The sequence below is a fragment of the Paenibacillus sp. HGF5 genome (assembly GCF_000204455.1).
Lineage (GTDB): Bacteria > Bacillota > Bacilli > Paenibacillales > Paenibacillaceae > Paenibacillus_AQ > Paenibacillus_AQ lautus_A.
Genome location: NZ_AEXS01000151.1, coordinates 1 through 57,671 on the forward strand (window position 1 = coordinate 1; position 57,671 = coordinate 57,671).

General features: G+C 52.2%; 53 protein-coding genes and 6 tRNA genes (1 of these 59 running past the window's edge). 9 read left to right on the forward strand and 50 right to left on the reverse strand.

Features of this window, described 5'->3' with window-relative positions:
• The 10 genes from HMPREF9412_RS24055 to HMPREF9412_RS24100 form a co-directional block, all read right to left on the reverse strand.
• A partial coding sequence (locus HMPREF9412_RS24055) for a VWA domain-containing protein (protein ID WP_009594458.1) occupies positions 1-2,697 on the reverse strand: 2,697 nt, incomplete at its 3' end.
• Positions 2,681-4,687 (reverse strand): vWA domain-containing protein, encoded by a 2,007-nt coding sequence (locus tag HMPREF9412_RS24060; protein WP_009594440.1) that lies wholly within the window; start codon positions 4,685-4,687, stop codon positions 2,681-2,683. The genes HMPREF9412_RS24060 and HMPREF9412_RS24055, both read right to left, overlap by 17 nt.
• Positions 4,688-4,947: 260 nt before the next feature.
• On the reverse strand, positions 4,948-5,895 hold the full coding sequence (locus HMPREF9412_RS24065) for a DUF58 domain-containing protein (RefSeq protein WP_009594412.1): 948 nt from the start codon (positions 5,893-5,895) through the stop codon (positions 4,948-4,950).
• Complete coding sequence (locus tag HMPREF9412_RS24070; RefSeq protein ID WP_009594450.1) at positions 5,892-6,881, reverse strand: AAA family ATPase; 990 nt, start codon at positions 6,879-6,881, stop codon at positions 5,892-5,894. The genes HMPREF9412_RS24065 and HMPREF9412_RS24070 overlap by 4 nt, the downstream gene beginning before the upstream one ends.
• Before the next feature lie 70 nt (positions 6,882-6,951).
• On the reverse strand, positions 6,952-8,643 hold the full coding sequence (locus HMPREF9412_RS24075; RefSeq protein ID WP_009594411.1) for a phage tail tape measure protein: 1,692 nt from the start codon (positions 8,641-8,643) through the stop codon (positions 6,952-6,954).
• 34 nt (positions 8,644-8,677) lie between these two features.
• The gene (locus HMPREF9412_RS24080) at positions 8,678-9,625 is read right to left on the reverse strand and encodes an ABC transporter permease (protein WP_009594439.1); all 948 of its coding nucleotides are present in this window, start codon (positions 9,623-9,625) and stop codon (positions 8,678-8,680) included.
• Positions 9,622-10,551 (reverse strand): ABC transporter ATP-binding protein, encoded by a 930-nt coding sequence (locus HMPREF9412_RS24085; protein ID WP_009594456.1) that lies wholly within the window; start codon positions 10,549-10,551, stop codon positions 9,622-9,624. Before HMPREF9412_RS24085 ends, HMPREF9412_RS24080 begins: the two co-directional genes overlap by 4 nt.
• Positions 10,548-12,908, reverse strand: coding sequence for a DUF7408 domain-containing protein (locus HMPREF9412_RS24090; protein WP_036673415.1), 2,361 nt, complete (start codon positions 12,906-12,908; stop codon positions 10,548-10,550). Before HMPREF9412_RS24090 ends, HMPREF9412_RS24085 begins: the two co-directional genes overlap by 4 nt.
• Positions 12,909-13,234: 326 nt before the next feature.
• Positions 13,235-14,134 (reverse strand): formyltetrahydrofolate deformylase, encoded by a 900-nt coding sequence (gene purU, locus HMPREF9412_RS24095; RefSeq protein ID WP_009594426.1) that lies wholly within the window; start codon positions 14,132-14,134, stop codon positions 13,235-13,237.
• Between the two features lie 132 nt (positions 14,135-14,266).
• A complete protein-coding gene (locus tag HMPREF9412_RS24100; protein WP_009594452.1) occupies positions 14,267-15,388 on the reverse strand; it encodes a deoxyribonuclease IV in 1,122 nt (373 codons plus the stop codon).
• 125 nt (positions 15,389-15,513) lie between these two features.
• Between HMPREF9412_RS24100 and HMPREF9412_RS24105 the strand changes: the two genes are divergently transcribed.
• Together HMPREF9412_RS24105 and HMPREF9412_RS24110 are read left to right on the forward strand one after the other, a co-directional pair.
• Positions 15,514-15,987, forward strand: a complete 474-nt coding sequence (locus tag HMPREF9412_RS24105; protein ID WP_009594427.1) for a DUF2621 domain-containing protein — start codon at positions 15,514-15,516, stop codon at positions 15,985-15,987.
• Positions 15,988-16,351: 364 nt separating this feature from the next.
• A complete protein-coding gene (locus HMPREF9412_RS24110) occupies positions 16,352-17,095 on the forward strand; it encodes a hypothetical protein (protein WP_009594459.1) in 744 nt (247 codons plus the stop codon).
• Between the two features lie 600 nt (positions 17,096-17,695).
• Here the strand turns inward: HMPREF9412_RS24110 and HMPREF9412_RS24115 are convergent.
• The 10 genes from HMPREF9412_RS24115 to HMPREF9412_RS24160 all read right to left on the reverse strand — a co-directional run bounded on the left by HMPREF9412_RS24115 (position 17,696) and on the right by HMPREF9412_RS24160 (position 28,297).
• Complete coding sequence (locus HMPREF9412_RS24115) at positions 17,696-19,555, reverse strand: DUF6382 domain-containing protein (protein ID WP_009594444.1); 1,860 nt, start codon at positions 19,553-19,555, stop codon at positions 17,696-17,698.
• A 12-nt stretch (positions 19,556-19,567) separates the two neighbouring features.
• Positions 19,568-20,080: an A24 family peptidase gene (locus tag HMPREF9412_RS24120; RefSeq protein WP_009594453.1), complete on the reverse strand. Its 513-nt coding sequence runs from the start codon at positions 20,078-20,080 to the stop codon at positions 19,568-19,570.
• 217 nt (positions 20,081-20,297) lie between these two features.
• The gene (locus HMPREF9412_RS24125; protein ID WP_083829997.1) at positions 20,298-21,218 is read right to left on the reverse strand and encodes a hypothetical protein; all 921 of its coding nucleotides are present in this window, start codon (positions 21,216-21,218) and stop codon (positions 20,298-20,300) included.
• 83 nt (positions 21,219-21,301) lie between these two features.
• A complete protein-coding gene (locus HMPREF9412_RS24130) occupies positions 21,302-23,533 on the reverse strand; it encodes a TadE/TadG family type IV pilus assembly protein (protein ID WP_036673420.1) in 2,232 nt (743 codons plus the stop codon).
• A gap of 2 nt (positions 23,534-23,535) precedes the next feature.
• Complete coding sequence (locus HMPREF9412_RS24135; RefSeq protein WP_009594431.1) at positions 23,536-24,210, reverse strand: TadE family protein; 675 nt, start codon at positions 24,208-24,210, stop codon at positions 23,536-23,538.
• Complete coding sequence (locus HMPREF9412_RS24140) at positions 24,203-24,394, reverse strand: Flp1 family type IVb pilin (RefSeq protein WP_009594415.1); 192 nt, start codon at positions 24,392-24,394, stop codon at positions 24,203-24,205. The genes HMPREF9412_RS24135 and HMPREF9412_RS24140 overlap by 8 nt, the downstream gene beginning before the upstream one ends.
• Before the next feature lie 20 nt (positions 24,395-24,414).
• Entirely contained in the window at positions 24,415-25,287 is an 873-nt protein-coding gene (locus tag HMPREF9412_RS24145; RefSeq protein WP_009594436.1) for a type II secretion system F family protein, read from the reverse strand.
• 15 nt (positions 25,288-25,302) lie between these two features.
• Entirely contained in the window at positions 25,303-26,160 is an 858-nt protein-coding gene (locus HMPREF9412_RS24150; RefSeq protein WP_009594442.1) for a type II secretion system F family protein, read from the reverse strand.
• The gene (locus HMPREF9412_RS24155; protein ID WP_036673422.1) at positions 26,160-27,407 is read right to left on the reverse strand and encodes a CpaF family protein; all 1,248 of its coding nucleotides are present in this window, start codon (positions 27,405-27,407) and stop codon (positions 26,160-26,162) included. Before HMPREF9412_RS24155 ends, HMPREF9412_RS24150 begins: the two co-directional genes overlap by 1 nt.
• Positions 27,407-28,297 carry a hypothetical protein gene (locus HMPREF9412_RS24160; protein ID WP_009594446.1) on the reverse strand — a complete coding sequence of 297 codons (891 nt, stop codon included), beginning with the start codon at positions 28,295-28,297 and terminating at the stop codon, positions 27,407-27,409. The genes HMPREF9412_RS24155 and HMPREF9412_RS24160 overlap by 1 nt, the downstream gene beginning before the upstream one ends.
• Before the next feature lie 575 nt (positions 28,298-28,872).
• On the opposite strand from HMPREF9412_RS24160, the gene HMPREF9412_RS24165 reads away from it, so the two are divergent.
• The 3 genes from HMPREF9412_RS24165 (at position 28,873) to HMPREF9412_RS24175 (ending at position 31,748) form a co-directional block, all read left to right on the forward strand.
• A complete protein-coding gene (locus tag HMPREF9412_RS24165) occupies positions 28,873-29,733 on the forward strand; it encodes a thermonuclease family protein (RefSeq protein WP_009594454.1) in 861 nt (286 codons plus the stop codon).
• Positions 29,734-29,818: 85 nt separating this feature from the next.
• The gene (locus HMPREF9412_RS24170) at positions 29,819-31,231 is read left to right on the forward strand and encodes a PepSY-associated TM helix domain-containing protein (protein WP_009594410.1); all 1,413 of its coding nucleotides are present in this window, start codon (positions 29,819-29,821) and stop codon (positions 31,229-31,231) included.
• A gap of 40 nt (positions 31,232-31,271) precedes the next feature.
• On the forward strand, positions 31,272-31,748 hold the full coding sequence (locus tag HMPREF9412_RS24175) for a FixH family protein (protein WP_009594424.1): 477 nt from the start codon (positions 31,272-31,274) through the stop codon (positions 31,746-31,748).
• An 11-nt stretch (positions 31,749-31,759) separates the two neighbouring features.
• Here the strand turns inward: HMPREF9412_RS24175 and HMPREF9412_RS24180 are convergent, their stop codons facing one another.
• From HMPREF9412_RS24180 to HMPREF9412_RS24205, 6 genes are all read right to left on the reverse strand, one after another.
• Positions 31,760-32,185 (reverse strand): thiol-disulfide oxidoreductase DCC family protein, encoded by a 426-nt coding sequence (locus tag HMPREF9412_RS24180; protein WP_009594418.1) that lies wholly within the window; start codon positions 32,183-32,185, stop codon positions 31,760-31,762.
• An 86-nt stretch (positions 32,186-32,271) separates the two neighbouring features.
• The gene (locus tag HMPREF9412_RS24185) at positions 32,272-32,547 is read right to left on the reverse strand and encodes a hypothetical protein (RefSeq protein ID WP_009594434.1); all 276 of its coding nucleotides are present in this window, start codon (positions 32,545-32,547) and stop codon (positions 32,272-32,274) included.
• Between the two features lie 89 nt (positions 32,548-32,636).
• Complete coding sequence (locus tag HMPREF9412_RS24190; protein WP_036673425.1) at positions 32,637-32,879, reverse strand: zinc ribbon domain-containing protein; 243 nt, start codon at positions 32,877-32,879, stop codon at positions 32,637-32,639.
• Between the two features lie 130 nt (positions 32,880-33,009).
• Positions 33,010-33,429: an organic hydroperoxide resistance protein gene (locus tag HMPREF9412_RS24195; RefSeq protein ID WP_009594448.1), complete on the reverse strand. Its 420-nt coding sequence runs from the start codon at positions 33,427-33,429 to the stop codon at positions 33,010-33,012.
• Positions 33,430-33,615: 186 nt separating this feature from the next.
• Positions 33,616-33,698: transfer RNA gene (locus tag HMPREF9412_RS24200), tRNA-Leu, on the reverse strand.
• 103 nt (positions 33,699-33,801) lie between these two features.
• Complete coding sequence (locus tag HMPREF9412_RS24205) at positions 33,802-34,167, reverse strand: helix-turn-helix domain-containing protein (protein WP_036673429.1); 366 nt, start codon at positions 34,165-34,167, stop codon at positions 33,802-33,804.
• A 177-nt stretch (positions 34,168-34,344) separates the two neighbouring features.
• Between HMPREF9412_RS24205 and HMPREF9412_RS24210 the strand changes: the two genes are divergently transcribed.
• Positions 34,345-34,986: a PAS domain-containing protein gene (locus tag HMPREF9412_RS24210; protein WP_009594409.1), complete on the forward strand. Its 642-nt coding sequence runs from the start codon at positions 34,345-34,347 to the stop codon at positions 34,984-34,986.
• Positions 34,987-35,084: 98 nt separating this feature from the next.
• On the opposite strand, the gene HMPREF9412_RS24215 is transcribed toward HMPREF9412_RS24210, so the two are convergent.
• From HMPREF9412_RS24215 to HMPREF9412_RS24275, 13 genes are all read right to left on the reverse strand, one after another.
• Positions 35,085-36,725 (reverse strand): alpha/beta hydrolase, encoded by a 1,641-nt coding sequence (locus HMPREF9412_RS24215; RefSeq protein ID WP_009594413.1) that lies wholly within the window; start codon positions 36,723-36,725, stop codon positions 35,085-35,087.
• A gap of 22 nt (positions 36,726-36,747) precedes the next feature.
• On the reverse strand, positions 36,748-37,767 hold the full coding sequence (locus HMPREF9412_RS24220; RefSeq protein WP_009594423.1) for a FecCD family ABC transporter permease: 1,020 nt from the start codon (positions 37,765-37,767) through the stop codon (positions 36,748-36,750).
• Complete coding sequence (locus HMPREF9412_RS24225; RefSeq protein ID WP_009594414.1) at positions 37,760-38,767, reverse strand: FecCD family ABC transporter permease; 1,008 nt, start codon at positions 38,765-38,767, stop codon at positions 37,760-37,762. The genes HMPREF9412_RS24220 and HMPREF9412_RS24225 overlap by 8 nt, the downstream gene beginning before the upstream one ends.
• 40 nt (positions 38,768-38,807) lie before the next feature.
• A complete protein-coding gene (locus tag HMPREF9412_RS24230; protein ID WP_009594408.1) occupies positions 38,808-39,824 on the reverse strand; it encodes an ABC transporter substrate-binding protein in 1,017 nt (338 codons plus the stop codon).
• A gap of 117 nt (positions 39,825-39,941) precedes the next feature.
• Positions 39,942-41,609, reverse strand: coding sequence for an AraC family transcriptional regulator (locus HMPREF9412_RS24235; RefSeq protein ID WP_009594417.1), 1,668 nt, complete (start codon positions 41,607-41,609; stop codon positions 39,942-39,944).
• Positions 41,610-41,864: 255 nt separating this feature from the next.
• Positions 41,865-42,329 (reverse strand): KGG domain-containing protein, encoded by a 465-nt coding sequence (locus HMPREF9412_RS24240; protein ID WP_009594406.1) that lies wholly within the window; start codon positions 42,327-42,329, stop codon positions 41,865-41,867.
• Positions 42,330-42,529: 200 nt separating this feature from the next.
• Positions 42,530-42,612: transfer RNA gene (locus HMPREF9412_RS24245), tRNA-Leu, on the reverse strand.
• 38 nt (positions 42,613-42,650) lie between these two features.
• Positions 42,651-42,726: transfer RNA gene (locus HMPREF9412_RS24250), tRNA-Lys, on the reverse strand.
• A 144-nt stretch (positions 42,727-42,870) separates the two neighbouring features.
• Positions 42,871-42,945: transfer RNA gene (locus tag HMPREF9412_RS24255), tRNA-Glu, on the reverse strand.
• Positions 42,946-43,062: 117 nt separating this feature from the next.
• Positions 43,063-43,758: a peptidase E gene (locus HMPREF9412_RS24260; protein WP_009594421.1), complete on the reverse strand. Its 696-nt coding sequence runs from the start codon at positions 43,756-43,758 to the stop codon at positions 43,063-43,065.
• 333 nt (positions 43,759-44,091) lie between these two features.
• A tRNA-Ser gene (locus tag HMPREF9412_RS24265) sits at positions 44,092-44,180 on the reverse strand.
• A 3-nt stretch (positions 44,181-44,183) separates the two neighbouring features.
• Positions 44,184-44,259 (reverse strand) — tRNA-Asn (locus tag HMPREF9412_RS24270).
• A 26-nt stretch (positions 44,260-44,285) separates the two neighbouring features.
• Complete coding sequence (locus tag HMPREF9412_RS24275) at positions 44,286-44,774, reverse strand: SprT family protein (RefSeq protein ID WP_175320799.1); 489 nt, start codon at positions 44,772-44,774, stop codon at positions 44,286-44,288.
• 116 nt (positions 44,775-44,890) lie between these two features.
• Here HMPREF9412_RS24275 and HMPREF9412_RS24280 point away from each other — a divergent pair, with 116 nt between their 5' ends.
• Together HMPREF9412_RS24280 and cmpA are read left to right on the forward strand one after the other, a co-directional pair.
• A complete protein-coding gene (locus HMPREF9412_RS24280) occupies positions 44,891-45,241 on the forward strand; it encodes a hypothetical protein (protein WP_009594449.1) in 351 nt (116 codons plus the stop codon).
• Positions 45,242-45,321: 80 nt separating this feature from the next.
• Complete coding sequence (gene cmpA / locus HMPREF9412_RS32215) at positions 45,322-45,453, forward strand: cortex morphogenetic protein CmpA (RefSeq protein WP_015737250.1); 132 nt, start codon at positions 45,322-45,324, stop codon at positions 45,451-45,453.
• 97 nt (positions 45,454-45,550) lie between these two features.
• Here cmpA and HMPREF9412_RS24285 read toward each other — a convergent pair whose 3' ends face one another.
• Positions 45,551-46,021: a DinB family protein gene (locus tag HMPREF9412_RS24285; RefSeq protein WP_009594432.1), complete on the reverse strand. Its 471-nt coding sequence runs from the start codon at positions 46,019-46,021 to the stop codon at positions 45,551-45,553.
• Positions 46,022-46,165: 144 nt separating this feature from the next.
• Between HMPREF9412_RS24285 and HMPREF9412_RS24290 the strand changes: the two genes are divergently transcribed.
• On the forward strand, positions 46,166-46,726 hold the full coding sequence (locus tag HMPREF9412_RS24290) for a CGNR zinc finger domain-containing protein (protein WP_009594422.1): 561 nt from the start codon (positions 46,166-46,168) through the stop codon (positions 46,724-46,726).
• A 190-nt stretch (positions 46,727-46,916) separates the two neighbouring features.
• Here the strand turns inward: HMPREF9412_RS24290 and HMPREF9412_RS24295 are convergent, their stop codons facing one another.
• The 10 genes from HMPREF9412_RS24295 to HMPREF9412_RS24340 form a co-directional block, all read right to left on the reverse strand.
• Positions 46,917-49,133, reverse strand: a complete 2,217-nt coding sequence (locus tag HMPREF9412_RS24295) for a Tex family protein (RefSeq protein ID WP_050802852.1) — start codon at positions 49,131-49,133, stop codon at positions 46,917-46,919.
• Between the two features lie 422 nt (positions 49,134-49,555).
• Positions 49,556-49,906, reverse strand: a complete 351-nt coding sequence (locus tag HMPREF9412_RS24300; protein ID WP_006212388.1) for a type II toxin-antitoxin system PemK/MazF family toxin — start codon at positions 49,904-49,906, stop codon at positions 49,556-49,558.
• A 3-nt stretch (positions 49,907-49,909) separates the two neighbouring features.
• Positions 49,910-50,191 carry a CopG family ribbon-helix-helix protein gene (locus HMPREF9412_RS24305; protein WP_028406492.1) on the reverse strand — a complete coding sequence of 94 codons (282 nt, stop codon included), beginning with the start codon at positions 50,189-50,191 and terminating at the stop codon, positions 49,910-49,912.
• 227 nt (positions 50,192-50,418) lie between these two features.
• Entirely contained in the window at positions 50,419-51,606 is a 1,188-nt protein-coding gene (alr, locus tag HMPREF9412_RS24310) for an alanine racemase (RefSeq protein WP_009594420.1), read from the reverse strand.
• A 272-nt stretch (positions 51,607-51,878) separates the two neighbouring features.
• A complete protein-coding gene (locus HMPREF9412_RS24315; RefSeq protein ID WP_009594425.1) occupies positions 51,879-52,991 on the reverse strand; it encodes an outer membrane lipoprotein-sorting protein in 1,113 nt (370 codons plus the stop codon).
• Between the two features lie 262 nt (positions 52,992-53,253).
• Positions 53,254-54,582 carry an MFS transporter gene (locus HMPREF9412_RS24320; RefSeq protein WP_009594416.1) on the reverse strand — a complete coding sequence of 443 codons (1,329 nt, stop codon included), beginning with the start codon at positions 54,580-54,582 and terminating at the stop codon, positions 53,254-53,256.
• Between the two features lie 62 nt (positions 54,583-54,644).
• Positions 54,645-55,145, reverse strand: coding sequence for a winged helix-turn-helix domain-containing protein (locus tag HMPREF9412_RS24325; protein WP_009594455.1), 501 nt, complete (start codon positions 55,143-55,145; stop codon positions 54,645-54,647).
• 169 nt (positions 55,146-55,314) lie between these two features.
• A complete protein-coding gene (locus HMPREF9412_RS24330) occupies positions 55,315-55,875 on the reverse strand; it encodes a GNAT family N-acetyltransferase (protein ID WP_009594407.1) in 561 nt (186 codons plus the stop codon).
• A gap of 32 nt (positions 55,876-55,907) precedes the next feature.
• The gene (locus HMPREF9412_RS24335) at positions 55,908-57,236 is read right to left on the reverse strand and encodes an alpha/beta hydrolase (RefSeq protein ID WP_009594433.1); all 1,329 of its coding nucleotides are present in this window, start codon (positions 57,234-57,236) and stop codon (positions 55,908-55,910) included.
• A 172-nt stretch (positions 57,237-57,408) separates the two neighbouring features.
• On the reverse strand, positions 57,409-57,671 hold the final stretch of the coding sequence (locus HMPREF9412_RS24340; RefSeq protein WP_009594429.1) for a GbsR/MarR family transcriptional regulator. Its footprint extends 307 nt past the window's final position; 263 of the gene's 570 nt are visible here — the last part of the coding sequence; its start codon lies beyond the right edge, outside the window; it ends in the stop codon at positions 57,409-57,411.

Here is a 57,671-nt window from a genome sequence, read left to right on the forward strand (position 1 = left end):
GGGCGGGGCCTGCGGCGGCGGCTTCGCGGAGCTGCCGCCGTAGAACTGGGCGGCGCGGGCTTTGCGCGCCGCCAGCCGCTCGAGGCCGCCCTGCTCCGCAGCCTCGCCGGCAGGGGCCGGCCGCCTGCGGAGCAGGGCGGCCATCCGTGCGCCGATGGCGCCCCATGGCAGAGCCAGGCGCCGCACGGCGATGTCGGCGACCCACAGCAGCAGGGCCGCCGCCAGCAGCGGGTAGCTCCAATCATGGAGCTGCATCCGCGAGGTCGCCTCCCGGTCGAACACTTCGGCCGGGTCATCCCAGGATAACACGCGGCCCCCGGTCGCTTCGGCCAGCCGTTTCATCGCTTCCTCGCCGCTGCCGGAAGATAGCCGGTATTCCGGCGAATACGGCACCACGAAGCCGGTGCCCGGCGCAGCTTGCAGCGGCTCTTCCCCGCTCGCGTCCTCAAGGGACATGAGGAAGGCTCCCGGCTTGGAGACGTTGACGAGTCCGGTATAACGGCCGGGCGCCTCCTGAATGAGCTCCACCGTCTGCTCGCCGGCCTCGTCATCCCCGATCACCGCATTCAGTTTCTCCGGCGGATTCTCCCCATTGGCGATGACCTGCAGCTTCACCTGGTTGCCGGCCGTCTCGGTAGTGACTTCATAGGGCGACGACGTAAACTGCGGGAACGTCCACTTCACGATTTCGGTCAACGTATCGGCGAACCCGGACCACGACACCCACTCCTTGGACCACTTCCCGCTTAAATCGCTCGTCCATGCCACCGTCCGGCCGGATCCGTACTGCCATCGCGACAGGATCGGGTCCGGCTCCGGACTGGACAGAACCGTCTGGGCCGAAGACTTCGGCGTTGCCGCGACATAACCATACAGCCCCGGAACGCCCTGCTGGAACAAACTCGCCCAATCGCCCGGGTTCTGAACGGCCGGGACAAAGGGTTTATCCACGATATAGGATTTGGCCAGCATCACGGCCTCCCGGCTGAATACCGCCGGCAGCGTGGTTTCATCCTCAACGAAATAATAACGGCCCTTGGCCGCATCCGCCAAGGATTGAAGCAGGTTGGTGTCCGCATCCATCCCGACCGCCACGGAAGACATCGTGATTTTGTTCTCCACCATCGTATCGGTCAAATCCTGATATCCGGAATTCATCGCGGACTGACCGTCGGTCATGAGAATGATATGCCTGCGCTGGGCGTCAATCTTCAGCATTTCCTCCAGCGCCGAGGAAACGGCAGGATAGATATTGGTCCCTCCGGCGCTCGGAATCGACTGGATGCTGCTTAGCACCTCTTCCTTATCACCGAGCTTCTGCGGCGGTACGACCCACCACGGCTGATCGTCAAAGGCGACGACGCCGACCGTGTCCTTGGCTCTCATCAGCTCCACCGTGCGCATGGCCGATTCTTTGGCCAATTCGATCTTGTTGCCGTCCATGCTGCCCGAACGGTCGATGACCAGTATGAGGCCAAGCGATGGAATCTCCCGCTTGCCTTCCAGCTCCATCGAGACCGGCAGCGCCTTTTCGATCGGGGTTTTAAAATATCCGCCCATCCCGAAGCTGTCTTCGCCGCCCGCCATCATGAACCCGATGCCAAAGCTACGGACAGCCTGCTCGATCAGCTCCATCTGTTTGCCGCCGACGTCGCTGCCGGAAACGTTATTAAAGATGATGCTGTCGTACACGGCATACTTGGCCGCTTCCAGTGAGAGCAGCTCCGGCGGAATCACTTCGGTGCCGATCATGCCGGACTCGAGCGCTGCCGTGATATTGCCCGACGTGCCCGGAGTTCCCTCCACGATCAGCACGTTCGGCGGACCTTCCACCCGGGTAAAATCGAATGCCGCATTATTGGCCGAGGCTTCATCCCCGTCCATGAAGATTTCGGCACGGTAACGGTGGAGCCCCGGGTTCTTGGCCAGGCCCTTCACGGCGTACCGGTTCTCGCCTGGCGTTACATCCACGCGTTCCCGGCCGATCTCTCGGTTATCCTCGTAAATGCGCAGCTCGCCTGAGGTCTTGAATGTGCTGCGAACCATGACCTCCACATAGAACGACTCCGCCTGATACAGCTTGTCCGGAACCTTCAGCTCCTCCACGGCAGCATCCTGGACGGCCTGCCTCGGAGTCGGAAGCACGTCAACGGCTATCCCCCGATCCTTCAGCAGCCTTCCCGCCGCCGCCATGCTGCCCACATTCTCCTCCCCGTCGGAGATCAACACGATTCGGGAATCGCTCTTGCCCTCAAACAGGCTGCCGGCCAGCTGAAGACCGGATTCCAGCCCGGTAAACCGCTGCTCCAGGAGCGCGTTCAAGGAAGCGCCCGCATTCTCCGCAGGGGATAGACGCCGCTCCACGGCGCCTTCAAGACCCGTGGAAACAACGGCGGTGCCATCCTTCTCGCCTTTTGCCGCAAGGGAATCGTTGATCCAGCTCGTGATCCGGGCCGAATCCCCCATGCTGTCGGAACGGTCAGCCAGATAAATGACCTGTTTATCCCTGAGAACGGTAAAGCCATGCAAACCCGAAATCATAAGGATTAATAATAGAATGACACAGGTTCTAAAGAATAAGGCCAGTTTTTTGCGAAAACCGCTTAATCGGAAATCCGATTTGTAGGCATAGTACAGAAATAAACCTGCCGGAATCAGCAGCAGCAACAACCATGGTTGGCTAAATTGAACGCCCACGCTGGTACACCCCCCATTCCGCTGCGATCACAGCCAGTGCCAAAGCGGCCAGCCATGGCATTAACGAGCCGGCACGGTTCGTCTTTTCGTTACTCCCGGATGTGCCGGAATCAGCTCCCGCTTCAGACTCACCCGCGTTCGTTGCCGCTTGGCTTACCGGCGGGCCTTGATCCTTGCTCCAATCCGCCTCGTACGGGTCTGCAGTTACAGCAAGCCAATAATTAAGCTTCTCGCCCGCTTCATTCTGCTGTTCAAAAGCGTACAGCCCCGGATATTCCGGCACAAGCTGTACCGGAGATATCCCTTGCTCATTCCGGAGGACTTCCGCAGCAGAGAGGCCGTCATCCAGAGCAAGACCGCTCTTGGGGATCCATTTGGCCGCTACCGTATCCGCTCCAATCGGAATATCCGCTTGCGCGCCGGCCATATATCGGCCAAGCCCGCTTCCCTTGCTTGAGGTCATCCACTCCAGCGCATTGCTGACCATGACCGGAAATTCCGGCGATAACGGAAGGTCGCTATCCTGAAGAAGGAAATTGAAGGATAATCGAGGCCGTCCGTTTTCGCTCCCCGCATAGACGATCGGTTGATCCCCCAGCTTAATGACGGGTTCCCCCCAAGCAGGGGCCTGATCCACCAGCGTACCGAAATAGACCCCGGACAAGGTGACATAGGCAGTCACCGGATGCTTGGCAAGCACGGCGCGTCCTCCTTGGTTGCCGACTTTGGCATCTTCTCCGCCAATCGTCCATAACGGAGTCTTGGCCGTCAGATCCGCCCACTTCCCTTGCCGGAACCCTTCCGGCACGTTCCCGTCGATGACAAGCAGATCAAATTCGCCTTCGGGCACGGGCGGCACATCCGCAGCTGCGCTGCCCTTTCCCGCCTCCATATCCGCACTGCCGTTGTCCTCGGCGGTCTTATCTTTGGATTCGTCCAAAGCTACCCGGGTGACTTCGGCACCGCTCAGCTGAAGCGCCTTCTCCAAGAACAGATTGCCTGAAGTCAGCAGCAGGACGCGCGAAGATCCGTGCCCCAAACCGAACGCAAAGGAATGATTGTCTGCCGTATACCCGTCATCCTGAGATAACTCAAGTCGGTACACTTCAGCAAACGGCAGATCGGAAAAGGATTCGGTTAATCTCTTCCCCGGCTCCAATTCAAGCATCCTGCTGGTCAGCAGCTCTTCATCTCCGTAAAGATTTACTTCGGCCGATACAGATGCCTCGGCATTCGTGCTGAGGACGGCGACCGCCGCATATGATGAATCCGCATTATCTCTAGGTGAAATGCCGAATTGATCAATGGACACGTTATGCGGGAGCTCGCCCTGCACCTTCTCAACGGAAACCGGAACCTGAAACGCTATGGGGGCCGTGTCCGGCTTCCAGTAGCTGTCCGTAAAGATTACGACCTCTGCATCATGTTCTTCCCGCGTCAGCGCCGAAGCGAGCGATAAGGTTTCCCTGTAGGACGCCTGTCCGTAATAGGGACGTAAATCATCCACGGCCTTATCGATGGCGGCACGGTCGCTTTCATGGGATACAAGCGTCATGGGACTTGCTCCTACGGACAGCAGGGTGATCTCGCTCCGTCTCCCCCGGTCCTTCACATATTCCTTAATTCGTTGCTGCATCCATTCCAGCCTGGTTGCGGCTCCGCCTTCAGCGGACGGCTGCATCTGCGCGCTCATGCTGCCCGAGGTATCGGCAACGATGACCACATGGGCGCTGCCTCCGCCGGACACCTGCATAAAGGGCTGCATCAGTGCGAAGACCATCAATGCCGCAGCAAGCAGCTGGAGCCACAGCAGAAGCCGGTTCTGCAGCTTCTGCCACGGCCTGTTGGCCTCCAAGTTCCGGAGCACCCGCTCCCACAGCAAGTGGCTGGGAACGGTTGTATCCACATATTTCCGCTTGAACATATACATGAGCACGATGGCCGGCAGCGTTAAACCGAACCATAGACTCAGCCAAGATTGAATCCCCAACGTGTCCCCTCCTTACTCCCATGGACCCTGACTAACGAGACATGCCTGTACTTTCCCCGAGCATCGGATGAAGGCCTATCCATCTCTTCCTATTTTTCGAACCAGTTTTCAGCTTGTTCGTTTCTTGAGATCACAGGCAGGTCCTGGTGAAGCCTGTTAAGCAATCGCTTGTGTATCATCTGTGTTATCCTGTCGACAAACCTCCGAAAGCACAAAAGATCCGGCAAATGCATGGACAGAGCCTCTACAGGAGTCCCGCTCTATCCAGTAACCAGACCAGCTCCCGCAAGCACCCCGAACATCGCGTCCGTAAGCGGCATATCCGCCGGAATGAGCACGTAAGACATGCCCCGTTCCGCGCATACGCGGGACAGCATCGTCCGGTATCGCTCCAGCTCCTCCTTGTAAGCATCCAGCACTTTGCCCGTCAGCGCCACTTCCTTGCCGCTCATCGTTTCGCTGTCCACCAGCCGCAGATCGCCGGATAATTTAGGCTCCAGCTCCTCCCGCGACAATACATGCACCAGCACCACTTCCTGTCCGGTACCGGACAAAAGGGAAAGCGACCTGAACAATTCCTCCTCGCCGCCCTCCAGCCAAAAATCGGAGAACACCCAGGTCATTCCCGGCTGCCGGGGCAGTGCGCCAGGAACCGCAAGCGCTGCGCCCAAGCTGCCCTCGCCACCCGTTTCTGCCCCTTGCAGAAACGAAAACAGGCGATGAGCCGAGCCCTTTCCTCTCATGATCGGAAGACGGGCGTTAATCGAACGGCTGTAACAGGCAACCTGCAGCCTGTCGTAAGACGACAACGCCATGTAGCCGATGCTTGCGGCGAGTTGACGCGCTAGCAGCCATTTAGAGCTGCCCTTCGTTCCCGCCGGATCGGCGGCGCTTGGTTCCGTAGGCGATGACATGACGGCCCCCATCGATGCGGAGCAATCCACGAAAAGGCTCACGGTCAGCTCCTGCTCGTCCATGAATTGACGAACGAAGGCTTTTCCCGTACGGGAATAAACGCCCCAGTCAAACCTGCGGACATCATCCCCGGGCGAATACACGCGGTAATCGGCGAATTCGAGGGACGAGCCGAGCCGGCGGGATCGCCTCTTTCCCTGCAGCGTTCCGGCGACCCGTCGTTTGGCATCCAGGCTCAAGCGCTCCAGACGAGGAAGCCATTCCGGAGGAAGCAGGTGCGCGCCCCCGCTCACGCGGATGCCTCCAGCGCTTGCAGAACCTCCCGAATGACATCGTCCGTGGTAATGCCGAGCGCCTGCCCCTCGAAATTCAGGAACAAGCGGTGGCGCAGCGCTGATAAAGCCACGGCGCGAATATCGCCCGTGGATACATGCATCCGCCCGCTGCACAAGGCCCGGACTTTGCTTACCGAGATGATGGACTGAATGCCGCGCGGTCCGGAACCGAATTGGACGTATTTACGGACAGCCTCCGGTGCGGCCGCCTCCTCCGGATGCGTCATCATCAGCAGACGAACCGCATAATCCAGAATCTCTTCGGCAACCAACACTTCCTTCGCCCCGCGCTGGATTTCCAGCAGCTCGTCCCCGGTCATTTGCCGTTCCACCTGGAATTCGTGTGAGGACGTCGTCCGCTTCACGATTTCCTTCAATTCGTCCGCGCTGGGATACGTTACTTCGATCTTCAGCAGAAAGCGGTCAAGCTGGGCCTCCGGCAATGGATACGTCCCCTCGTTCTCCAAGGGATTTTGCGTGGCCAGAACGAAGAAAGGCTTTGGCAGCTGATGGGTTACGCCCCCCACGGTGACGGTCTTCTCCTGCATCGCCTCGAGCAAGGCGCTCTGGGTTTTGGGCGTGGCGCGGTTAATCTCATCGGCCAGCACGATGCTGCTGAACAGCGGACCCTTTTGAAAGGTCATCCCGGTGTCCCCATGCTGTCCGAACGACAGGATATTGGTGCCCGTTATATCGCTTGGCATCAAATCCGGCGTAAACTGTATGCGGGAAAAGGACAGGTCCAACGCCTCCGAAACGGTGCGGACGAGCATCGTTTTGCCGAGACCCGGAATCCCTTCCAGGAGGGCATGGCCCCCCGCAAAGATACACCAAAGCATCTGCTCCACAACATCCTGCTGTCCGACAATCACCTTGCCGATATGTTCGCGCAGGCCCGATATTTTCTCCATCCATTCCTGTGGTCTCACTGCAATATCCGACATGGACGAAACCTCCATCTTCTTGGTAAAGTTCAAGTTCTCATTCTAGCCTTGGTGCTCGGCTCTTCGATCCCTACGGGTTCGGATTGATCTGTATGAAATATTCCTCCACCAAACCTTGCATCTGGTCCGGAAGCTGATTGCGGTCTAACGTTTTGCGTGCTTCGGTCTCATAATCGCGGTACACTTCCTCATAAGGCCTGGACATGCCCGGAACCGTCGGCGATACGCCGCCCTTCTGTATATCTCCGCCGCTGTCCTTGATCTCGCCGGAATCGTTCTGCACATTGCCGCTGCCCTTATAATCCCTAGGGATGGTCACGAGCTCACGGCCGCCTGAGCCAAGACCGGCTCCGCTGCCCGTGCCGCTTCCCGATCCGCCGCTGCCGCCCGATCCGGAACCTGCTCCTGAGCCCGAGCCGCTTCCCGATCCGGAGCCGCTGCCTGTGCCGGAGCCTTGGCCTTGACCTTGGCCTGCACCGGAGCCGCCTTCACCTGGAGCTCCCTCCGAGCCCTCTCCTTGTTCGCCAGAGCCTGCACCGGAGCCGGCCTGAGCCAACGCCTCGGCACTGCCGCCGTTACTCCACGCATCGGATACCGACATCCCCGCAGCCGCCATCTGATCGGCCAAGCTCAATCCTTGCGAAGCAAGGGAGGACGCCAGCGAGGACGCGGACTGCGACTGGCTGTCCGACGCGGCTTTGGCTTGCGCTGCTTTCGCCAGCTCCTCGGCCAGCTGCTGGAGCGCTTCTTCCAGCTCCTTCGGCAGCTTGCCCTCCTTCAGCGCATCGGCCGCTTTTTTGAGCTCCTGCTCCAGCTTGCCGTCTTCCATCTGCTTGGCAGCTTCCTCAGCCAGCTTTTTCAAAGCATCGGACAGCTCGTTCTTCTCTTCCTGGGACATCTTCTTCACCTGCTCGGTGAGTTTCTTCATTTCCTGCTTCAGCTCATCGGCCATGCCCTCGGCAAGCTTTTTCCCCACCTGGGACAGCGCCTTCTCCTGCTGCATTTGCTTAGCCAGCTCCGACAGCGCCTTCGCTTTTTCCTCCTGCTGTTTCGCCAGTTTCTCCAGCTCTTTCATGGCTTCTTCCAGCTTCTCCAGCGCTTGCTCAGGATGCTTCTCCTGCTCCAGCGCTTTTTTCAGTTCATCCAGCTTTTCCTGAAGCTTTTTTCGATCGGCAGGATCCAGCGTTTCCTTCTGGAGCTCCTCCGCCAGCTGTTCGGTTTTGGCTGCCTGCTCCTTCATCCAGCTCTGCGCCTCTTTGGCAGCCTCCACCTTCTTATCCATCGGGTTCGGAACGAACACCAGGATGAGTACGGCAGCAAGCGAGGCACCGCAGATCAGAAGCTGTTTTTTTCGGCTAGGGGAAGGCAGACGCTCCGGCAGACGTTCCGCAAAACGCGCACCGTAACGCTCCGCCTGCTCGCGCTGCCATTTGGCGGCCAACGATTCTTCCTCCTTGAACGACAGCGCCGTCACCATCATATCGCTTCGCTCCGCTCCGTCCGGAACATGGTCCATCGCTGAAGCCGCTTCTTCGATCGGCACCCGATGCAGCCAACCCCATAACAAGCCTATGAAGCCCGCCCCCACGGGAACGGCCACGGATGCGACGGGAAGCCAGGCTATAGGCACGAATCTCCCAAGCACCAGGAGCAGCAGCAGCGCGGCCAACCCTGCCATAAGCCCGTATAATGCATACGTGATGACGCGGAACTGCTGCAGCCGCCGTCTTGCGGCTTCGATAAAACGCATGATGTTGTCCATTGCTCTCACTCCTTACCGTACTCCTTGCATGATGTTACGCTTCGTTCCCCGCGGTTTCCGGCTCCTGCGGCAGCTGGGTTTCATTCTTATCCTTGCGTTTGCGCCTTGCGACAGGACGGATATTCCGTACGGCAACCCACAGGGCTAGAACGATCACCACCGAATACACGATGAAAAATTCCAGCCACAATTCGATCGGCGCTTTGCTGTTCAGGCTTCCTCCGCGCAGCAAGAACGCGTCCTCCGAAAAAGACGGGTTGAACAAACTCATCATCGCCCCGGCCGGGTTCAGGCCCAGCACATAACCGACCCAAGAATAACTGCCCGGTACGATCGGCTGCCCGCTTTGATACATATTCCGCTGTTCGATTCCCATGAAGAACAGATACAGCAGGCCTGTAACAAGGAATATGATCAGGCCGGCCCCGTAGGTGACGATAATCGCGACGATGGTTCTTTTGAATAACGTGGAGAACATCACGCCGAGCGAACCGAGCAGCAGCATCACGAATAAATAAAAGGCAAACACGGAAACGAGCTGCTTCGGCGAAATCCCGCCGTACAGGAACACAATGCTGTAGATCGGCAGCGTAGCCAGCACGATCAGCGTCATGAAGCTGAGTGCCGATACCAGCTTGCTCAGCACGATCGTAGCCGAGCTCTGCTGCGTCGTCAGCAGCATGCTCAGCGTTTGCTTCTCCCGCTCGCTGCTGATGACGCCCGCCGTAAGCGCAGGGGCCATGAACGCGATAAGGACAAGCTGGGCAAAACTCAGGACATAGAACATCATCTGGCTCATCTGCGGATCGAATCGCTGAGGCCCCTGCTGTCCCAAATATAAGAAGAGATAAATGAAGCCCATGGCTATGGCGCCTAGCGCCAATACATAAAACAACACCGACAGCATGGAACGCGTAGAACGCATCCGCAGCCGGAATTCCTTGTCGATGACCGGATTGATCAGCTTTCTGCTCCAATTCATTCGCGGGGCCCTCCTTTGGTAATTTCGAGGAATACATCCTCCAGATTGCTCTGCGCTTCCTGAAACGAGACAATCGGAATTTCCCAGGAAACCACCTGCCGAAGCAGGGCGCTTTGCTGCGCGTCATCCCCGCCGTAATGAACATGGACGCCGGTGTTATCCGTTAATACCGACGTGACGAAGGGTTCGTCACGCAGTTTCTCGGCCAGCTCCTCTGCACGCTCCAGCGTGCGAATATGAATGACTTTTTTTACGCGAAGACGGCTCTGAATATCGGCTACCTTGCCTTGGGCAACCATCTCGCCGTGCTCGATTACCCCGATCTCATCCACCATCTCGGCCAGCTCAGGCAAAATATGCGATGAAATGATGATGGTCTTGCCCATAAGCTTCAGTTCCTTCAATATTTCGCGCATCTCGATCCGCGCCCGCGGATCCAGCCCCGAGGCCGGCTCATCCAGGATCAATACCTCCGGATCATGCACCAGGCACCGGGCCAGGCATAAACGCTGCTTCATCCCCCGCGAGAGACTGTCAACGTACGTATCCGCCTTGTCGCTCAGATTGACGAGCTCCAGCAGCTGCGGAATGAGCTGCTCCCGCTCGGCGCGCGGGATGCCGTAACTTGCCCCGTAGAAATGCAGATATTCTGTAGACTTCAGCTGATCGTACACGCCGAAGAAATCGGGCATATAACCGATCCGCTTGCGGACCTCTTTGGGATGCTGGGTCACGTCATAGCCGCCGACCTTGGCAACGCCCGAGGTAGGAAGCATCAGGGTAGCCAATATGGACATCGTCGTGGATTTGCCTGCTCCGTTAGGACCGACAAATCCGAATACCGTCCCTTTTTCGATATGAAGACTGATGTCTTTCAGCGCATGGAACGCTCCGTATCTTTTGCTCAGATTTCTAATCTCGATCATTGAGTGGCCTCCCCCTTCACAGACAGCTCCGGCATCATAAAGTTGGTCTGATCCTTGGCGGTGATCATGAATCGGATCCGATTCCCCACGATATACTGCTCCGGATTCTGGTTAATGGTATGCACATTGTTCGCGTCTGTAACAGGCTCCCATTCGCTCTTCTTCGAGTTCCAGATCTCCATCGTGACATTGTTGTTGAATTTGGTGCCTTTGATGGACAATTCGGAATACTTTACTTGGCCTTCGGATATGAGCGGGAATTCGGCGATCAGACTGCCTTGTCCCATTTCAACCCCGTGCGGATATACCCCGAACATCGGCGAATTCACCTGCGATATCTCCGGAGACAGGAAGCCGTAAGGAATGTTGATTTCCCCGTTCAGTCCCCAATCCATTTCCACCGGCTGTATCCAGAAATTGAGCTGATCACTGTCCACCTCGGCGCCTTTCAGCGTATAATTCGTCAAATGGTCTTTGCTCCATCCCAGAATGTAAGCATCCTTGTTGACCATTCCCTTCGAGTATCCGTAGTTGGACAAAATGTCGCGCTCCCGCTGTTTCGGATCATTCTGCGAGTATGGGTACAGCATCCCGGACAAGTCACCGCCCGTAAATTTGATGATTTGTTTCGGATCCTGAGGAATGGCTGCCGCCTCGCCTTTCTTGATATCTCCCAGCTTATAGGCACTGCCTCCGACAACCAGCACCACCTCGGTCAAATCGTTAATGGTGTCATTGGTGATCTTGCCGTTTAATCCCCCTTTGGCATCCAGCTTTAAATTCATGCCCAGACGCCCCATCTCCTCCGTACCCTGATGGTCCACCCAAACCTTGGCCAACGACCATTGGGACATGTCCCGAAGCTCCAGCGTCGTGGACTCCTGACCTACCCGGACAAAACTTTTGTTCTCGGCGGTTCCCCCAAACGTGTTCCGGGACTGCCCCGTTTTCAAATACGTATTCTCCCCAAACTCCAAGGCATAGTTCCCGCTTCGAGGCGTGAAGAATGCAGAAGCAGTCGATTTCACCGCATCTCCCTGGCCATTTAGTTCAATCAGATTGATGGTATGCGCGAGCTCGCGCGTCTTGTCCGACGAGCCGACCGCATAGACGGAAGCGCTCGCGATGACGGCAATGATCGGAATCAAGAACCACGCCCATTCCCGCTTGTCCGCCTTCTTCAATATATAGTAGAGCAGCGGTGCGACGACGACCGCATAAATAATGAGCATCCACAGCAGCAGCGTGAAGGAAGGCATCTTCAGCGACGGGAAATACTCCAGAACATAATTCAAATTGTCCATGAGCGAATTGTAATACATGCCATTCTGCGAATTCATCATCGGCAGGTTATTGCGCAGTACCGATGCCCACGCGTCCGGATGGCCTGCCCAAGAGCTTACCGGCTCCATCGCCAGATCGTAAGCGGCATATTGAACGCTGCCCTGGCCATAAGCCTTCGAGGCAAACAAAGGTTGTCCGTCCGCGGCAATCCCGATTTGGGCGCCTTCCACCGCTTTCGCCGTAGAAATGGTAAATGGCCCATCCAGTTTCAACGGTTTCCCGCCAAGCTTCTCCAGTTCATCCAGCGAGTTCACGGTCGTGGTGCCATTCGCAGCGACCGGCGATATGTCGGCAAACGGCGCCGCCGTTTTGGCATACCCCGCGCCCCCGGCCAGAACCAGGGTGCCGCCGCCATTGACCCAATCCGTAATCGCCTTTTGTTGAGGCTCTGACAGCGTATCGGATGCATAATTGTTCATTACGATGACATCCAGCCCGTTCAGCAGCATCGCATCCGTTGGAACGCTTGCGTCCTTAAGCGGGAACACGTTCACGCTGCTGCCTTTGCCGTTCAGGACGTTCATGAAATTCATCGTGTCCGGATCATCGGATAAAACGGCCATGAGTGCGCCTTGATACGGAGAAGCCTGCACGTAATTTTTGCCTGTGGCAAACGGAACCTGCTTCCCCTTCGTATAAGAACCTTCATAGAAAAGGATTTGGTTATTGTCTTTATTCAGTACGGCTCCCGGAATGCCGATCACGACTTCCTTCGGCGTATCCTTCGGCAGGTCCACCTGCTGAACATAAGAAGTCTGATACCCGAAGCCGTTGTAGTTCTGAATCTGCACGACCACATCGCCGGATATATCCCGGTCGCTCGTTAGGGTGAGTTTGAGCGGGTTCCATTTCTCATGTTTGATTTTGCCTTGGTAGCCCATTTCGGATTGAATGCCAATCTTCGCTCCGTCGGCGTAGACGTTTCCTGCCGGAATCGACAGAGATAACGTTGCCACAATCAGCAACGCCACCATCGGCAGCAGCATCCACGTTTTCTTTGTATAAAACGACAACTGATGATTCCCCTCTCCGCATATAAATTGCTGTTCAAAGACAAACAATACATAGGTTTTAGAAGATGTATGTAAAGACTCTCTTCACAAGCTCAACTATATTGACGAGTCGAATTTATAAAAAGTTTGACGTTAACTTCCATAAAAAGCTCCACGGAACCATTTTTTCAGCTTTTGGCAAGAAATTAGCGTTATTACTTAAGTCAAATATAAAATAAAATCCCGCTCCAAGAAGAGGAGCGGGATCAAGGGGTAATCCATTGCAGCGTTAAAGTGTCAGGCTGCTCCATTATACTCTCTATGATGAATCGTCGGAATGACCGGGACTAGCTGAATACAACCGTTTTATTGTTATGGACCAGAATCCGATCCTCCACATGCCATTTGACGGCTCTTGCCAACACCACGCGTTCGATGGTACGTCCGATGCGCTTCAGCTCATTGACGTCGTCCCTGTGGCTTACGCGCTGCACGTCCTGCTCGATAATCGGTCCGCCATCGAGCTCTTCCGTTACGTAGTGGGCGGTTGCCCCGATAATCTTGACGCCGCGGTTATATGCTTGCGCATAAGGCTTGCCTCCGACGAAGGCTGGGAGGAAGGAATGGTGAATGTTGATAATCCGGTTCCGGTAATGATCAATAAAGGTTGGCGAAATAATCTGCATGTAACGCGCAAGGATGATCACGTCGATATCATCGCCGATCACGTCCAGCTGACGCTGCTCCGCTTGAGGCTTCGTATCTGCCGTAACCGGAATATGGTGATACGGGATACCAAAGGATTCCACGTATTCCTTCATATCCAGATGGTTGCTGACCACCAAACCGATATCCGCATCCAGGTCGCCAGCCTGCCATTGCCACAACAGCTCTACAAGGCAGTGATCCTCTTTCGAAACAAAAATCGCCAGGCGTTTCTTGCGGGCGGCATGGTAGATATTCCATTCCATGCGGAATTGATCGGCTACTTCCCGGAAGGATTCCTCCAACTGTGGAAGCTTCGTGTTCAAGTCCTCCAGATCGAACTCAACCCGCATAAAAAACATGCCGCCGGCCGGGTCCATCGTATATTGGTCAGACTGAACGATATTCGCGCCATGCTGGTACAGGAACTGGGATACTGCTGCCACGATTCCCGGTCCATCCGGACAGGAGATCAGCATGCGGGCACGATTAGGGTACTGACCTGCCGCAGACGGCAGGTCCTTCTTGATGTGAATTTCCATGAGACTCGGTGATCCTCCTTTTAAATCTGCAATGAACATGAACGGCACCTCTCAAGAAAAACAATCCGCAGCATGCGGACGTTTTCTTGAGAATGCCTCAGTTTCTTACTAATATGCCATTTCTAATGAAGCTTAGGATGACAGGGAAACACCCGACAACCAAGCGATCAGGCGCTGATTGATCTGCTCCTCCGACAGGTCGGACAGCAGGCCGGCCGCCATGACCATATCGTACAGGCGCTCCATCGGTTCGCGCGGATCGGCCTTTTTGGCTTTGGCATCATTCTTCAGCAGTGTCCAGGTATCCAGTACAAATGAACGGGGCTCGATGCCTTCCTTGGCAAAGAAAGCACCCAGCTCTTCCACTTGCTGCGTGAAAGCTGGACCGAAACGGCCCTCCACATCCCCGCGCAGAAGCGCAATCTCGATCTCGTACATCGGACGCTGGGTTTTTGGATCTTTACCGATCCACGGCGTTTCGAGAATGAACGGTCTGCCCTGGAGCTTCTCGTGATGAACCACTCTCTGAATGGCTTCATACCCGATCCATCCGGTTCCAATCGGCGTATGACGGTCTTTGCCTGCTCCGCGCGGGTTCTTGCTATCGTTCACGTGGACGACCGTTAAACGGTCGAGTCCGATCAGCTTGTCGAACTGCTCCAGCACGCCGTCCAGATCATTCACGATGTCATATCCCGCGTCATGAATATGGCAGGTGTCCAGGCAAATGGCCAAACGGTCGTTGTACTTCACCTTATCAATAATGGAAGCAATTTCTTCAAAGCTGCGTCCCATTTCGGTACCTTTGCCGGCCATCGTCTCAAGCGCAATCTTCACTTCGGTCTCATCCGTACCGCCGAGCACTTCATTAAGACCTTCCGCAATTCGGTCGATGCCGTATTCCGCATCCTTGTCGGTATATGCGCCGGGATGGAGAACAATGTTCTTCACGCCGACCGCATGCGTGCGGCGAATCTCCTCCTGCAGAAAGCTCACCGCCAGCTCAAACGTATTGGGCTTGTACGATCCGAGGTTGATAATGTACGGCGCGTGGACCACGATTTCTTCAATCCCGCTTGCCTGCATGGCGGCTTTGCCTTCTTCGATAAACATGGAGTCGATCGGCTTGCGGCGCGTATTTTGCGGTGCGCCGGTATATATCATGAACGAGCTTGAGCCGTAAGACGTGGCTTCAGCCGTCGCAGTCAGCAATCCCTTGTCCGAAAACGACACGTGGGAACCAATTTTCAACATGCTGCATCCCCCTTTTTTAACACACAATTACACCTATTTTAGCTTGTATATCGAAATAAATCTAGAAATGCGTTATAATTCTCATGAAAGTGTCATGTGACAATAATCATTGAGGTGATATACAGATGAAGAGCACAGGGGCCGTCATGGGCTATTTGTCGTCCAGTGCGCCGCCGTCATGGTTCATGAACTCCATTGCCTTCTGGGGATGGGTCATGCTCGGGCTGATGGGCATCGGCGGATTTTTCATGTTCCGCAAGTTTCTGAAAGTGCTTCCCAAGGCCGACGGCAAATCGAAGCTCGATTGGCAAAATTACTGGGTAGAGCGAAGCCGCCCGCTGTGGACGGATGAATCCAAAGCATTTCTGGACGAGCTGGTGCAGCCTGTTCCGGGACCGTTCCGGGATATCGCCAAACACTCCATTGCAGCCGAAATCGGCAAAATCGCCGTCGAATCCGGCGCAACCGAAGTCACCCGGGATCACTGCATCAAAGGTTACATCGTGGCTACGCCGAAGCGGGATTACAAATTCCTGATGAATTTCCTCCAGAAGAAGGAAATCGACTATAAGCCTTATCAGCATTTGATCAATAAGTAATATGTTCTGGCCCCCTTCTATAATTGTGAAGGGGGCTTTTGATGTATTTCTGTGTACCTTAACATCTCAGTTTCCTCATATCGTTTGTAACCTCCGTCTTTCATATAACCCCCATTAATAGTATTAGTTCTGAACAATTGAGTGATTTAGACAATCCCATACAGATTTATTATCCATTTTGAATTAGATAGTTTTTTTGTCTCATCTTGCATAAACAAGTATGAAATATATTAAATAAAAGGATAATTATATTATTTGTTCCATATAAAGTGTTTTAATGGTATATTATTACATATGAATCGTGTTACGATTTGAATATCCGGCCGGATTTCAAATAAATCACTTTTTATAGGAGGATTTAATCTTGTTTAAAAATAAAAAAATGATTAGTCTATTCTTATCTTTGATTTTGTTGTTTTCAGTTGTTGCCCCGGCGTATGCTCAATCCGAAGAATGTGATTGTGAATCTACAGTTGTCTACACTAATGCCGAGAATGGAATGTCGGTTGTTGAAGTAAAAAATAATAATGACGGTAACACTCATTATGCTACAGTTTCTTCGACAATTAGTATAAATAGTGAAGATAATCTAGCTCTTCTAGCAAATAATAATGAATCTGTTGTTGTAGAAAGAACATATTTTCAATTTGAGAAAAATCTTGAAGAAGCTATAAAGAGTGCTAATTCTGCTCCCGTACTGGGGGAGATTGGGATTCAGAGTGGGTTTTGGAAAGGAAGTAAAATCGAAAAAATTTGGAGCGCAGTCAAGGGGTTTGGATATAAGGTTTATATAGCTGCCGGTGATGCAGGCTATATCATAGGGTTAGGAGTAGCTGCCGTCGGTGCATTATTTGGTATACTAGCAGCCAAAGCTATAATAACAGCAGGTTTTGCTGCTGCGATCACCGCAATTGTTACCGGTCTGATACTCACTGCTTATCAAGTAGTAAGAGATGAAGACATGTCCGTCACATTTGAAATGTACGAACGTGATCTGGTAAGATCCATAGTTTGTCTTACTGTTGGTGATGAAGTAGGAAAAACAACAGTAAAAAATATACTTATGCATTTCTTCTGGCCGCGTGATCTACCAACAAAATGCTTCTGAGTTATGATGAAGACTAAGAATAAGGGAGTCAACTATGAAGGCACTAGTACGTACTCTTCCGGTTCTCATTTTGATTATTTTAGCTATGGTTTGTATATTTTGGATTCCTAATTTATTTAAGAGTTGGGGCCTATCATCGAAAGGTATACTGTATGTTCAGCTAATTATTCTTGGGACATATTTGGTTGGTTATTTCACTTCTGAGATCACTTCATATTTAATTAAAAGATCAAACTAGATTGATTTATAAAGGGATCATCAAAGCGATGATCCCTTTTTCCTAGTGCTTTGGTTTTCATCAAGACCCGGGATTCACCTATCACTCATCCTTCGATAAGATAAATATCTTCTGTCGGCTTTAATCCTATAGCTTCAAACACTCCTGCTGCCATTCTTCTGAATGATATACTTGCTAGAATTACTGGATAAACACGGTTTTGAGGACGACTAAGTAAAAAAATAGATCTAGTAAAAATAAAAAACCAAAGGCCCCTCTAAAAATTAGGGTACACCTTTGGTTTTCTGAAATAATCCGAATTCCCTCTAAGCTTCATAGAATAATAGCTTCGTAAATCTTACTTCTACTATAATAATCCCGTATTAATATAACCCCCTGCGAAGGGTAAACGTCCATCCGGCAATAATAAAGACATCCCCTTCCATCAAAGGGTATTCTTTATAGGGCACCATGGATTCTCCCTTCAACATCGTACCGTTTCTGGAACCTAGATCCTTCAGGACGTATCCACCGCTTTCGCGAGAGAGCTCGACATGTGCCCGTGAAGTCCCCACACCTTCAGCTACGAATTGGGCGACGTCGGGAGAGCGGCCGATGATGAAATGGGGCTGATGCAGTTCAATTCGCTGCGGGACGGCTGCATTCGGTTCGTTAAGCTCAAGATAGTCCCTGGCCGAATGTTGTCCGGGCGGACGAACAGCGGTCTCTGGACTTAACAGCACGGTAGCTCCCCCACCACCAGAGGACGAAAGCACCTCCGTCCGTTGGGACAGCTGGGAATAATAATCCCCTTCTTCCCTATAAGAATCTCCTGCCCCAGCGTTAGGCGAACGCGAAAAAGCATGGTCCCGCAAAGACTGTAAAGAAGATCCCGCTGAAGGCTGATCCCGCTCAAGGTTAAATGGAGATTTAGGAACCTGCCATCTCCAATGCTCTCTCCCCTCACCAAGCTCTGCTTCTGCCGCTTTCCCTGAATCCGCTGCTTGTTTTTCAGTAAGAAGTCCTGATAAAGGATCTGCCTCAAAACGCGGGACGGACTTCCACTTGGCAGGCTCCTGCGGACTCAGCTCTGTGGATTCAAACACGGGCAATGAACCGGACCAATCCTCCGCTCTCCGTGAGAGCAGCCGGAGTTTGCCCGTGTAGCCGAGCCAAGCGATCACGGCAAGCAGAATTGTAATCCCTACCGATAGCCCCAGCATCAGCGGACCCGGTTGATTCATGTACAACATTCTCCAAGCTCCCGCTGCGGCGAGCAAACATCCTAGCAAAATATAGGTCCGAACCGGCGAAGATTTGCCATGCTCCGCTTCATCAAGACTTGAATCATCTGTGCCAGATGACCACGCGGGAAGAGCTGATGGGGTTCGACCGGCGTGAGAATTACCTTCTTCGTTTCTGCCGCTTTTCCCAAACATCTCGTTGGTACGTTCCGTCAGGCTTCGAATTAAACTCTGTTTATCCGTGTCGCCGTCATTCTCCGTCTGCGATGCCGCACTCCGGCTGTGAGCCGGCCCTGCAAATGAGAAGGCAGGCCTGAAGACGCTGCTGTTTGAGGGATTATCGGTATAGGGCAATCCTTCATTCAGACGTGCAGGCACTGCCATCTTCTCTTGCGTTCCTGCTTGATCGCTTTCACCATCTTCTCCTGCAAGCAGTTCAATGACAAGCCGCTTAAGTCCCGGCAAACTGAAGCTCTGTTCACTGCAGAAGGACATCAATGCTTGTATCCCTCCTCCTTTCAGCTCCGAAACCGATAAGAGAAGCCTTGTCATAAGCTCCTTAAGCGTTACAGAGAGACGGTTACTGCTGGTCTCATTAACGGCAAGGGGAACATAAGTTAAATATAATGTGCCAAGATGCAGGGAACCTTCAACAAACAGAAAATCCTCATGAAGTATGTAATTCTCGGGTTGAAGCATATATAGCCTGCTGTCCTCCAATGCGGTAGCAATCTGCAGCAGCAGCCCGTAGTACTCGGTCAACGTCATGCGCTCGCTCTTCAATGCCTGAGACAGCATCTTTTTGCCGGTGATATCATATTCCAGTGTTACTTTGTAATCGACTTCTTTCATATGCAGCTTCAAAAAGTGCGGGATTCTCGAAGAACGAATCATGCCCAGCTGCACATGATTCAGTTCTGCTGACTGGATCCCTTCATCCCGGTCCAGCACCATGATCGTTCCGCCGTTCTGCATAAAATCCGCCTTTAATCCGAACATAAGCGCCGCCTCCTACATGTGCAGTACTAGATACGTGTTGATCATGCCAGGAAGGACAGCCATCATAAAGGGAAATCGCAAGTGCTCCTCCTGGCTGTTGCGCCATGGCAACCAGCTCTTCATGACAAAAACTCCGGTGATACTGCCGACGACATGGCGTATTCGCTTCATCGTCTCCCGCCGCCAGAGCAGAATGAGCAAACCGATGGCACCGGCAAAAAGGACAGAATACATAATGCCCTGCAAGGTAAACCACAAGCCGGTCCAGGCGCCGATCCCACCGAACAGCTTAACGTCGCCTGCTCCTACAGCCCCTATAAAATACATGATCAATAAGATGAGAAACCCTGCTCCAAGACCCTTCAAAGAAAAGAGCAGGCCTTCCCACCCATCTAGAGCGCCATGATAAACCGGACCGGACAGCATTGCCGATACGGTTAGAGCATTCGGTATCTTCATGGAACGAAGGTCTGTAATAAAGGCCGCAATCAGATAAACGGCACAAATACCAAAGGCAACGGCCACACGCATCACTCCCCTTGCGCGACTATTCAAAGAAATAGCCTGAATAGAACTTTAACTATGGATGCACAACGAATTGCTTCTATTGGAAAGACTTTTCTTGGATATTTCTTTAGAGCGCTTCATTAGATTGCCTTTAGATTGCAAATTCTGGGCGCCTCTATAATGCGATTCATCTTTGGAACCCTTTAATTCATAATTTGTGCTTTCGAACCTCTCATCAACCCGACCGCGCGACCACCGTAAACGGCACCTCGATCCGCTGCCCGTCGGCCGTCTCAACCACAAACAGCCAAGTCCCCGGCGTTGTATTAAATCCCACGTTCCATTCCCAATCGATATAGCCGTTACTATCCGCGGTCTTCCAACCCAAATATTTAGCCGTGCTCTGGCCGCTCTTATAATAGACTGATAATTGAGCGCTGGCCCCTGGTTCTACTTTCACCTTCACCTTAGCCTGCTTGCTTGCGACGGCCGGATTCGGCTTCTCCAACAGCTCAATGGCTCCGTTCTCTGAGCCGTCCCCGTTCCCTGAATCGCCCCCGCCTTCTCCGGTGTCTCCAATCCACAGCCTCTCCTGAGCCTTCGCTTGCAGCACGATGCGTTTGTTCAAGAAAGGAACTCGGATTGGAAGGGCATAATTCACCTCAATGCCAAAATAAGGACTCGTGCCGCTCTTCAAATTGGGTATGTGAACATTGGACACATGGATTCGGTCATAATCCAGAAGGCGGTCAGGCATGAACGGCTTCATCATCGGCTTGACCACGGGATCAAGTACGGCTTCCACGGCTTGGTTCTTAAGCTGCTGCAGAGGCTCCTCACCTGAAGCGACGGCTTCCGTGATCCACTCCTTAGCAGGAGAAGGAAGCGAGTCGCTATATTTCGAAACCCAATCGGACAGCGACAATTTGGGTATTTCCCAATGGGACGTGCTAGGCGTGCCTACGCCTGTTCCGTTACCGCCTGCATTCGCCTGCACGGCTAGAGAAACAGGATACATATGGGCCGCTACGGTTTTGACGGTATCGGAAACGGTGCTTTGGAGCGCCGTCGATATCAACGTCATCTGCACGATATATATAAGAAAAATGACAAAAAACATAAACATCGGCAGCACAAGCGCAGCTTCCACGACCATGCTTCCTTGCTCCGCCGACGCCTTACTCTTACGCAAAGGCTTTCGTAATACCGATAAACATTTCATTCAAGTAACCCCTAATCCTAATAGGAAAAATCCGCCTTGCGCTTGACCAAGTACCGACTTCCTTGAACTTCATCCCCATCGCTTCCGAATACAACGCCGATCGACTTCGTCACTCCCGGAAGAAACCATAAACGCATGGCCGTCCTAACTTCCCCTGTAGCATAAGTAAATCGCTCCGCAGGATTGATGCCGGTGTTTAATCGTATCAGCGCCAGCATGCGTGATAACTTCTTCTCGTTATTGCTGTGAATAAACAAAAATATTCGTAAATGATCCCTGTAGGTAAGCTCAGCGGGTACATACTTGGAAAGCTGAACGCTTCCCTTCTGACACAGCTGGATCATATCCTCGATAGCCTTCTCAATCCCATACAGGATGGCTGCCGCCAAAACCGCCAACGGATTTCCTAATTTGCTGTTGACGACGAATCCTTCCATCGTCCGAATCGCGAGCCTGGAAGCGAAGATTTCTGCATAAGCCGCCGATATATTCCCGGCGGGATTGTGAAATCCGTACAGAATGTATTCCACTTCCTGGTTCCCAATAGCAAACTCCTGCAGCATCTCCTCTCCCGTGCTGGAGCCGTCAACGATTCCGGATAAGTTCCCGACATCGAAATGCTGATAATAATGAACGGCGTACTCATTCTGAAACAGTTCATCCCTAACACCGCCAAGCACGTTCCCCATAAATCCAAACATACCGTCCATATTATCCATTGCTTGTTTGCCGGCATCATACGGATCGTCGTCCAGCGGCTTTCCCTTACTCACGCTGTCTGCTTCCGCATTAAATTGAAGGCTTTCGTCATAGTACTGCTGGAGTTCACGAAACTCATCCATAATGGCTTGATGCTGCCCATTCAGCCCGTTGATCGCCTCGATGGCTTTGGATGCCTGCTTCAGCTTCTGATTGGCCAGCTTCTCCATCGCCTTCCGTTCCTTATCCGATGTGCGAAACTGCTCCAATGCCGCCTGCTGCCGATCCATGATATTTCCGCTGCCTGATACCCCATAATTAGAAATATAATTCTGCAATTCGCGGCTAGCTCCGAGTACGGCTCCTTTCATCCCCTCTCCGCCCAATGAAGACTGTAGCGCGGCCACAGCTCGGACAACCTGTTGATATCGACGCTTCTGGTTGTCAATTTCTTGCCGAAAGCCGTTTAAGAAGTCATCGCTATGAATTAATTTGTCCGCTTGCTTCCGAATGGATTGGATCATCTCCGCTTCCGATCCGGAGGAAGCAGCAGACCCCGGCGTTACGTCATTCGTCACTTGGTCATACCCCACATTAGATGAACGGTTCTCGGATTCCTTGATGACCTGCTTCATCTCCTCGTTCAAATTCCTGGCTTCCTCCCATAATTGCTGCGCATCCGCTAGGAGCTTGTCATTCTCTCGCTGAAACCGCCCGTCCTCTCTCGATATCTTCGAGCCGATGGAAGACACTCCGCTCCTGTAAGCCACGAGCAAAAGCGTATACTGTTTCTCCTTGGGAGGCCTGTCCGCGTCCTCCTGTTGTTTATCTTTATAATCCTCATACTGCGATGCCCCGTCGGCAGCCGTTTGGATGCTGCCCCCAAGCGAAGTATCATTGATCGGTTGTCCAGGCGGATCCATAACCAGTCTCGATAGCTGGATCGCATGCTCACCTGCCTTGCGCTGCTTTGCCAGCATCTCATCCAGCGCCGCTTCCCGCTTGTCATACAGCTTGCGCAGCTTCTTAAGCACATCGACCGTATTGGAAGCTTCCTTCATGGACCGTGATAAAGGTTTGAACTTACCCACTAATTCCAAAGTGAAATCGATGGGCGCTTTATACTTCATGTCCTCGATGATCTGCCGGTTGAAGATGTCATAAGTGCCCAATGGACGCTGAAATTCAAGGCCCGAGCTATCGAGTTCCATCGCCATTAACCGGAACGCGTCGCTGCGGTCTCCCGGTTTCAAGCTGTCATTCAGCACGTTGCCCATAATGAGATCCCCACTGGTGCCCCCATGGGCATACAGTCCGTATTCCTTCTGCAGCTGCGGATCGTAGGATGACATCACGGAGCGTACTGCTGCTCTTGTCAGCCTCTCGCTTTGCGCCTTCATGGCCGCGATACGCGAGAAATCAATGAATATGGCTACAAACATAAATACGGCTGCCAGGGCGATAATCAAAAAAACAGATACAGATCCATCGGACGATCGGCCGACCTCTCTCCTTCTCCGACTAGACCTCGCTTTCCCATGCTTCGTCATGACTATCGCGAACCTCCGAACTTTTGTAGAACTTCACCTGCGGCTGCCTTATCCGTTCCGTTTCTCCCGCCTTGAAACTTCGATCCGTAATATCGCATCAAATCCACCGTGCGGATAAATTCAACGGGATCAACCACAATCGATTGTGAGTTGACCTTGATCCGGCCGCCATCGTCCATCATTCGGCTGATTGGCGTCAGAGAGACCTGCTCGTTTAACGACGTCGTTACTTTTCGTATGAGCAGCTGATTCGTATAACGCATCTCCCCAGCCATGCTGGAAGGCACGGCCGTGCCGCCCTTGGACATCTTAAGCTCGGGCAATTTTCCGCCCTCAGCCTCCCCTTGCGGCAGTGCAATCGACCTTGTACTGTCTCCCCCCGCCAAACCGAATAAGGTTCCGACAACGTTATCGTCGGTTAACCGCCAATATAACGCATCATGGCGTCCCTGTTCCACGGATCCCGAGGCAGCGATCTTATGGCTGTTGTCCCAGCTATACGCGGTCCTTTCGGAAGCCGCGGCCGACGCCTGGACCAGTATGGACTGCTGATAGATATACAAGCATAGGAACAGAAGCAAAACCGTCACCATCAGCACGATGGGAAGAACCAGGGAGGCTTCAACGGTGAAGCTCCCCGTATCGTCCTTCCATCTTCTCTTTAGCCGATTATTCAAGGAACTCCTTACTCTTGTTGTTCACGTTTTTAAACAAGTTGTTCACCAAGGCCGTAATCTGATCTTTAAATATAAGCGCGATTATCAAAATAACGACGAGGATCAGGATCATCTCAAGCGTTCCGATCCCTTTCTCATCCTTCCAAAAAGCTTTCATCCCGTTCTTCGCCATGTTTAATATCATATTTCGTACACCGGTCCCTTCTACATGTTCATCATCATAAATGCAGGCGCTCCGAGCAAAACAATCACGATCATGAAGATGACCACCATTGGCAGCACCAGCTTTGAGGAGGCCTGCTCGCCCCTTGTTCTTGTAATGGCCTTGCGCTTCTCCCACAGCACGCGGGACAAATCCCGCAGTGCCAGGACAAAGTCATTCCCGCCGCGTCGAAAATTAAGCAGGACGGTTGTTGTAAATATCGATACTTCCTGAACGCCGCACCGTTTATTGAACTGCTCGAAGGCTTGCTGGAACGGATGGCCTCCCTCCCATTCAAGCACCATTCTCTTCAGCTCAGCATACAGGGGATGGCTCGTGTCCTTGTTCCGTTCCACGCAATGAATGATCGCACGCTGCACCGTCTCGCCGGCGCCGACAAGCAGCACAATCTTGTTCAGAAGCTCCGGTAGCTCCATCACGATATCCTGCTCACGCAGCGTGACCTTTTTATGGAGGTCCTTCACCAAAGCGACGGGCAGCAATGCCCCCAATGCGAATCCAGCCAGAAGTCCGATTACGTCCCCGGACAGCAACGACCACAAGCAGCCGCCGATCAAAATAAGCCATGTATACGCAAGGGCCTCAGCCATAAATAACAACGTCATTTCCGCGCTGTGCCGCAGACCATGGATCTTCTGAACGGAGCCCTGCATCCGGTAAAATACAATCGGGAGGCGCATCGGAACCTTCCCCCGCTCCAACAGGAACAACAGAGGCGGCGCTAACCGCTGAAGCCTGAGCCCATCCATGGACAATCTTCCAAGACGATGGTATCGTTCGCCGCACGTTTGATTCAGCACCACCCAACCACCCACGAGCAGAACCATCAGCGCGCCGGACATCCATGTCAGCATCCCCGCCTCACCTCCTTACACCTTGATATTCATCATTTTGTTGATCCATAAGAAACAGCCTCCTAAAGCCGCCAGTGCAAAAGTAGAGATCATGATCCCCGATCCGCTGTACATGGGCTCCATATAATCGGGGGATGTCATATTCATGAACAGCAGCAGGAGGAACGGGGCGGCTAGAAGCGCCTTGGATTCGAACCGCTTCTGTGCAATCATCACGGCTATCTCCTGCTGAATATCCAGCTTCTCCCCGATGACGGAGGAGGTTCTGCGCACGACTTCGACCAAATCGCCGCCTGTGCGTTTGCAAGTCGAGAAGACATCGGCAAAATTCGTTAGATCCTCCATCCCCGCCCTTCTTGCAAAATCCTGCAGTGCCGCTTCGATAGGCTCTCCGTACTCCAAACGGGACACAATGACTTTGAGTTCGAAGATCAGATCGCTGCTTCCTCCGGGATCCAGCAGCAGCAAGTCCTGAACGGCATCCCTGAATCCGTTCTCCACGGAGCGGCCGGCCGACAGGGACGAGGACAGGGAGTAGAGAGCTTGCTTGAAGTGAAGATTCAGCGTCTTGCGTCTGCGTTCCAGCATAAACTGCCGCCACAATTTAGGGATCATCAGGCCTCCAGCTCCCGGCAACAGCGACAATATCAGATTGTGATAAAACAGATAGCCGATGAAGCAAAACAAAAGGCCGCCAAGGATGACACATGCCGTTCTCTGCATCATCGACAGGTGATAGACACTGTAATCCGGAAGGGCATGGGTTCGGGCCGTTGCTGCATGCTCGGGCTTACCGGAGGCCTTGCTCCTCTTGATCACTTGGCCGCCTTGGCCCTCTTTGGACATCCAGGCTGAACTGCCGGAGCGTTTCATTAGGTCACCTCCATCATCTTCTGCAGCGGCCAAGCCGTAATCCCGGCCATATGAAGCTTGTCCGCCGATTGGAGCGGGTTGCCGCAAGGCTCCAGGCGCCCAATCACCCGGCCGCCCGATTCGCCCGTCTCACGGAACCGGTACAGCGGATTCAGCACTACCTCGCCGCTGCTCATTCCAATCACTTCGCTAATCTCCGTTACGCGTCGCGAGCGATCCCTTAAGCGGGATAAATGCACAAATATATCAATCGCCGAGCTAATCTGCTGGCGGACTACGCTGATCGGAAGATCCGCACCGCTCAGTACCATCGTCTCCAAACGGCTGATCATGTCCTGCGTGCTGTTGGCATGCCCCGTCGACAAGCTTCCGTCATGCCCGGTATTCATGGCCTGCAGCATATCCAGCGCCTCGCTGCCCCGCACCTCGCCCACCACGATCCGATTGGGACGCATCCGAAGCGAGGAACGGATCAGATCGCGCATCGCGATCTCCCCCCGGCCTTCCGTGTTGGCATTCCGGGTCTCCAGCGACACGAGGTTCGGGACCGTCACGATCTTCAGCTCCGCCGAATCCTCGATCGTAATGACACGTTCATCAGGCGGAATATATTGGGACAGCGCATTCAGGAAAGTCGTCTTCCCCGACCCCGTCCCGCCGCCTATAAAAATGTTGTACTTGCCCTTAACCAATATGCGAAGCTGCTCTGCCGCCTCCTCCGTCAGGGCTCCCCTTCCAACCAGGTCATCCATCGTCATCGGCGATTCCGGAAACTTGCGGATCGTCATGGTTGGCCCTTTCAGCGCGATGGGCGGGAGCACGATATTTACCCGGGAGCCGTCCTTCAATCTCGCGTCAACGATGGGCGTCGATTCATTCACCACCCGGTTTACCGTACCCACAATGCTCTGAATGATATCCTCCAGCCGGCTCTGGGACTCGAATTGGAGCGGCAGTTTCTTGACCTCGCCGTCCTGCTCAATGAATATATCCTCGTGGCTGTTTATCATAATTTCCGTAATCCGGGGGTTGTCCACCAGAGGTTGAAGCACATCCAGCCCGCGAAAAGAATCGAATACTCTCCGCACCAGCCTCCGCTTCTCGGCTGCGGTCAGCTCCATGAGCTCGCGTCTTCTCCACACCATTTCCTCGATGCGGGCCATCAATTCCGAGTTGTTAACGCTCGCACTCATATCAAGCTCGGACCGAACCTGATCCCGAACCGATTTAAACGTATCCTCCGGCATCACTTCCCACCGCCCGCATGAACCGGTATGATACCCGAGCCCTCCAGCAGCTGCTGGCAGAGCTTCAATACCTCCCTTTGATAGATCGGCGAGGACAACAGCAGATCTTCCCGATGGAGCTGCTTCCATGAAGGTATATAAGGCAGCACCCCGTCTATGCTCATATCCTTGCGGGGAAGCCCGTTAACAAGCTGACCCGTGTACCGGTTGACGATGAAGCGGCTCCGCTTCCTCACGCTTCCAAAGAGGGCGGGATTCTTAAGCTCCAATTGATCCAGCCATACGCCGCTTTTATGCATGCTGATCAAATCATCCAACAGCACCCAGATCAGCAGTCCGGCCTGTCCGAGAACCGCCTGCAATCGTTCCTCCGAATCCCCTTCGGTATCCACCACAATGGCATCGTAATGATGGCATTCGATCAGGGAGGTCAACAGCAGGGATGTATCGTCCACGGTCATTTCCGATATTTCCTTAACGTTGTAGCTGGGCTCAAAGGAATCGCACTTCAAGCCATGATGCCTGATGATATAGGGAGCTATTGACAGCTCCGTCTCGGAAGCCGATTCTTGGGAGGCCTTAACGTCATACAGTAATCGCGAAAAGCTCCCCTCCATGCCCACGGATCCGGACGGAAACAACGCACTGCTGTTCACGCTCTCTAAATTGAGATAGAAAACTCTCAAACCGAGCACGCCAAGCTGCTTCGCCATGTTCATGGCAATCGTTGATTTCCCGCTCCCGCCCAGGGAAGATACGATGCCGATCACCGATGTTGATCCCGAATTCAATTTCTCCAGCGTTCCCCCGCTTCGCTTGCAACGGGTTACCATGATGTCCAGCAGCTGAGGCAGCGGCTGGTATTTGGGGGTGCTGTCGCAGCCCTCCATAAGAGAAAGCGCTGAATGGCCTTCGCTTAGGAGCAGCCATGGAACCGATGCCTCCCCCCGGCCTGAGCCAGCTCTCCAGCATATCCGTATCCCCCACGACCAAATTTGGCGTCTCCCCCGAGTCCATATAATGAAGGAATGATTCTACGCGGGTAAATGCGGTCACCTGCAGAGCCGATCCGTAGGGGCTTCCATGCACATAATTCAGCAGCGGTTCGACATACCGGGAATCCTGCACTGCCAGCACAAGTCGGGCCGGTATCATCATGCCAATCCCTCTCTTCTGTAACAACGCAAAAAAAACACCGTCAAAGCCGCGAAATCGCGGACAATGAACGGTGCTTCCGTTGTCTGTTATAATTTGACATTAGAATATCACAGTTGCAGGAGAACGGCAAGATTTTATTTTTTATGTAGAGATAGCCCTTAATCACTATTGTCAAAACAAGGATAAATGTCCTACTATATAGGCTTAGAACGAGTGTTCTCTATATAGAAACTTCTTATATAGAATTAACATATATAAACTCCTAAACCATCTAAACCAATACTTCCAAGCTTGGAGAGTGACGCCCATGAACAAATGCTTACTAGCCGCGTTTCTAACCGCCCTGCTGTTATTATCCGGCTGCAGCCAGCCGCTGATGTCCCCGGCGACATCGAACGAAGAAACCGCAACGACCCGTACATCCGAAGCCAAGACAGACGCCGGCACAACGAATGCCAAGCAGACGACCTATCCCACCGATGATCTGAACCTGCCGCGGGTTGCCGTGGAATTGGTCAAAGCCGTTGACGGCGACACCATCAGCGTCATGTTCGAAGGCAAAAAAGAGAATGTTCGCATGCTTCTGGTCGACACGCCCGAGACAAGCCATCCGAAACTGGGCGTCCAGCCGTTCGGGCCCGAGGCCAAGGCTTTTACGAAGGAGCTCGTGGAACAAGCCGATCGGCTTGAATTGGAGTTCGATATCGGTCCGAACCGGGATAAATACTCCAGGCTGCTCGCTTACGTGTATGCCGATGGGAAAATGGTCCAGGAATCGCTGCTTGAAGAAGGACTGGCCCGCGTCGCCTACATCTATCCGCCCAACACGCGCTATGTGGACAAATTTGATGATTTGCAGCGGATCAGCCGGGACAAGGGGCTCGGCATATGGAGCGTAGAGAACTACGCCCAGGAAGACGGATTCCATCCGGAAGAACAGGACGACACGAATAAGAACAACAACCATGACACTACACCACCCCAAGCGCCAACCGAGAAGCCACAACCGTCCAAGCAAGCCTGCGACATTAAAGGCAACATCAACTCCAAGGGCGAGAAAATCTATCATACGCCCGAATCCCCGTACTACGAGCGCACGAAGCAGGAGCAGTGGTTCTGCAGCGAGGAAGAAGCCGAGCAAGCCGGTTTCCGGGCACCGCTTAAGTAGCTATGAACCTGATTGCATATATGAAATGAACGCATATGTTCATCTTATATAAATTTTAGCCGTATTTGAAAAGGAGCCACGAGCCATGGGGAAAAAGAAAACGCCGGCAGCCAAACCCAATGAAAATCAACCAGCAAATCCAAGCTCTGCCGCATTGTACAAAACCGTCTGGAGATGGCATTTCTATGCCGGCATCATTTTCGCTCCTTTTCTGATCATCCTGGCTGTAACCGGCTCCGTTTACTTATTTAAGCCCCAGATTGAACAAGCGTTATATCGGGACTACTACACGGTAACCTCTCAGGTCGAACGGGTAACGCCCAGCAAGCTGGTCGGACAAGTGAAAGAGCTCTACCCTGACGCTACCATCACGAAATACCGCCCCGGCGAGTCGGATTCCCGTTCCACGGAAATCAGTCTGACCTCGGGCAGCGAATCCATGACCGTCTTCATGGACCCCTATACGGGAGAAAAGATAGGCGAACTGAAAGACAACGACCGGATCATGGACAAAATCGAGGAGTTCCACGGCGAGCTGATGGTCGGGACCATCGGGGACCGGATCGTGGAGCTTGCCGCCTGCTGGGCGATCGTGCTCATCATCACCGGTTTGTTTTTATGGTTCCCGAAAAATAAAAACAAAAGCAAAAAGAAAAGAAGCCTTGCAGGCATCATGTACCCGAGGCTCGGCAAGGGCAAGCAAATTCTTCGCCGGGACCTGCACGCCGTTCCCGCATTCTGGATTGCGGCTGGCATGCTGTTTCTCGTCATGACCGGATTACCCTGGTCAGGCCTGTGGGGCAGCAATTTCCAAACCGTGGCAACCAATACCGGTGCCGGCTATCCTCCTTCCATCTGGTCGGGCAGTGCGCCATCCTCCCATGTGGTACAGACGAAGGAAGTGGCAGAGGTGCCTTGGGCGGCCGAAAATCTGGAGGTTCCCAACTCCACCATCTCCGACTTTATGCCGCTTCCGATTGAAGATGTCATGTACGTAGCCCGAAGCGAGGGAATGCATCCGAGTTACACCATCAGCATCCCGCAGCAAGCGGACGGGGTGTACACGTTGTCGGCCTATCCGCCGAAAGCGCAGGACGAAGCCACCATGCATATCGACCAGTACAGCGGCGCGGTGTTGGCGGATTATCGCTATGATCATTACGGATTCGTCGGCAAAGCCGTTGCCCTGGGCATTACGCTGCACAAAGGAACCCAATTCGGCATCGTCAACCAGATTTTCAGTTTGCTGATATGCCTAGGCATCATTCTCATTGCGGTAAGCGGTTTGTACTTGTGGTGGAAACGAAAACCGGATCACGGACTGGGGGCTCCGAAAGCGCCCGAGGCAGGCGCCAAGAGCATGAGGCTGTTCCTGCTGCTGCTTATCGCTTTGGGGATTCTGTTCCCGCTTGTGGGCTTGTCTCTCATCATCGTGTGGATCATCGATTCTGTCATTGTGCGGAAGATACCGGCGATCAAGGCTTTCCTGAACGCCTGATTCGCTTAGGACTCAATCATAAATAAGGGGTGGCGGTTTCATGATCGTAAAAGGCCGTATTATTATAACCGTACTGCTATCGGTTCTGCTGCTGAGCGCTTGTTCGGCCAGTCCCGAGGCAGCCGACCGGTATGAAAAAGAAATCCCGTTGATGGCCGAGGTGAACATTCCGGATGCATTATCCGTCCAACAGCCGGAGACCATCGAGATTATTCTTACCCAAGACGGAAAAAGAGTGCCCGGTGCGGATTTTGTCCACTACGAGCTGTGGAGCCATGACGGTTCCCTACGGGATCCCATGACGGATGCGGTCGAGGTGGGCGATGGCGTGTATACGGTGACCAAAACCTTCGATAAAGAGGGGCTGTATTTCATCAAGCTGCACAGCGGAAACAACGGCTCCATCATCATTCCCCAGAAACCGTTCGCCGTCGGCAAACTGTCCGAGGCCGAGCTTGCCTACCTGGAGGCGGGAACTCCGACATTCCAAGAAGGCACGGCAGAGCATCATCATTAAAACACGCGGAATCAGGATAAAAACCGGCGCCGAATGTCCGGCGTCGGGACCATGCATTCACTGGATTGCCCGAACCACCGGTAACGGTTCTTCGCCACCCAGCGGTACACCAGGTTCCGTAAGAAAGGGGGAATCAGGATCAGGACATACGACAGCGGCCAAGGAAAACGAAGACGCCGCGCAATCCGAAGAGCTCCCGTCGATCTGGTGTAATATCTCCCCTGTTCAATCAGCACCATCGTCTCCGGCGAATCTCCATCGAGTCCTCCCTGCCTCAACAGCTCCTGACCGATATCGGATTGCAGCGAAGCGAACCGGAAAACACCCGCGGGATCTCGCTTGATAATGAATTGAGTCAGCCCCTGGCACAAATGGCACACGCCATCAATCAGCACAATTGCATATTCCTCATGATTTTCGGTTGCACGATCCTTCATATTTTCTTCGCTCCCTTCACACCATAAAAAAAAGAAAAAACGCAGGAGCCCTCTCCTACGCTTGATCAAGTACGCTTATTGGTTTATTACTCAGCAGCTTTGTTCAGCCACTCGCCGTCTCTCATCTGCTGGTCGAATTCGTTCGAGAATTTCTCCATGCATTTGCATATGAAATCCTTACGACAAACCGGGCAAGGTACTTTCCCAAGTCGGCTAAGCGCAGTCAGTTTCCATTCCGGGAAGCGGTTATAGAATACGCGAATATCCGTTCCGTCAGCCGTGTGGATAATGAATTCGTATAGCCCTTCCTTTTCATTGCTTCCAGCTGTGGTCACATTTGCAATCTGCGGTCTGTATGGCATGTTCATCACCCGTTTATTTTATTTAAATTCCTTATGACTGGTTTGTACTTTCTGGTACTTAGTCATATTAAAGAATTTTAGGGGTGATGTCAACCGAAGAACACATCCAGGATCGAGCCCAGCTGCCCCCTCTTTTTACCTTCCAATATATCCGGGTTGAAGACTTCCACATATCCGCAGTTCGTACAGGAAACAAATAGGAAATGATTGTGCTGAATATCAAACATTTTGCTCAAGCCTGCCCCCGACATCGAGACCTCTTTCGTCTCGCAGTGGTTCCCTCCACATTTGCTGCATACAAACCGTTCCTCTATCATTTGTTCTATTCGCATTCCAAGCGCCCCTTTCAAGCATAGCTTTAACTGAAGTACGGCGTATCATGTAAAAAGTTTCATATTGAGCGTCTTTAGCCGACAAAAAAGGATGACCCCCATTTTAGAGAGCCATCCGAATCCTCCATCGTCAGCTTACGCTTAACTCCACGTCGATGTTGCCCCGGGTTGCTTTGGAATACGGGCAAAACGCGTGCGCTTTCTTCGCGAGATCCTCCGCCTGGCTTCGTTCGATGCCCGGCATTTCGATCTTCAGCTTCACTGCCAGCTTAAAGCCGTCAGCGCCTTCGTCTTTTCCGATCGACACCTGGGAGTGGATCACGACATCCTTCAGCTCGACGCCCTCCTTGCGGGCGATGTTGGCCAGGGCGCTTTCATAGCAGGCCCCATAACCGGCCGCGAACAGCTGCTCCGGATTGGTTCCGTCTCCACCCGGACCTCCGAGCTCCTTCGGCATGCTTAATTTGTGGTTGAGAACGCCATCGGTAGATTCTACGGAGCCTTCCCGCCCTCCAATGACTTTGACATCTGCTGTGTATAATGGTTTCATGCTCGTTCATCTCCTTCATGCCCTATTATGGTCTCTACATGTACTCTTTAAACTTTCAGCGCAAATTGAAACGATAAACACGGCAATTCGCCATAGTTGCAGCATTTTCACGGCACGCGATGGACATAACAAAAAAGCCGTTTATCAATGGGATTTCCATTTGATAAACGACTTCTTTATGAAGTATGCGGTAGAGAGGACTCGAACCTCCACGGGTATACACCCACTACCCCCTCAAGATAGCGTGTCTGCCATTCCACCACTACCGCATGTATAAGGGATGTTCTGCAGCGAACATTCCCTATTATACTGCCCCTTTAGGTAAAAGTAAAGCGCCAAAATCTGGGCTTTAGAATTGGCCGTTTGCATCAGCTAGCTCTTATCGCCCCGCTTATCCTTCCGATAGGCCGAAAACTCGATGTATTCGCGGATAAACTCCTTCTCATGCTCAGCCAGACCGGACATTAAGGCAGGATCCAATGATTCCGGATCCACTTCATACTCCCCGCGGGCTTCCTTGACACGGTTGGTTGGACTGCCCTTGCCAATAATGAGCCAATCTAGGCTGACGGAAAAAAATGCTGCGATCTCAATCAATTTATTCGTGCTCGGCGTTGTTTTTCCCCTCTTCCAGTCACCAAAATTTCCTGTGCTGATCCCGAGGGTTTCACAAAACGCCTTCTTGGTCATACCCCGGCTTTCTATGAGATGTTCGATTCGTTGGTAAATAGACTGCATCAAACAACCGCCTTCCTATTTCTCTTTGAAAGAAAATATCTTATGTACGTATTTTTATCTTGCACAATGACTTAATTACGTGTATAATCAATATATATTGCCTAAATTATACCATAGTACTCATGGATCGTCGTATCTTTTACTCATGAGTCTATTTCCATACGAGGAGCGAGTAATTTGCCCTACGATACCATGACCACATCCTGGAATAATGCGGTTCACTCCTTGAATAAGGGGCTGATGGTCATTACTCCGGATGGCATCATAGACAAAATCAACGATCCGCTCATTACCATGGCCGAAAGATACGGTGTCCCGCCTGACTTCAGGTGGCATGGGGCATCTTTTTTTGATATGACTTCCCAGCATCTTGGTTCTGTATTCGATCATTTTTCCCATGAGCTGGATATACCCTCCGTAAGGGAAGTTATACTGGGTAAGCTGCCTGATTATTCTTTTGAATATGCCGTGGAATGGAATGAACGGCAGAACTGGGTTCTGTGCGAGGTGCTGCCGCTGATGATGAACAAGGACAGCCGCGTCCACGGAGCCATGATATCATTCACGGATATTACAAAGTTCAAGCACAAGGAACTGCTGCTGGAACAAGCGCTGGCTCACAGCTTCCCTCTTCCAGGACATATCCCAATCTGTGCCGTATGCAAATATGTTCGCCATGCGGATGAATGGGAGCCTGTGGAGAGCTATTTGGAGAGCCGTCTCCCCATTGAGTTTACCCATGATATTTGTCCGGATTGCATTCGCAGATTATACCCGAAATATTCTTCCATCCTCGATGATCCGGAATTGCCCGATTAACGTCCCGTCTGCATACAACACAGAATAAGCAGCTTCGATATCCCGATGATCACTGGATTCGAAGCTGCTTATTTATGATTGAGTCATTCTTTGGTTGATTACGCGTTTACAAAACGAAGCAGGGGGCTTATGAGGGTCGGCAGTACCGAAACATGCCCCTCACCCTCAATTTCGTCGAACGTCGTCTCCAGCACCTCTTCATGCCCTTTGAGAAACGCATAGAGCTCCCTTGCGTCCTTCACCATGGACGGCTTCTCCTCGGCCCCCACGTACAAGCGGAGCGACTTGCGCTCCCCGCTCTGTCGTAAACGAGCTTCTCCCTCTTCCCATCGCTTGTACAGCGCGTAGTTCTTCCACCATACCGAGGGACATGCCGCAATATACCGCGAAAAGGCCTCCGGTCTGGTGAATAAGGTATATAAGGTGAAAAATCCACCGAGCGAGTGTCCGAACAGCGCCTGCTTCGAACGGTTCACCGCATACCGCCGCTCCACGGCCGGCTTCAGCTGCTGCTCGATGAAGGTAAGAAACGCCTCCACGCCGCCCGTCTCCGGCCAATCCATGCCGTTTGGCCGGACAGGCAGTTCAGCGGGATCGGCATATTCCGTAAAGTTATAGAAGCGCTCGCTGCTCACGATGGGGCTGTCGCTGTCAAAGCCGATGCCGACGATGAGCGCCGAGGGAATGCCCCGCGGCGTACGGGATTGCAGGCGGATGGCTTCGGCCAGCGTGCCGAAGGTGGCATTGGCATCCAATGAATATAACACGGGATAACCTCCCTCAGGAGGCGGCCCCATCGGTTCGGCGATGAAAATGCGGTATTCGCGGCCCGTCTCGTCGGACTGCATGGACCAGGTCAGGGTTCCCGGTACGGAAAACAATGGGGCCTTTACTTGGTTATCTTGTTTATCTTGTTTATCTTGGTCATTATACAATTCGTGCTTTTCCTGAATATCCGGATCCTCATGTTGAGCTCGCCCCTTCGCCGAAACTTGCTCCTCTGCTTCCCCGACGAACAGCCACCGCAGCGCATCCGGAAATCTTCTGGACATAAAGATAGGATCATGGGTTCCGTCAGGATCTACCGCCAGCTGCAGCCTCTCAGGGCTCACCCCTTGCTCAAGCCAGAACCGATGGGCCTCCACGTTGTTCACAAACATGTTTTTCTGCGCATTTTGCTTGTACGCCCCTTCAAGCTGCCCGACGGACATATACACCCGCTGCTCATCCGGCCACATTCCCTGCTGCCGGATGTAGTCCATCACCCCCTCGTACCATAACGAAGCCGACAGCATGCCGATTCGTCCGAAGGTATCGGGACGCCAATATCCGGCGAACATCGAGATCAATCCGCCAAAGGAACCTCCGATGATGGCCGTATGCTCAGGCGCTGGAAGCGTTCGATACTGATGGTCTATGTATGCTTTGATGACATCCGCTACCTCATCGACATAAGCTCTCCCCTCCCCGCCGAAAGGAGGGTTGCTCGCCAGCAAAGGCTCAGCCGGCCAAGGCGTATATTCACGATTCCGGTTCGTTGTCGAGATTCCGACCAGGATGATCTCTTCCAGCCGGCCTGCCGCAAACAAATGATTCAAATAGTTCAGGCAGTCCATGAACATATCTCCTTCATCTTGAACATAGGCAACAGGATAGGAACGGTCAGACTCCAGATAGGAAGGAGGCAGATACAGTGTAAGCTCTCTGCCCTCAACTACCAGCTGCTTGTAACGATTCATGTGATCCTCCCGAAAGCTGCTTTTATTTTCTCATACGAATTAATAGATAGATAAAATACGGAACCCCGATCACGGATACCACAATGCCTGCAGCTAGCTCGGCCGGAGCGAATATCGTCCTGCCGATGAAGTCGCCTATGACAACAATCGCCATGCCCGCAATGCCGCTGATCGGGATGATATGCCTGTGCCGCAGTCCCACAAGCTGCCTGGCCATATGCGGAGCAATCAGGCCGACAAACCCGATGCTGCCGGATACGGCTACGCTGGCGCTCACCAGGCCGATGCTGCACAGAAGCAATATATTCTTCTCGCGCTCGACGGATACCCCGACGCTCTTCACGCTTTCCTCGCTCAGCTGGAACAAGTCGAGCACTTGAGAGCGAAGCCAGATGACAGGCGGCAAAATAACGAGCCACGGCAGCATGGTCACCACAAACTTCCAGTTGGCGCTATGAAGGCTGCCGGCGAGCCAGGCAACCGCCATCTCATAATCTTTCGGGTTCATTTTAAGCGAAACATACATGGTAACGGCTCCAAAGCCGGATGCGATCGCAATGCCCACAAGTATGAGCCGTTGGGGATCCAGCTTTCCGTTTTCTCTAGCAAACATGTATATGGCCGTTGTCGCTGCCAAACCGCCCGCGATGCCGAACATGGGCATCATCATCACCCCGAGCCAGCCGGTCATCGTGATCTGCCCTTGCAGCAGGAACATAAACAATACGACCGCCATGCCGGCGCCTGCATTGATGCCGAGGATGCCCGGATCCGCAAGCCCGTTGCGGGTTACCCCTTGGATGACGGCACCGGCCATACCCAGCGCAAACCCGACAAGGGCGCCAAGCACGATTCGGGGGAGCCTGAATTCAAACACGACAAGATCAAAGTCCGAATTGGGCTTCATCCGAAACAGCGTCTGGAATACTTCCTTGATGGACATGTCAAACGTTCCGTTGGTCAGACTGAAATAAACGGCTGCCAATACGACCGCTATCCCGCCTGCCAGCACTATCGGGAACCGATAAGATGTGTTACGCACGCTGAGCCCCTCCCCTCGTCTTGATCAGATAGAGGAAGAACGGCACGCCGATCAGCGAAGTGATGACACCGACCGGCGTCTCGAAAGGGCTGTTCACGAACCGGGCGAGAATGTCGCACAGCGCCAGGAACATGCCGCCAAGCACGCCCGACACCGGTACGATCCATCGGTAATCGGAGCCCGATAAGTACCGTGCAATATGAGGGACAATCAAGCCTACAAAGGCAACCTTCCCTGCCAGCGCCACCGATACGCCCGTCAGGATCACAACCGCCAGCATCGCGAGACCTTTCACCAGCCATGTCTTGACGCCAAGCCCCTTGGCCGTCTCGTCCCCGAGGGAGAGCAGCGTGATCGATTTGGACAAAACCACGGCGAGGCACAAACCGACGATCGCAAACGGAATGCTCAGCTTAATCAGCTCGGGATCCATGGCATGCAGCCGGGCATTGTACCAAAAACTGATGCTTTGGGAAATCTGAAAATATGCTGCCAAAGCTTCGGCCGTTCCGCTTAGAAACGTCCCGATCACGGTTCCGAGTATAGCCAGCCGAACCGGACTGAGCCCCCCTGGAATAAGCCATGCTAATCCGAACACGACGGCTGCACCGATCGCGGAACCTACCAATGAACTGACAATGTACATATTGGAGCTGGCATTCGGAATGAATACCATGAACAAGGTCACAGCGAACACCGAACCGTCCGATACCCCCATAATGGAGGGGGAGGCTAAATAGTTTCTTGTCATCCCCTGCATAAGAGCGCCCGAAACCGCCAGAAAAGCCCCGATCAGCATAGCCCCGACGACTCTGGGCAGCCGGGAGCTCATAATGATCTGATGGTCGATGCTCTCCGGGTCAAAAGCAAAGATGGAATCCCAGACGGTATCCATCGAAATATTCTTGGCTCCATACAGGATGGAGGCCGCTATGAGCAATAAGCAGACTGCCGGGGCCATCACAAGGATGACAGCCGGCAGCGATTTTTTGAACCCCATGAACAACACGCCTTATACGTTTATACTGAAATGTTTGATATTACTTCGTAAGATTTTCGACGGCAGCTTTCAGAAACTCGATTTTACTGTACGCGGTACCGCCTTGAGCAAGCGGGTCAACCACGTTGACAAAAGCCGTTCCGTTCTTGAACGCGTTCAGGTTTTTCATGATAGGATCATTCTGCAGCTCTTCCAGTGCGTTCGGCGTATCCTTGTTCTCGTCCGGAGAGAACTGGACAAACACGTAATCCGGATTCATCTCAGCCATTTTCTCTTTGGAGACCAGCTCCTGCGCTTGCGCGGCTTCTACCTCAGCCGGTACGGCGATTCCCAGATCCTCGTACAATACCGGATTAAAGAATACCCCAGCCGGGTAAATGTACATCTCCCCCGCACGAACCCGTAGCGCCAAAACCTTCTTGTCCTTCAGGCCGTCTCCGATGGTTGCCTTTGCTGCTTCCAGATCCTCTTTATATTTAGCGATCTCTTGCTCAGCCTGTTCCTGCTTGCCGCTCAACTCGCCCAGCAATCTCAAATTGCTCTCCCAGTTGGTGGATACATGAGAATAAGGTATCGTCGGGGCAATTTTATTCAATTGTTCCACGACCTCCGGCTTGAACTTGGAAGATCCCAAAATCACGTCCGGTTTCAGCGAGAGGATCGTTTCGAAATTCGGCTCCGTTTTCTCGCCTACCGACTGGGCATCCTTTGTAATCGACTCAAACAATGGAGGGAAAGAGCCCGAGAAGCTGATCGCTCCGACCGGATTCACTTCCAGTACAATAGAGTCCTCCATGGCTTCGACGGCACCCGTTATAACGATCCGCTCCGTTTTGGCAGGAAGCGTGTATTCCTGATCAAGATATTTCACAACTTTGGTTTCGCCCGCAGCGGGTGTTTCTTCGTTCGAGGCTTTATTCTCCTCAGCGGTGTTCGTGCTTCCTGCATTACTCGTGCTTGCTCCGTCTGTATCTTTAGCCTCGTTACCTCCGCCACAAGCAGATAGTACCAAAGCAAATACCAGCAATAACCCCAAGACCATTTTCATCCGTTTCATCTCTCTCCAGTTACCCCTTCCATGATCCATGATCATTTAATAATTGATAATGATTATCATTATTGATCATACTATCGGATTTGCTCTCTATGCACCATGGACAAATAACCGGATTCCTCATGGACATTTTCCGGAAAACAACCGGAAGGCCTCCTCCGCCATCTGCTCCATTGCAATGGGCGAATACTCACGCCAAGGATATGAGGATAATTGATGGAACGTTCCCTCCCTCACCGCGGAGATGGTCATCCACTCCGGCGTCGCCTGCAGTCTTCTCCAATAGGCAAGCGTTTCGGAATCTTGACGGATCAGAAGAAGCAGATGGTTTGCACGGCTGTCCCTGATCTGCTCCATCGTTAAACACCCCTCATTCTGCTGATCCATAGGCAGGGCCGGCTGAAAACCGAAATCATCGAATAGTATTTCCTTCATGCCCGGATGGCTGTATGCCCGAAGTTCATCCTGATGCAGGCGCGCGGTCAAAAGCGTGCGGGCTTCCCTATTGCTAGAGGGGAGCTTCTCCCGGTAAGCCGATATCTTGTGATGAAACGCTTCAATCCACTGCTCTGCTTCAGGCAGCTTGTCCAGCATTTTGGCGAGACTGAGCAGATTGAACCGCCATCCCTTCTGCTCTCCCGGCATTTCATAGAGAGGGGCGATCTGCCGTAGCTGCTCCTTCTCCCACTCCTCGACCCCCTGCGCGCACACGATGAGCTCCGGACGTGCCGTGGCCAGCCTTTCCAGATTCGCATATTTGTTATGGTTCTGGCGGTATGCATCCAGATGGACCGGAATATCCGGGCCGAGATTGTTATAGTAATGCTGTGACCACTTCGGATGAAGCGGAGCCGCATACGGCGTGAAATCCAGCGGCATGGCGTAACCCAATAGGCTCGTTGAGCCGTACATCGCCAGTTTATTTTTCCTTGTCTTCATATAGGCGGAGGGCGAGATCCCAAAAGCTTTCTTAAACTTGCGGCTGAAATAAAATTCATCCTTATACCCCACCATATGGGCAACCTCACGCAGCAAGGAATCCGAACCCAGCATCAATTGTTTGGCCTTGTTCAAACGGACGCTCGCCAAATAATCCATTGCGCTGTGCCCATAGGTCTTCTTATATACCTCTACAAAATACTTGGGGCTCAGCTCGGAGAGATTCGCCAGCTGCTCGATCGTTAAATCTTCATCGTAATGCCCCTCGATATACTCCTTCACCCGCTCCAGCGCTTGCCGTTTATCATTCTTGGCATATGGGCTGCATTCGGCCATCATCGTGTACAGCAGCTCTTGAAAATCCAGCTGAGCCCTCCACTGCTTCATGGGCTCCTTGCTGTGAAAATCCTTATACATCGCCCGGCAGACGAGATTCAAGCGGTCCGGAGAGCTGATGACAAAGATGCCATCATAGGGCATGAATGCGGAGCCGTCCACTTCATGCAACCGACCGCAGCCGGACATCCCTTCATAGAAGCCAAAATGAAGGATCGCAACCGCTGTCTGTTCCTGTTCCTCGGAACTCCAGTACTCGCCGCTCGTAATACCGAAAGTAGATCCAGCCGCGCAAAAATAAACGCACCCCTTATTCATGCGTGTCACTTGCTCTGCCTGCTGCAAACAGGTCTCTCCACTAAGCGGGACGATCAAGGCCGGCTGCACGGCCAACTGTTGTTCCAAGGACATCCCTTGCCCATGAACAATGTCCATATTCCATAAACGGGCCATGAACCCGCTGCATTCGCGTAGCTCTTCCTTGCTGGTATTCATGGATAGGTTTAACATCATTGCAGACCCCAACCTTAAATGAGAATGGTTATCATTATCATATAATTATCATACACCGTATCAAATGTCCAGCACGTTCTTCGTCTTTTCCATAATGCCCCATGATACTCAGGCTAAAAAAAGAAAGCAGCCATGCCTCCCTTTAAGGAGTCATGGCTGCTGCTATTTACTAGTGTGCCTGAAGGTGGATCTTTAGAATGAGAGAGTTTCAGCCCCCTCCAAGGAGAGTCTCTTCTCACATCAGCTGAATTTTCATTAATTTCCCCGTTGGCGCTGCCGGGCTCTAGCCTCGCCGCCTTTGCGGCCCGCTTCTTCACGGCTCATCTTGCCATCCCCGTTGCTGCCGCTACTGTTTCTGGCTTCGCCGCCCTGCTGTCCAATTTCTTGGTAGAACTCGCGACCATGGGAATCCGAGGTAGCCTCGCCGCCTTTGCGGCCGATTTCCTCATAGAACTCCCTGCCATGGGAGTCGGAAGTCGCTTCGCCGCCCTTCTGGCCGATCTCTTGATAAAACTCCTTATCATGGGAGTTTGACGTGGAGTCTCCGCCCTTTTTGCCGATTTCCTGGTAAAATTCTTTGTCATGGGAGCGGGATGTCGCTTCGCCGCCCTTCCGTCCGATCTCTTGGTAAAACTCTTTATCATGGTTGTTCGCTGTAGCTTCTCCACCTAAACGTCCTGCTTCTTCACGGCTCATCTTTCCATTATTGTTATTAGCCATTCTGAATCACTCCTTAATAGGTATTTGGAAGTTGTTGCTCGTCCACGATATGATATTAACCTCTTGACTAGAGATGAAACACCGGTTTTGCATAAACGCGCAATGAAAAATATCTAAAATCTGAATAATCTCCATGAAAATCCTGATATATAATAAAAAAAACTCCACGCTATGCGTGAAGCTTCTTCTTCAACATGGTATGCGGTAGAGAGGACTCGAACCTCCACGGGTATACACCCACTACCCCCTCAAGATAGCGTGTCTGCCATTCCACCACTACCGCATAATATAAGGGATACATCTTTTCGTACTAAGTAAAAATGGTGAGCCATGAAGGACTCGAACCTTCGACACCCTGATTAAAAGTCAGGTGCTCTACCAACTGAGCTAATGGCTCTCGATGACAATCGTGCGGCTGCCATATAGAAAGTGGTGACCCGTAGGGGATACTCTCACTTCGTTCGAGACTGCGAAGTTTATCCTAACGATGTTTATGCTCCGACGAACCGACGAGTTTCTCATCCCGAAGTTATATAGAAAGTGGTGACCCGTAGGGGATTCGAACCCCTGTTACCTCCGTGAAAGGGAGGTGTCTTAACCCCTTGACCAACGGGCCACTTTAACCACGTCGCCGTGACGACAAGATTGAGTATAGCATAAATTTAAAAATGCTGGCAAGCTTTTTTTTTCGCGAATTTTCAAATTTATTTATTTAGCTTTTTCGGCCCTTAAATCAGCCTAAAAAATCCGGTGTCAACTTCCCTTCTTGAACGCTATTTCCTTCACGCTTCACATGGTATGCATGTGCGTTTTCCCTTGAGCTTACGATTCGATGCAACCGTCCATCCATAAAATGCAATGCAACCCCGTCATCAGCAGCATATCCTGCTTTTGCTTCACCTTGAAGCACGAGTTTGTGATAGGCGGGTCTTCTTTTGCTCTCTCCATCAAAATGCGGACAATGACTGCCTTGTAATATACCCAAACCCTCAAGCTTGTATAAAGGCCCGTTCAACGGGTCCGTCACCCCTTGCTCAAACCAGCAAATGGAGCCAGCGCTTAACCCGGTTAAAATGACACCCTGTTCATACGCCTCTTTGAGTATCTGATCCAGGCCCCATTCCTTCCACAAGACCAGCATATTCCGGGTATTGCCCCCTCCAACATAAATGATATCCTTCTCGAGTACAAAAGACCGAAGATCGGCAAAGTTCGGCTGGAACAGCGACAGATGACTGGGAATACACGGCAGTGTCCGGAAAGCATGATAGAAACGTTCAACATACCCATCCGCATCCCCGCTTGCCGTCGGAACAAAACACACTTCAGGCATTTCTTTCGATACTTGTGCCAAAACATAGCGATCCAGCAGCAAATTATCAGGTTCCATCGAAAAACCGCCGCCACCCATTGCAATAATCTGTTTCATTGAGCTCTATTCCCCCATTCATGCTAAAGCGAAAGAGAAAGGGATACTCTCCCTTCGGTCGAGACTGCAAAGTATCCTAACGCTGATTATGCTCCGACGAACCCTATCCAGGGTTCTCATCCCTATGCAAAAAAACTCCCGATCACTTGGTGATGGGAGCTTTCTTCGATGTAATGCTCAATGAAGAGAGAGGGATACTCTCCCTCCGGTCGAGACTGCGAAGTATCCCTAACGCTGATTATGCTCCGACGAACCCTATCCAGGGTTCTCATCCCTATGCAAAAAAAGACTCCCGATCACTTGGTGATGGGAGCTTTCTTCGATGTAATACAACGGAGAGAGAGGGATTCGAACCCTCGCACCGCTTACGCAGTCTAACCCCTTAGCAGAGGGTCCCCTTATAGCCACTTGGGTATCTCTCCATATGGCTCCCCGAACAGGACTCGAACCTGTGACAACTCGATTAACAGTCGAGTGCTCTACCAACTGAGCTATCAGGGAACGTGAAGTTGAATACTAATAATTTATCATGACTTCTTAGGGGAGTCAAGCTTCAGAAGCGTAAGACGCCCGCCGCACTTTCCGCACCGATACCGGGCCGGATCCATCTTCCGTTTACGCAGGTATTCAGTCCCGCAATCGCCGCAGCGAAGCATGTATCGGTACGGTTCCGGTTGACGTCGGCCGGCCGCCTTGCCCTTCGGCAACGATTTGCAGAAACGGCTTCCTCCAACGGCCAGCAGCAGTTTCTTGAAATCGGCATCGCGATGGCGATATCCCCTGCCCGCAATGTGCAGATGATAATGGCACAGCTCATGCTTGATGATCTTCTCCACCTCTTCCCTGCCGTGCGTGGCCAACTGATGCGGATTGATCTCGATATGATGGCTTTTCATGAAATAGCGTCCTCCGGTCGAGGACAATCGCCGGTTAAACGTAGCTTGATGCCTGAACGGAACCCGAAAGCTCTCCAGCGAGATTTTCTCGACCCAGGCCTGCAGCTCCTCATTACTCATCTCGTTCGTTGTCACTATGTCTGATCCTTCCTTTGCCCTGATAAATGCTACTTGAATTTTAACTTCTCTCTGGGCTACACTGTCAAGTAGAAAGTATGGAGGGAGAACCTGCAATCATGCCGAATATGCGCTACGTTATTTTAAAGGGTCAGGACGAGCTGTTCTTTGTCGAAATGCCCAGTGACTATGCTTACCAGCTCAGTGCCCTGAATTTACGCCTGAACAAGGAAATCGATAAACTCACCGCCGCAGGCAAACCTCAGCTGCCTCTTGCCGTAGCCGAATGCGACCATTTGGATTTGCTGCAGGAATCGCTGAGCATTCAGGGTGGTCTTGAATACATAAATGAGCTTGAGCAGGCCTTTGCTTCCCTGAACGAAAAGGAATATCCGCTCATCTCGCTGCTTACCGAAATTCGGGCCCTTCAAGCTCAGCTCGAGCAATGGTACGAGGAAGAAGCGCAATAATCGAGGTAGACCTGCACGCTTTGGGCATTTTCCCCATATGCTATCCATACAGATGGAAATAGCAAGAGGAGGAGATACCCTTGCCGCAATGGCTCTGCAATCAGTTGACACGCGCTTTCCGCAAGAAGGACAGACGTCAGATCAAGCTGCTGAACGAATGCTGGTACTTTTACCGAAATTCCCCGGGTGAAGAAAATTCGAATGCCCGCTAGGGCCTGCAATCGATCCATAAGGTTGACAATAAGCCGGACGCTCTGTCCGGCTTATTTTTGCATTGTAATAGGTGGACTGCATCCGTCGAATCCGCTCCTATAATTCGCTTCGTCTAGCTGGCCAGGAGCCCTGAAGCTTCCGAATAAAAACGATTTGCCCCGTATGATATGCGTCATGCATGATTAAGCTGAGTATCCGCTGCGGCGATTCTTCGATCTCGGCTTCCGTCATCGCCTCGAACTTCTGTCTTAACGTTGCATGAACTTCCTGAAGCTGATTCCGGGCCGTATCCCAGGCCTCCTCGTTGGTGTCATGGATCAGAAACGTCTCGTCGTTTCCTATCCCTTCATTATGAAGCGGTCTCCCTTCCAATCTTCCGAGCAGACGCTGCTTGTAATACAGCAAATGCTGCACGTTCTCCCAGATGGAATTCGCTGCCTCCCCTTCCGGCTTCCACCATGCCTGCTCAAGCGTAACCTCCTTCAGCGCGGGGAGAATCGGAGGATACCAATCCTCCTGATCCATCGCATAATCCCAATTTTGCAGCAGCAATTCCTTCATGTTCATGTCCATCGCCTCCACTTTGATTGTAACTACCATAAATAAAATAGAGCGTTACATAAAAATTAACACACTTCAGATTCCATTACAAGTAACTAGCAACATGAATATTTACTTGTTACAATAATGAGACAAGAAAGGATGAGCTTCATGTTATGGGATGATTTTATAAACAGCGAATGGCATGACTGGAGAGGCAGCGGCCGATCCGAGGACCGGCTCGCCCGTGAGGATTGGCTCACTGAATTTATTAGCGAGCATGAGCTCCACATCGCTGTTCCGCTGACTTCGGATGAACTGGAACTTCTCCGGCAGCTTCGATCCTTCCTGCGAACATGCGTTCAGCGCATCGTTGGGGGTGCTCTTCCCTCCCACCAGCAAGTAGAGGAGTTGAACCGCTGGATGGCGACAGGGCCGGTCATTCGACAGCTCAAGCTCGATGAGGATCAAAAAGGGACACTTTCTTATATACCGCAAAATCCAGGCCTGCAAGCAGCCGCTGCCGAGATCGCCGGCTCCTTTGCACAAACCATCGAGCAAGGCGAGCTGTCGCGATTTCGCATCTGCACCAATCCGGATTGCCTCTGGGTGTATTACGACGATACGCGAAACCGCTCCAAACGTTATTGCGACGATAAAATGTGCGGAAATCTGATGAAGGTCAGACGCTTTCGAGCAAAGAAAAAGCAGCAGTCAGAGCCCGGGAAATAGGCGTGCGTATCACTGGTGTCTCGAAACTTACGATAAAAACGTCCTGCTTCTAAAGCTGAGTCATGACTAAACCTCCCTCCAGAATAAACTTTATTCGCAGTTGATCCAGCCAATGATGAAAAAAAAGAGCCCCAAAAAAAGCCGTTTCTCCCAAAAGGAGAATACGGCTCTTCTTTAGCTCATTTTAGTTCTATCCTTGGTCTTTCGGCTTGCGCATCGTCAAGCCGACGCGCCCCTTCTTCAAATCCACATTCAGCACCCAAACGGTCACGTTATCCCCTACGGAGACGACATCCATCGGATGCTTAACAAATCCATCGCTCAGCTGGGAGATATGCACCAGGCCGTCGCTCTTGATGCCGATATCGACAAAGGCGCCGAAATCGATGACATTGCGTACCGTTCCCTGAAGCTCCATTCCCGGCACTAGATCCTCGATCTTGAGCACGTCCTGGCGGAAAATCGGCAGCGGCAGTTCCTCCCGCGGATCGCGTCCCGGACGCTGCAGGCTGTCCAGAATATCGCGAAGCGTCGGCACGCCCACCTCAAGCTTCACGGCCAGGCTCTCCGGCTGCTGGGCATCCAGAAGCCCAGCCAGCTCCTTGCTTCCCAGCTTGTCCAGGCCGACCTGAAGCTCCTGGAACAAACGGTCAACCACCGCATAGGATTCCGGGTGAATCGGAGTACGATCCAGGATGTTCTCGCCTTCCGAAATCCGCATGAAGCCCACGCACTGCTCATAGGTCTTGGCACCGAGACGCGGAACCTTCTGCAGCTGCTTCCGGCTGACAAACTTCCCGTTCTCTTCCCGGTACTTCACGATATTTTTCGCAATGGTGGCATTGATGCCGGCCACATAAGAGAGCAGCGATGGCGATGCCGTATTCACGTCTACCCCGACATGGTTCACCGCGGACTCCACGACGGCTTTCAAGCTTTCCTCCAGATGCTTCTGGGTTACGTCATGCTGATATTGGCCCACGCCGATCGACTTCGGATCGATCTTCACCAGCTCGGCCAGCGGATCCTGCACGCGGCGTGCAATGGAGGCCGCGCTGCGCTCGGCCACATCCAGATCCGGGAATTCTTCCTGCGCCAGCTTCGAGGCCGAATACACACTCGCCCCGGCTTCGTTTACGATGAGGTAAGCAAGCTCAGGGTCGGCGAGCTCCGCAATGACTTCTTCCGCTACGAATTGCTCCGTTTCGCGGGATGCCGTACCGTTCCCGATGACAATGAGCTTGATTCCGTATTTCGCAATCAGCTCCTTGAACTTCGCGGCAGCCTCCCGCTTCTTGTTGGCCGGCGGCGTCGGATACGTGACGGCTACCTCAAGCAGCTTGCCCGTGTCATCAACTACAGCAAGCTTACATCCGGTACGGTAAGCCGGATCGACGCCCAGCACGCAGCGCCCCTTTACCGGCGGCTGCAGCAGCAAGCTGCGCAGATTCCCCGCAAAGATGGAGATCGCCTGGTTCTCCCCTTTTTCCGTCAACTCCCCGCGCACCTCGCGCTCTATCGATGGGGCAATGAGACGCTTGTAGGAGTCCTCGATCACAGCCGTCAGAATGTCCGTCACGGCCGATGGCCCTTTAAGCACCTGCTTCCCGATATACCCGTGTATGGATTCGGAAGGAACCTCCAGCCCCACCTTCAAAATGTTCTCGCGCTCGCCACGGTTAATGGCCAGTATCCGATGCGGCGGCATTTTCTTCGCCAATTCCCGGTAATTGTAATAGTTCTCGTACACGGATTCCGCTTCGGTATCCTTTGCCTCCGACGTCAAAATGCCGTGATCCAGGCTGAACCGGCGTACCCAGGAACGAACGGCTGCATCATCGGCAATGTTCTCCGCCAATATATCCATCGCGCCTTGGAGGGCCTCTTCCGCCGAAGCCACGCCTTTCTCCTCATCGATATATTTCGCAGCCTCCACCATCGCATCGGCCTGCTTCGGCTGCGACCATATCCACTCCGACAGCGGCTCGAGTCCCTTTTCCTTGGCGACGCTCGCCCGCGTCTTGCGTTTTTGCTTATACGGACGGTAGAGATCTTCCACCTCCTGCAGCTTCACAGCCGCCGTAATCGATGCTTTCAGCTCTTCCGTCAGCTTGCCTTGCTCTTCTATGATGCGGATGACTTCCCGCTTACGGACCTCCAAATTGCGCAAATAGCCTGTCCGCTCTTCGATATCACGCAATTGGTTCTCATCCAGTTCGCCTGTCATTTCTTTACGGTAACGCGCAATAAACGGTATGGTATTGCCCTCATCCAGAAGTTCAACGGTCGTGCGCACCTGTTTCTCGGACAATTGAAGCTCCTTCGCGATCTGCTTCACGATCCGTTTCGATTCTTCCTTGCGAATCTGTTCTTCATTTACTTCCACAACAGCTTCTAATTCAGACAATGATATCCCTCTTTCTTCAATGAAACTATATTTGCTATTATCCCAAACTTAAGCGCGTATTTCCACTCCATCGCTCACTTCGCAAGGCTTTAAGCTGCATTTAATGTCAATTTCATCTGATTTTAAGTTTCGGCTTATATTCTGTTACTACGAACATGCTGCTGCCGGATATCCACACCCCATTACGATCGGGAGGTCACCTTCGATGAATGACAAACATGCGATTGCCTGGTCTGTTGTCTGCCTTCTGTTCATTGCAGCAGCAGTCACGACGGCATACGTGCTCATACCTACAAACGCGTAATCGATCGTCCCTAAGAGATAAACGCGCCTCGCCGCCACATAAAAACCCTCAAGGAGTACTCCTTGAGGGTTTTTTGGCCGTAACCGTTCTATGTGGAACATGCAACGCTTGGATTGAATCAAAAATCAATCAAGCCCAGACTTATTTGCAGGGAATCATCCACCTTGCTCATCATTTCATCATCAAGATGGGTGATTTTGTCGGTTAGCCGCTGCTTATCAATCGTCCGGATCTGCTCTAGCAAAATGACGGAATCCCGGTCAAATCCATGCGACGCCGCGTCGATTTCGACGTGAGTCGGCAGCTTGGCTTTTTGAATCTGTGCCGTAATGGCTGCAACAATCACAGTCGGACTAAACCGGTTGCCGATATCGTTCTGAATGACAAGGACCGGTCTCACGCCGCCTTGCTCAGAACCGACAACAGGTGATAAATCCGCAAAAAATACGTCGCCCCGTTTAACGATCACTGTCTACACCCCGCTTACTAAGCGGTCTAGAGTGTTGTCTGCATCTTCCTCCGCGTGAAACGCCTCAGAAGCCATGGTCAGGTTAATTTTGGCCATTTCCATATAACCCCGCTGCATGGATTCACGAATGTAACGTTTCTTCCGTTCATTCAGGTACAACTTCATGGCCTGCCTAATAAGCTCACTGCGGTTGGAATTTTCCAGCTGAGCGATCCCGTCCACTTCCTGCAAAAGATGATCCGGTAAACTGATCATGATTCGTTTGGTGTTCTGCATATTGGCCACCTTCTATTACACCCCCACAACCTTCTCGCCCTGTGCACCAGTATTACATTATTCAAGGAAAATTATACAAAAGAATATATATGCCGAAGGTATATCAAGTATGCTGCATATCATTATAAACTACAATCGACACTTTCGTACAGACTTAAACGACATATTCCTAATTCGGGAAGATCTGTACGTATTCCTTCTTTCCTGAATAAATAACTTATGGCGACATGCTTTTTTTAAAGGTTGTTCCAGAGCGCGTTTACGGTCTTTACCGGTATATCATCGCGTATATAAAGACGCGGTACCCGGTGGGCAATCATGCAGACGACCTCATAGTGGATCGTCCCCAGCTTGGCTGCCAGCTCATCTGCCGTAATACATTCGCCAGATTGCTGGCCGATGAGTACAACCTCTTCACCAGCTTTGATTTGTTCCGCCTCCTCGGCGAAAGATTTGAGCGATACCATACATTGGTCCATACAGATATTTCCGACTACAGGGACGCGGCGGCCGCGTATCAGCACTTCCGCTTTACCGCTCAGCATACGAGAGAAGCCATCGGCATAACCGATGGGAAGGGTTCCAATTCGTTCTTCCTGCTCCGTTACATACTTCGTCCCATAGCTGATGCCGGAATGCGGAGGTAAATTTTTGACGTAGACAAGCTTTGTCTTTAGCGTCATGACAGGGCGGAGGCTTACTGTCTTTCGATTCACCTCGTCCGAAGGATATAGTCCGTACAAGCCGATGCCGACACGAACCATATTATAGGATAGTTCAGGTGTATCGATCGCAGCAGCGCTGTTGCCCGTATGTATGATCGGGATATGGTAATCCTTATCCCGAAGAGCGTCCGCAACGCCCTGGAAACGGCGATACTGTCCCAACGTATAGTCTTTGTTCTCTTCATCCGCTCTTGCAAAATGGGTAAACATACCTTCGACCACAACCTGCGGCAGCGAAAACGCTTCTTCTATAAAAGAAATCGCATCTTCGCCGGGAAGCAGGCCCAAACGACCCATTCCGCTGTCAATCTTGATGTGTACCTTAAGCGGCTTCTCCGGCTTGACCGGCAGTGCCTTTATCGCTTGGAGCACTTCCGAACTGAACAGGGTTATGGTTACATCATACTCGTAAGCGATCTCTACAGCCTCCGGTGGGGTATAACCGAGCACCAGGATCGGGACAGAGATGCCGCCTTGCCGAAGCTCAAGCGCTTCATCAAGGAAAGCCACGCTTAAGTATGCCGCACCCAGTTGCTGAAGTTCGCGTGCCACTTCTACGGCTCCGTGACCATAAGCGTTCGCCTTCACACAAGCAAGCAATTTCATGTGATCCGGCAGCGCCTCACGAAAAGCGTTATAGTTGGCGCGCAGATGGTCCAGGTTGATTTCCGCCAGGGTAGGTCGATATATCGCTTGCAATTCCAGTCACCTTCTTACCATTTTGAAAAAAGCATTATGCTTTACAATAGATTAATGGTAATGTTCCCGGGAGCAACTGTCAATTGAGACAAACTGCTTATTTATGGAGCTCGTGGTTCCATCCGGACGGCGAAACTTGGTGAAACGTCGGAATATCTGCAAAATATCGATGAAGTCCCCTGCCCAAATTCCTTTATTTGGAGAAAATAGGCGAATGGCCTCATTGTCGGAAGACTGCCCTCCTTCAATGCTTGGTATCCGCCTACTTCGTATTATTTACCCGATTCTCCCTGCATGGAAGCAGCGACTTTCTTCATTTCTTCGACTGGCAGATTAGCGCTCGTGATCCGGTATTCCACGCCTTCCGAACTCCAAGTCAGCGTTCTTTGCTGATCGCCGGTGAGCAGGCCGACCGTCGTGAAATCAATATAAACCGCTTCGCCCGGAACGAGTGAAACCGCACGATCCGACGGTCTGGATTCCATGATCGTGTATTGGTATACGCCGTCGTACTTCAGAATAACCGCATGGTCCTTGCTCTCCGGAACTTCCATGGTGTCCTTGTTGGTAACCCCTGCAGGCACATATTCCGGATAAATGATGCCGAAGGATCCCATGTCGCCGCCGGCAGCCGTTTCCGTCAGGCCCTCGGTTCCCTGAGCGCCGTTCCCATCCGTAGTGGAAGCAACTGGTACCCCGTTCTCGTCCACTTCCGCAATCGTCCCCTTCGCATCGTTCATGGCACTCAGATTCTTGTTGGTATCAAACGAATCCTTGGTCAGGTTCGTATCGAATGTAAAGGTATTGAACTTCACTTCAACGACGACATTGGCTTCCGAATCCGATACTTGTACCTGTTTCGGCGTGTAGTTGTCCTTGGCGAGCCAGATCTTTTGACGAATCAAGGAATGACTGTGGTAGTTGGCGGCAACATCAAACACGTAGCTGTCCTGGTCCTCGGCAAACTGGCGCGTATTGTCGCTCAGAATGCTGCTAAGCAGCGTTTGATACAGATATACCTGCCCCTGATTATCCGGCCAGTCGCTCTTGAAGCGGAAGCTCTTATTTAAGCTTGGCGTCAGTACGAACACGCCGTCATCGTTGCGAAGCACGATTTGCGTAATATCCTTTTGCCCGTTGGTTAAGCTGATCCGATAGTAAGATGGAGATTGGTACCATACCTCAACCTGATACTCCTGCGGCGCCGAACCGGTATGTATGGTCATAACGCCCGCTCCCTGGTAAGCGCCCTTGGCACTTTCCAGCTTATCAGCCACCTTGCCCAGATCCTTCACAACGCTGTCTGCATTTTTCTTCCCGCATCCCGCCAGTATTGTTGTTAAGCATAATACTACCGCGAGCAGCACCCATGAAATCCGGCGCATGTCATCATCCCCTTCAACACTTGTTTTGACTTGATTGATACATGTCTATGAGGGACTTGGTCACATTATGCAGACTAGCCTGACAAGCAGGATTACAGCGGACTGCGGCATGGGCTTAAGATCGCTCACATCGTAAAAAACGAGCCAGGAGGAATCCATTCGATCGCGGATTCATCCGGGGCTCGTTTTGAAATTGCAGCATGGGTTTCCCTATCCGAGACTTAGACTTCTGCAAGCATCAACCTTATTCACGTAAGCCATCTTAATTGGCGGCATGCAACGAAACGGAATTCTCAGGCGCTGCATTCGTATAAGGCGCGAACCATTCCTCATCCACTTGGTCAGGTGCCGGAAGGCTGCGGGTGGTCGAGTCGAAGACCCAGAAGATCCCTACGCAGAACACGGCGATTCCGCATCCCGCGATAACGGAGGAGCTTGCCGCAACCACGCCAAGGGCACCTCCAATCAGGCTGCCAAGCGGCATGGCAATTCCGCTGAGTCCGCTTGCTGCCGCGAACACCGTGCCCAATCTTTTCTCGGGTATCGCCTTCTGAATGACCGAATTGATGATGACGTTCGTAATGCCTCCGGGAAACCATGCCAGGCCGTACACCAGAACGACAAGCCAAGTCCAAGGGGTGAACACGCTGAGGCACCAGGCAGCACCCGATAAACAAAACGCTCCGGCAAAAAGATATCCAAGCGGCAGGCGCTCCAGCTTCAAATACGGAGCCAGGATCGCTCCCAACAAACTTCCGCAAGCCTGGGCCATGAGCAAGATCCCGTACACGCCGGCTCCGCCGAGGCTGTCGGCGAACGCAGGCATCACCGTGAAGGTAGCGCCGCCTGCGGCATTGATGACGATAATCCCCATCTGTACCCGTGCGAGCGGGGTTGCCAGGATGTAGCGCAGACCTTCTTTCATGTCGGCCCAATAATCGCTGAGAGCCTTTTGCATCGTTTTTGAAGTTACGGCTGCTTTCGCCGTTGTTCTATTATCGTTGTTATCAGAAGTCTTAATGGACTTCTTGATTTTCAATTGCGCAAATAACAAAGCTCCGATGAAAAATCCAATGGAATTCCATAAGTAAAGGGATACGGCGCCCAGCACGACAATCAATACGCCGGATATGGCATTGCAAGCGACATCGATGCCTTGGTAAGCCAGGGAGAACAGCGAGTTGCCTTGCGTCAGCTGCTTCTTTTCGAGAATTTTAGGAAGGGCCGACATTTGAGCCGGATATACCCACATATTCAGCGTCGATAGAATCGGCGTAATCGCCAGTACAAGGCCGACCGTCAGAAAGTCGAAATAAAATGCAAGCGGAACGATCAACAGAAGGAGCGCTTGAATGAACTGGGTGTACACCAGAAGCCCTCGGATGGGAACGCGGTCGATCATCGGGCCGGATAACAATTGAATGATCCGGGGGAGAATCGAGAGGAGGCCGGCAAGTCCTGTATACAGCGTCGAACCTCCCAGATCGTATACCAGCCACATGGCCGCCACGGCATACAGGCTGTCGCCGATATTCGTAAGGATTCGGCCAATGAACAACAGCAGAAAATTGCGATTCTTTAAAATCTCCACAGAGAAACACTCCCTTATTATAAAATTTTATCGTTTAGGAGAAGAGGCTGTGAAGCCCCTTCCTATTTGGACGTTTCCGTCGAAACCACGTTGATCCCAACGGCATACTCCTTGCTGTCTTCCCCTTTGGTCGCGATGGTCTTATTCACCCATTTTTCGAGCAGTTCCTTGAATTCCTTTGTCATCTCTTCATATTGGTCGGCATTCAGCTGCAGCCTCAAGCTAATTCGGGTTCGGGTCGCCGCGTCATAATCTTCGGCAAGAACCGGGTCCATCGTTTGCGTTCCCTTGGTGTTAAACCACTTCGCTTTGGATTTATAATATTTCTCAACGATGCCGCCTACCGTTCGGGTCTCCACCAAATCTATCAGCCCTCCGTCATATAACTTCTGGATATGATAGTGGATGCTTCCCGGCGAATCTCCCAATTCATCCGCGACTTGCTTGGAGGTTTTGGCCGTATCCAGCATGGTTCCGAGAATTTTCACCCGCTGGGCGCTGCCGAGCAGCTTCGCTTGTTCCACCGATATTTCGATGCTTTGATTTTGATCTTGATCCATCATGCAGCTCTCCATTCTAATTGAATTATTCATTCTAAACTTGTTATTCATACGATTATTTTCGTTTGATCTATTTTAGTTTATCAATCTAATTTTCTAGATCGGTATGTCACAATAATAAACCACCTATTACCATTTGTAAATAGGCGGTTTATAAATTGTTTATTTTTTTCTACACAGGCTTGACCATATGATGATAAACATGCCCGTTAATCATGATGTCCTTATCCGTTTTATATCCTTTTCGGTCGTACAAGGAATGGGCACGATGATTGTCCGTCACCACGGCGAGGGCAATTTTATGGTACTTCAGCTCCTTCGCCCGGTTCTCCGCATGAAGTATAAGCGCCGAACCGATCCCCTTGCCTCCAAACTGAGGGGAAACGGATAACGTATCGATATAGTACTCATCCTCATCCGCTTCTTGATCCAGCGTTACGGAAGGGTCGTTCTTCAGCTTCCGCAGCCGATCCAGGATGGGACGATCCAATTCCGCCGCTTGATCGCCGCCGTAAGCAACGATGATGCCGGCCACCTCGCCGTCGATCTCCTTCACGGCAGACTGACGGTAACTGAGCCTGCCTTCTTCCGCCCGGAAATATTGCTCCAGCACTTCAATCGCATTCTCTTCGCTCTCTTCCCCCGTTAACCGATGCGCTACATCGTGCAGTGCGTCATACAGCAGCCTGGCTGCCGCAACCGCATCCTGTGGCCTTGCTGATCTGATGGTCATGCTGATTCAACCTCCAATTGCCAATCCATCTTTTAAACATCCCAGTCCTCAACCTCGTAAAACAGCTCCAAATCGGACGATGCCGTAAACGAACGCCGTTTCACTTTGGGATCCCCGATCTTCTCATGCAATCCAAACCCTCGCGATACCTTGAACGTAAAAGACAAACCATGCGGTACCATCGCGCTTCCCCTGTAAAAGCCCTCTCCGCTGTACGGAATCTCAAATCCGGCATAGATCATGGGAGAAACGGGCGTTGCAGGCGGGACCTTCACCTCAATCGCGACTTTCACGAATTCCGGAAGTTCTTCGACGATCCTAATCTCTTTATCCGCGCTTAAGCTTCCCATGTGCAGCGTAATCCGGGTGCTGCCGGGAGTCCGAGGCTTGAGCGTTCCGTCCGGCAGTATCGTGAGCAATTCCGGAGACTCAACATGATATGTTCCATTCATCAACGTTTGGACAAATCCGCTGTCGTATGTAATGACCGGATTCAGTTGCTTGACGGGGCCGTTTACCCCTGCAACGCCGTCGCCATACAGCTTGATCGAGACCGGTTCACCAATGTTTCCGAAAAAATACAGCAGCGGCGCCTGTGCTCTGCCTGCCCAGTCGCTTTGGCTGTGAGCCGCTCCCGGATCCAGGAACAGCATGAGATCATCCCCCGGCACAAAACCGTCCTGAACCAAGCGTTCCGCTTCCTCCCGGGCGTATTTTTCCATGAAAACTCCTTCCGCACCGCCCATATCCAGCCAAACCCGAAGATTCGGGTGCGTACCGTATCTTTCATAAAAGGAATGTTCCTTCAGTTCGCCCCGTTCATCGAATTGGGCTCTGACGAAATAAGGCGACATGACCGCAATGCTACCGAACACATCCGGCCTCCGGAAACCGATGTTGTAGGTGACGATCCCGCCCGCGGACGAACCCATCATAGCCGTATGCTCCGGACCCCTCAACGTGCGAAAATTCTGGTTGATATAAGGCATTACTTCTTCAATGATAAAGGTTTCGTACCGTTCGCCGGCAAACGGCGGATCGAACACCTGATGCATCCGTGGGTTGTCATGGAAATACTCGTTCAGCCTTTGATGGGGAACCGTAGCGATGCCAACGATGATAATCTCCTCCATCCGCCCTTCGAAAACCAGCCGATCCGCGGTGACGTGCATATCCCACGAGCCGCCACGTTCATCCGCCGAAAATACGTGCTGCCCGTCATGCATATAGAGTACGGCATAATGCTTATCCGTATTCTCGTGATAACTGGGAGGAAGATATACATACAAACTCCGGGTATTGCTTAAGCTAACCGATGGAAAATCCGCGATCTCTACCATTCTTGAGGACATACTGACCATTCTAACCCCTCCTGATTATTTTTGCACCACATGTGCGGTTAACATGCGGATTATTGGCTTAAGGCAGCGCCATATAACAAAAAAAGGCACAACCCGATAAAATCAGGTTGTACCTCTTAGGTAAGCATTGCCTTACTTCACATTATACTGGGGAATTTCCCCATATTCAAGATCAGGATTTGCCCTCAGGCGGCTCTTTCGGCACATAGTTGAAGATTTCGCCATCCACGAAAGTATCAATCAATCGCTCCAGCCATTTATAGTAAGCAACGGCCTCACGCATCTTCGCCTGATCCTCTTGCAGCACCGCTACCAGCTCTTCGTCATCCTCATGCGCTTTGCAGAGCTTCTCCGTTTCGTCAAGCGCTTTGCGAAGGACCAAAATGTTGCTCTCCACCGATTTACGCCATTTAATATCGAAAAAATCAAAGAAGG

Bases quoted from the DNA above. Each gene is read 5' to 3' on its own strand.
- HMPREF9412_RS24125 (WP_083829997.1), bottom strand. From the start codon at position 21,218: ATGGTCGTGGAAGCTGCGCTTGTGCTGCCGATGTTTATGTTTTTTGTC.
- HMPREF9412_RS24100 (WP_009594452.1), bottom strand. From the start codon at position 15,388: ATGTTGAAAATTGGTTCCCACGTGTCGTTTTCGGACAAGGGATTGCTG.
- purU (WP_009594426.1), bottom strand. From the start codon at position 14,134: ATGGAAATTCACATCAAGAAGGACCTGCCGTCTGCGGCAGGTCAGTAC.
- HMPREF9412_RS24230 (WP_009594408.1), bottom strand. From the start codon at position 39,824: ATGAAACGGATGAAAATGGTCTTGGGGTTATTGCTGGTATTTGCTTTG.
- HMPREF9412_RS24335 (WP_009594433.1), bottom strand. From the start codon at position 57,236: ATGGTCAGTATGTCCTCAAGAATGGTAGAGATCGCGGATTTTCCATCG.
- HMPREF9412_RS24145 (WP_009594436.1), bottom strand. From the start codon at position 25,287: ATGCTGACATGGATGTCCGGCGCGCTGATGGTTCTGCTCGTGGGTGGT.
- HMPREF9412_RS24180 (WP_009594418.1), bottom strand. From the start codon at position 32,185: ATGAAGGATCGTGCAACCGAAAATCATGAGGAATATGCAATTGTGCTG.
- HMPREF9412_RS24315 (WP_009594425.1), bottom strand. From the start codon at position 52,991: ATGCGCCGGATTTCATGGGTGCTGCTCGCGGTAGTATTATGCTTAACA.
- HMPREF9412_RS24130 (WP_036673420.1), bottom strand. From the start codon at position 23,533: ATGACGAAGCATGGGAAAGCGAGGTCTAGTCGGAGAAGGAGAGAGGTC.
- HMPREF9412_RS24280 (WP_009594449.1), top strand. From the start codon at position 44,891: ATGCCGAATATGCGCTACGTTATTTTAAAGGGTCAGGACGAGCTGTTC.
- HMPREF9412_RS24075 (WP_009594411.1), bottom strand. From the start codon at position 8,643: ATGGACAACATCATGCGTTTTATCGAAGCCGCAAGACGGCGGCTGCAG.
- HMPREF9412_RS24105 (WP_009594427.1), top strand. From the start codon at position 15,514: ATGAAGAGCACAGGGGCCGTCATGGGCTATTTGTCGTCCAGTGCGCCG.
- HMPREF9412_RS24325 (WP_009594455.1), bottom strand. From the start codon at position 55,145: ATGATGGATCAAGATCAAAATCAAAGCATCGAAATATCGGTGGAACAA.
- HMPREF9412_RS24290 (WP_009594422.1), top strand. From the start codon at position 46,166: ATGTTATGGGATGATTTTATAAACAGCGAATGGCATGACTGGAGAGGC.
- HMPREF9412_RS24190 (WP_036673425.1), bottom strand. From the start codon at position 32,879: ATGCGAATAGAACAAATGATAGAGGAACGGTTTGTATGCAGCAAATGT.
- HMPREF9412_RS24285 (WP_009594432.1), bottom strand. From the start codon at position 46,021: ATGAACATGAAGGAATTGCTGCTGCAAAATTGGGATTATGCGATGGAT.
- HMPREF9412_RS24235 (WP_009594417.1), bottom strand. From the start codon at position 41,609: ATGATGTTAAACCTATCCATGAATACCAGCAAGGAAGAGCTACGCGAA.
- HMPREF9412_RS24195 (WP_009594448.1), bottom strand. From the start codon at position 33,429: ATGAAACCATTATACACAGCAGATGTCAAAGTCATTGGAGGGCGGGAA.
- HMPREF9412_RS24275 (WP_175320799.1), bottom strand. From the start codon at position 44,774: ATGAGTAATGAGGAGCTGCAGGCCTGGGTCGAGAAAATCTCGCTGGAG.
- HMPREF9412_RS24165 (WP_009594454.1), top strand. From the start codon at position 28,873: ATGAACAAATGCTTACTAGCCGCGTTTCTAACCGCCCTGCTGTTATTA.
- HMPREF9412_RS24225 (WP_009594414.1), bottom strand. From the start codon at position 38,767: ATGGGGTTCAAAAAATCGCTGCCGGCTGTCATCCTTGTGATGGCCCCG.
- HMPREF9412_RS24140 (WP_009594415.1), bottom strand. From the start codon at position 24,394: ATGATATTAAACATGGCGAAGAACGGGATGAAAGCTTTTTGGAAGGAT.
- HMPREF9412_RS24330 (WP_009594407.1), bottom strand. From the start codon at position 55,875: ATGACCATCAGATCAGCAAGGCCACAGGATGCGGTTGCGGCAGCCAGG.
- HMPREF9412_RS24215 (WP_009594413.1), bottom strand. From the start codon at position 36,725: ATGAATCGTTACAAGCAGCTGGTAGTTGAGGGCAGAGAGCTTACACTG.
- HMPREF9412_RS24175 (WP_009594424.1), top strand. From the start codon at position 31,272: ATGATCGTAAAAGGCCGTATTATTATAACCGTACTGCTATCGGTTCTG.
- HMPREF9412_RS24150 (WP_009594442.1), bottom strand. From the start codon at position 26,160: ATGAAACGCTCCGGCAGTTCAGCCTGGATGTCCAAAGAGGGCCAAGGC.
- HMPREF9412_RS24155 (WP_036673422.1), bottom strand. From the start codon at position 27,407: ATGCCGGAGGATACGTTTAAATCGGTTCGGGATCAGGTTCGGTCCGAG.
- HMPREF9412_RS24260 (WP_009594421.1), bottom strand. From the start codon at position 43,758: ATGAAACAGATTATTGCAATGGGTGGCGGCGGTTTTTCGATGGAACCT.
- HMPREF9412_RS24080 (WP_009594439.1), bottom strand. From the start codon at position 9,625: ATGAATTGGAGCAGAAAGCTGATCAATCCGGTCATCGACAAGGAATTC.
- HMPREF9412_RS24160 (WP_009594446.1), bottom strand. From the start codon at position 28,297: ATGGAGGGCTGCGACAGCACCCCCAAATACCAGCCGCTGCCTCAGCTG.
- HMPREF9412_RS24070 (WP_009594450.1), bottom strand. From the start codon at position 6,881: ATGTCGGATATTGCAGTGAGACCACAGGAATGGATGGAGAAAATATCG.
- HMPREF9412_RS24115 (WP_009594444.1), bottom strand. From the start codon at position 19,555: ATGTTCGGATTAAAGGCGGATTTTATGCAGAACGGCGGAACGATCATG.
- HMPREF9412_RS24185 (WP_009594434.1), bottom strand. From the start codon at position 32,547: ATGCCATACAGACCGCAGATTGCAAATGTGACCACAGCTGGAAGCAAT.
- HMPREF9412_RS24085 (WP_009594456.1), bottom strand. From the start codon at position 10,551: ATGATCGAGATTAGAAATCTGAGCAAAAGATACGGAGCGTTCCATGCG.
- HMPREF9412_RS24240 (WP_009594406.1), bottom strand. From the start codon at position 42,329: ATGGCTAATAACAATAATGGAAAGATGAGCCGTGAAGAAGCAGGACGT.
- HMPREF9412_RS24205 (WP_036673429.1), bottom strand. From the start codon at position 34,167: ATGCAGTCTATTTACCAACGAATCGAACATCTCATAGAAAGCCGGGGT.
- HMPREF9412_RS24170 (WP_009594410.1), top strand. From the start codon at position 29,819: ATGGGGAAAAAGAAAACGCCGGCAGCCAAACCCAATGAAAATCAACCA.